The 56,005-nt window shown below is 74.4% G+C and carries 53 protein-coding genes and 2 tRNA genes (2 of these 55 running past the window's edge); 21 read left to right on the forward strand and 34 right to left on the reverse strand.

Annotation, left to right across the window (positions count from 1 at the left end):
• On the forward strand, positions 1 to 669 hold the 3' end of the coding sequence (locus FHR77_RS09515) for a hypothetical protein (protein WP_167259876.1). 1,611 nt of this gene lie to the left of the window's left edge; the window shows 669 of its 2,280 coding nt (coding positions 1,612-2,280); its start codon lies off the left edge, out of view; it ends in the stop codon at positions 667 to 669.
• A 48-nt stretch (positions 670 to 717) separates the two neighbouring features.
• On the opposite strand, the gene FHR77_RS09520 is transcribed toward FHR77_RS09515, so the two are convergent.
• From FHR77_RS09520 to FHR77_RS09580, 13 genes are all read right to left on the reverse strand, one after another.
• Positions 718 to 792 (reverse strand) — tRNA-Leu (locus tag FHR77_RS09520).
• A gap of 119 nt (positions 793 to 911) precedes the next feature.
• Positions 912 to 2,435 carry an FAD-dependent oxidoreductase gene (locus FHR77_RS09525; protein WP_167259878.1) on the reverse strand — a complete coding sequence of 508 codons (1,524 nt, stop codon included), beginning with the start codon at positions 2,433 to 2,435 and terminating at the stop codon, positions 912 to 914.
• Between the two features lie 39 nt (positions 2,436 to 2,474).
• A complete protein-coding gene (locus tag FHR77_RS09530; protein ID WP_341777305.1) occupies positions 2,475 to 3,728 on the reverse strand; it encodes a S8 family serine peptidase in 1,254 nt (417 codons plus the stop codon).
• A gap of 5 nt (positions 3,729 to 3,733) precedes the next feature.
• A complete protein-coding gene (locus FHR77_RS09535) occupies positions 3,734 to 4,285 on the reverse strand; it encodes a DUF501 domain-containing protein (protein WP_056056684.1) in 552 nt (183 codons plus the stop codon).
• Complete coding sequence (locus FHR77_RS09540; protein ID WP_167259880.1) at positions 4,282 to 4,821, reverse strand: FtsB family cell division protein; 540 nt, start codon at positions 4,819 to 4,821, stop codon at positions 4,282 to 4,284. Before FHR77_RS09540 ends, FHR77_RS09535 begins: the two co-directional genes overlap by 4 nt.
• Before the next feature lie 93 nt (positions 4,822 to 4,914).
• A complete protein-coding gene (eno, locus tag FHR77_RS09545) occupies positions 4,915 to 6,195 on the reverse strand; it encodes a phosphopyruvate hydratase (protein WP_167259882.1) in 1,281 nt (426 codons plus the stop codon).
• 112 nt (positions 6,196 to 6,307) lie between these two features.
• Positions 6,308 to 7,552 carry a histidine--tRNA ligase gene (locus tag FHR77_RS09550; RefSeq protein ID WP_167259884.1) on the reverse strand — a complete coding sequence of 415 codons (1,245 nt, stop codon included), beginning with the start codon at positions 7,550 to 7,552 and terminating at the stop codon, positions 6,308 to 6,310.
• A gap of 290 nt (positions 7,553 to 7,842) precedes the next feature.
• A complete protein-coding gene (locus FHR77_RS09555; RefSeq protein ID WP_167259886.1) occupies positions 7,843 to 8,433 on the reverse strand; it encodes a TetR/AcrR family transcriptional regulator in 591 nt (196 codons plus the stop codon).
• Between the two features lie 494 nt (positions 8,434 to 8,927).
• Complete coding sequence (locus FHR77_RS09560; RefSeq protein WP_167259888.1) at positions 8,928 to 9,605, reverse strand: MazG nucleotide pyrophosphohydrolase domain-containing protein; 678 nt, start codon at positions 9,603 to 9,605, stop codon at positions 8,928 to 8,930.
• Between the two features lie 7 nt (positions 9,606 to 9,612).
• Positions 9,613 to 13,227, reverse strand: coding sequence for a transcription-repair coupling factor (gene mfd, locus FHR77_RS09565; protein WP_167259890.1), 3,615 nt, complete (start codon positions 13,225 to 13,227; stop codon positions 9,613 to 9,615).
• Positions 13,228 to 13,316: 89 nt separating this feature from the next.
• Positions 13,317 to 13,901, reverse strand: a complete 585-nt coding sequence (gene pth, locus FHR77_RS09570) for an aminoacyl-tRNA hydrolase (RefSeq protein WP_167261283.1) — start codon at positions 13,899 to 13,901, stop codon at positions 13,317 to 13,319.
• Between the two features lie 51 nt (positions 13,902 to 13,952).
• Positions 13,953 to 14,588: a 50S ribosomal protein L25/general stress protein Ctc gene (locus FHR77_RS09575; RefSeq protein WP_167259892.1), complete on the reverse strand. Its 636-nt coding sequence runs from the start codon at positions 14,586 to 14,588 to the stop codon at positions 13,953 to 13,955.
• 190 nt (positions 14,589 to 14,778) lie between these two features.
• Positions 14,779 to 15,300, reverse strand: a complete 522-nt coding sequence (locus FHR77_RS09580; protein WP_167259894.1) for a gluconokinase — start codon at positions 15,298 to 15,300, stop codon at positions 14,779 to 14,781.
• Positions 15,301 to 15,506: 206 nt separating this feature from the next.
• Between FHR77_RS09580 and gndA the strand changes: the two genes are divergently transcribed.
• On the forward strand, positions 15,507 to 16,910 hold the full coding sequence (gene gndA, locus FHR77_RS09585) for an NADP-dependent phosphogluconate dehydrogenase (RefSeq protein ID WP_167261285.1): 1,404 nt from the start codon (positions 15,507 to 15,509) through the stop codon (positions 16,908 to 16,910).
• A gap of 125 nt (positions 16,911 to 17,035) precedes the next feature.
• Here the strand turns inward: gndA and FHR77_RS09590 are convergent, their stop codons facing one another.
• From FHR77_RS09590 to FHR77_RS09605, 4 genes are all read right to left on the reverse strand, one after another.
• A complete protein-coding gene (locus FHR77_RS09590; RefSeq protein WP_056056702.1) occupies positions 17,036 to 18,013 on the reverse strand; it encodes a ribose-phosphate diphosphokinase in 978 nt (325 codons plus the stop codon).
• A 43-nt stretch (positions 18,014 to 18,056) separates the two neighbouring features.
• Positions 18,057 to 19,490, reverse strand: coding sequence for a bifunctional UDP-N-acetylglucosamine diphosphorylase/glucosamine-1-phosphate N-acetyltransferase GlmU (gene glmU / locus FHR77_RS09595; protein ID WP_167259896.1), 1,434 nt, complete (start codon positions 19,488 to 19,490; stop codon positions 18,057 to 18,059).
• Positions 19,491 to 19,551: 61 nt separating this feature from the next.
• Positions 19,552 to 20,040: a DUF4126 family protein gene (locus tag FHR77_RS09600; RefSeq protein WP_167259898.1), complete on the reverse strand. Its 489-nt coding sequence runs from the start codon at positions 20,038 to 20,040 to the stop codon at positions 19,552 to 19,554.
• 105 nt (positions 20,041 to 20,145) lie between these two features.
• Positions 20,146 to 20,217: transfer RNA gene (locus FHR77_RS09605), tRNA-Gln, on the reverse strand.
• 76 nt (positions 20,218 to 20,293) lie between these two features.
• On the opposite strand from FHR77_RS09605, the gene FHR77_RS09610 reads away from it, so the two are divergent.
• The gene (locus tag FHR77_RS09610; protein ID WP_056056708.1) at positions 20,294 to 20,833 is read left to right on the forward strand and encodes a MarR family winged helix-turn-helix transcriptional regulator; all 540 of its coding nucleotides are present in this window, start codon (positions 20,294 to 20,296) and stop codon (positions 20,831 to 20,833) included.
• 28 nt (positions 20,834 to 20,861) lie between these two features.
• On the opposite strand, the gene FHR77_RS09615 is transcribed toward FHR77_RS09610, so the two are convergent.
• From FHR77_RS09615 to FHR77_RS09635, 5 genes are read right to left on the reverse strand one after another with little or no spacing between them, the layout of a single operon-like run.
• Positions 20,862 to 22,676, reverse strand: coding sequence for an ABC-F family ATP-binding cassette domain-containing protein (locus FHR77_RS09615; RefSeq protein WP_056056710.1), 1,815 nt, complete (start codon positions 22,674 to 22,676; stop codon positions 20,862 to 20,864).
• A 43-nt stretch (positions 22,677 to 22,719) separates the two neighbouring features.
• The gene (locus FHR77_RS09620; protein WP_167259900.1) at positions 22,720 to 23,217 is read right to left on the reverse strand and encodes a molybdenum cofactor biosynthesis protein MoaE; all 498 of its coding nucleotides are present in this window, start codon (positions 23,215 to 23,217) and stop codon (positions 22,720 to 22,722) included.
• Complete coding sequence (locus tag FHR77_RS09625; protein WP_208380927.1) at positions 23,210 to 23,707, reverse strand: MogA/MoaB family molybdenum cofactor biosynthesis protein; 498 nt, start codon at positions 23,705 to 23,707, stop codon at positions 23,210 to 23,212. The genes FHR77_RS09620 and FHR77_RS09625 overlap by 8 nt, the downstream gene beginning before the upstream one ends.
• The gene (gene moaC, locus FHR77_RS09630) at positions 23,695 to 24,213 is read right to left on the reverse strand and encodes a cyclic pyranopterin monophosphate synthase MoaC (protein WP_167259902.1); all 519 of its coding nucleotides are present in this window, start codon (positions 24,211 to 24,213) and stop codon (positions 23,695 to 23,697) included. The genes FHR77_RS09625 and moaC overlap by 13 nt, the downstream gene beginning before the upstream one ends.
• Before the next feature lie 10 nt (positions 24,214 to 24,223).
• A complete protein-coding gene (locus FHR77_RS09635) occupies positions 24,224 to 25,480 on the reverse strand; it encodes a molybdopterin molybdotransferase MoeA (protein ID WP_341777307.1) in 1,257 nt (418 codons plus the stop codon).
• Positions 25,481 to 25,519: 39 nt separating this feature from the next.
• Here FHR77_RS09635 and FHR77_RS09640 point away from each other — a divergent pair, with 39 nt between their 5' ends.
• The 5 genes from FHR77_RS09640 (at position 25,520) to FHR77_RS16035 (ending at position 29,677) form a co-directional block, all read left to right on the forward strand.
• Entirely contained in the window at positions 25,520 to 26,446 is a 927-nt protein-coding gene (locus tag FHR77_RS09640; RefSeq protein WP_341777308.1) for an MTAP family purine nucleoside phosphorylase, read from the forward strand.
• The gene (locus FHR77_RS09645) at positions 26,443 to 27,534 is read left to right on the forward strand and encodes an NAD-dependent epimerase/dehydratase family protein (RefSeq protein WP_167259906.1); all 1,092 of its coding nucleotides are present in this window, start codon (positions 26,443 to 26,445) and stop codon (positions 27,532 to 27,534) included. Before FHR77_RS09640 ends, FHR77_RS09645 begins: the two co-directional genes overlap by 4 nt.
• Before the next feature lie 126 nt (positions 27,535 to 27,660).
• On the forward strand, positions 27,661 to 28,329 hold the full coding sequence (locus tag FHR77_RS09650; protein WP_056056718.1) for a glycosyltransferase family 2 protein: 669 nt from the start codon (positions 27,661 to 27,663) through the stop codon (positions 28,327 to 28,329).
• Positions 28,326 to 28,964 (forward strand): DUF2064 domain-containing protein, encoded by a 639-nt coding sequence (locus FHR77_RS09655; protein WP_167259908.1) that lies wholly within the window; start codon positions 28,326 to 28,328, stop codon positions 28,962 to 28,964. Before FHR77_RS09650 ends, FHR77_RS09655 begins: the two co-directional genes overlap by 4 nt.
• Positions 28,961 to 29,677: a methyltransferase domain-containing protein gene (locus FHR77_RS16035; protein ID WP_208380780.1), complete on the forward strand. Its 717-nt coding sequence runs from the start codon at positions 28,961 to 28,963 to the stop codon at positions 29,675 to 29,677. The genes FHR77_RS09655 and FHR77_RS16035 overlap by 4 nt, the downstream gene beginning before the upstream one ends.
• Here FHR77_RS16035 and FHR77_RS09665 read toward each other — a convergent pair.
• The gene (locus tag FHR77_RS09665) at positions 29,623 to 30,123 is read right to left on the reverse strand and encodes a hypothetical protein (RefSeq protein ID WP_056056722.1); all 501 of its coding nucleotides are present in this window, start codon (positions 30,121 to 30,123) and stop codon (positions 29,623 to 29,625) included. The two genes, FHR77_RS16035 and FHR77_RS09665, sit on opposite strands and share 55 nt — an antisense overlap.
• Complete coding sequence (locus tag FHR77_RS09670) at positions 30,120 to 31,448, reverse strand: molybdopterin-dependent oxidoreductase (RefSeq protein ID WP_167259909.1); 1,329 nt, start codon at positions 31,446 to 31,448, stop codon at positions 30,120 to 30,122. The genes FHR77_RS09665 and FHR77_RS09670 overlap by 4 nt, the downstream gene beginning before the upstream one ends.
• Before the next feature lie 62 nt (positions 31,449 to 31,510).
• Between FHR77_RS09670 and FHR77_RS09675 the strand changes: the two genes are divergently transcribed.
• The 6 genes from FHR77_RS09675 (at position 31,511) to FHR77_RS09700 (ending at position 37,585) form a co-directional block, all read left to right on the forward strand.
• The gene (locus FHR77_RS09675) at positions 31,511 to 33,058 is read left to right on the forward strand and encodes a glycosyltransferase 87 family protein (protein ID WP_167259910.1); all 1,548 of its coding nucleotides are present in this window, start codon (positions 31,511 to 31,513) and stop codon (positions 33,056 to 33,058) included.
• Between the two features lie 9 nt (positions 33,059 to 33,067).
• Positions 33,068 to 33,898, forward strand: a complete 831-nt coding sequence (gene modA, locus FHR77_RS09680) for a molybdate ABC transporter substrate-binding protein (protein ID WP_167259911.1) — start codon at positions 33,068 to 33,070, stop codon at positions 33,896 to 33,898.
• Positions 33,876 to 34,751: an ABC transporter permease gene (locus FHR77_RS09685; RefSeq protein ID WP_167259912.1), complete on the forward strand. Its 876-nt coding sequence runs from the start codon at positions 33,876 to 33,878 to the stop codon at positions 34,749 to 34,751. The genes modA and FHR77_RS09685 overlap by 23 nt, the downstream gene beginning before the upstream one ends.
• Complete coding sequence (locus FHR77_RS09690) at positions 34,748 to 35,938, forward strand: ATP-binding cassette domain-containing protein (RefSeq protein ID WP_167259913.1); 1,191 nt, start codon at positions 34,748 to 34,750, stop codon at positions 35,936 to 35,938. Before FHR77_RS09685 ends, FHR77_RS09690 begins: the two co-directional genes overlap by 4 nt.
• A 263-nt stretch (positions 35,939 to 36,201) precedes the next feature.
• Positions 36,202 to 37,314 (forward strand): GTP 3',8-cyclase MoaA, encoded by a 1,113-nt coding sequence (gene moaA, locus FHR77_RS09695; protein WP_167259914.1) that lies wholly within the window; start codon positions 36,202 to 36,204, stop codon positions 37,312 to 37,314.
• Position 37,315: 1 nt separating this feature from the next.
• Positions 37,316 to 37,585: a MoaD/ThiS family protein gene (locus tag FHR77_RS09700; protein ID WP_056056735.1), complete on the forward strand. Its 270-nt coding sequence runs from the start codon at positions 37,316 to 37,318 to the stop codon at positions 37,583 to 37,585.
• Positions 37,586 to 37,848: 263 nt separating this feature from the next.
• Here FHR77_RS09700 and FHR77_RS09705 read toward each other — a convergent pair whose 3' ends face one another.
• Positions 37,849 to 39,132 (reverse strand): ThiF family adenylyltransferase, encoded by a 1,284-nt coding sequence (locus tag FHR77_RS09705; protein WP_167259915.1) that lies wholly within the window; start codon positions 39,130 to 39,132, stop codon positions 37,849 to 37,851.
• On the opposite strand from FHR77_RS09705, the gene FHR77_RS09710 reads away from it, so the two are divergent.
• A complete protein-coding gene (locus FHR77_RS09710) occupies positions 39,131 to 40,924 on the forward strand; it encodes a glycosyltransferase family 39 protein (protein WP_167259917.1) in 1,794 nt (597 codons plus the stop codon). The genes FHR77_RS09705 and FHR77_RS09710 overlap by 2 nt on opposite strands.
• 280 nt (positions 40,925 to 41,204) lie before the next feature.
• Here the strand turns inward: FHR77_RS09710 and FHR77_RS09715 are convergent, their stop codons facing one another.
• From FHR77_RS09715 to rsmI, 6 genes are all read right to left on the reverse strand, one after another.
• A complete protein-coding gene (locus tag FHR77_RS09715; protein ID WP_056056739.1) occupies positions 41,205 to 42,143 on the reverse strand; it encodes a 4-(cytidine 5'-diphospho)-2-C-methyl-D-erythritol kinase in 939 nt (312 codons plus the stop codon).
• A gap of 14 nt (positions 42,144 to 42,157) precedes the next feature.
• A complete protein-coding gene (locus FHR77_RS09720) occupies positions 42,158 to 42,820 on the reverse strand; it encodes a DUF4287 domain-containing protein (protein WP_208380781.1) in 663 nt (220 codons plus the stop codon).
• Positions 42,821 to 42,824: 4 nt separating this feature from the next.
• Positions 42,825 to 43,712, reverse strand: coding sequence for a 16S rRNA (adenine(1518)-N(6)/adenine(1519)-N(6))-dimethyltransferase RsmA (gene rsmA, locus FHR77_RS09725; RefSeq protein WP_167259919.1), 888 nt, complete (start codon positions 43,710 to 43,712; stop codon positions 42,825 to 42,827).
• Positions 43,712 to 44,662, reverse strand: coding sequence for a TatD family hydrolase (locus FHR77_RS09730; protein ID WP_167259921.1), 951 nt, complete (start codon positions 44,660 to 44,662; stop codon positions 43,712 to 43,714). The genes rsmA and FHR77_RS09730 overlap by 1 nt, the downstream gene beginning before the upstream one ends.
• Positions 44,659 to 46,227, reverse strand: a complete 1,569-nt coding sequence (gene metG / locus FHR77_RS09735; RefSeq protein WP_167259923.1) for a methionine--tRNA ligase — start codon at positions 46,225 to 46,227, stop codon at positions 44,659 to 44,661. Before metG ends, FHR77_RS09730 begins: the two co-directional genes overlap by 4 nt.
• 65 nt (positions 46,228 to 46,292) lie before the next feature.
• Complete coding sequence (rsmI, locus tag FHR77_RS09740) at positions 46,293 to 47,123, reverse strand: 16S rRNA (cytidine(1402)-2'-O)-methyltransferase (protein ID WP_167259925.1); 831 nt, start codon at positions 47,121 to 47,123, stop codon at positions 46,293 to 46,295.
• 57 nt (positions 47,124 to 47,180) lie between these two features.
• On the opposite strand from rsmI, the gene FHR77_RS09745 reads away from it, so the two are divergent.
• Positions 47,181 to 48,884: a dolichyl-phosphate-mannose--protein mannosyltransferase gene (locus FHR77_RS09745; protein WP_167259927.1), complete on the forward strand. Its 1,704-nt coding sequence runs from the start codon at positions 47,181 to 47,183 to the stop codon at positions 48,882 to 48,884.
• Entirely contained in the window at positions 48,875 to 49,243 is a 369-nt protein-coding gene (locus FHR77_RS09750; RefSeq protein WP_167259929.1) for a hypothetical protein, read from the forward strand. Before FHR77_RS09745 ends, FHR77_RS09750 begins: the two co-directional genes overlap by 10 nt.
• Before the next feature lie 39 nt (positions 49,244 to 49,282).
• Here the strand turns inward: FHR77_RS09750 and FHR77_RS09755 are convergent, their stop codons facing one another.
• Genes FHR77_RS09755 through FHR77_RS09765 form a run of 3 tightly spaced genes read right to left on the reverse strand, consistent with a single transcriptional unit; the run spans position 49,283 to position 52,099 of the window.
• Positions 49,283 to 50,215, reverse strand: a complete 933-nt coding sequence (locus FHR77_RS09755; protein WP_167259931.1) for a 3-oxoacyl-ACP synthase III family protein — start codon at positions 50,213 to 50,215, stop codon at positions 49,283 to 49,285.
• Positions 50,212 to 51,111: an MBL fold metallo-hydrolase gene (locus tag FHR77_RS09760; protein WP_167259933.1), complete on the reverse strand. Its 900-nt coding sequence runs from the start codon at positions 51,109 to 51,111 to the stop codon at positions 50,212 to 50,214. The genes FHR77_RS09755 and FHR77_RS09760 overlap by 4 nt, the downstream gene beginning before the upstream one ends.
• Positions 51,112 to 51,115: 4 nt before the next feature.
• Positions 51,116 to 52,099 (reverse strand): NAD-dependent epimerase/dehydratase family protein, encoded by a 984-nt coding sequence (locus FHR77_RS09765; RefSeq protein WP_167259935.1) that lies wholly within the window; start codon positions 52,097 to 52,099, stop codon positions 51,116 to 51,118.
• A gap of 64 nt (positions 52,100 to 52,163) precedes the next feature.
• On the opposite strand from FHR77_RS09765, the gene FHR77_RS16615 reads away from it, so the two are divergent.
• The 4 genes from FHR77_RS16615 to FHR77_RS09785 form a co-directional block, all read left to right on the forward strand.
• A complete protein-coding gene (locus FHR77_RS16615; protein WP_167259937.1) occupies positions 52,164 to 53,357 on the forward strand; it encodes a glycosyltransferase in 1,194 nt (397 codons plus the stop codon).
• 97 nt (positions 53,358 to 53,454) lie between these two features.
• On the forward strand, positions 53,455 to 54,753 hold the full coding sequence (locus FHR77_RS09775; protein WP_167259940.1) for an O-acetylhomoserine aminocarboxypropyltransferase/cysteine synthase family protein: 1,299 nt from the start codon (positions 53,455 to 53,457) through the stop codon (positions 54,751 to 54,753).
• On the forward strand, positions 54,750 to 55,313 hold the full coding sequence (locus FHR77_RS09780; RefSeq protein WP_167259942.1) for a CoA-binding protein: 564 nt from the start codon (positions 54,750 to 54,752) through the stop codon (positions 55,311 to 55,313). The genes FHR77_RS09775 and FHR77_RS09780 overlap by 4 nt, the downstream gene beginning before the upstream one ends.
• A 160-nt stretch (positions 55,314 to 55,473) precedes the next feature.
• On the forward strand, positions 55,474 to 56,005 hold the 5' portion of the coding sequence (locus FHR77_RS09785) for a manganese catalase family protein (RefSeq protein ID WP_167259944.1). It continues 422 nt past the right edge of the window; 532 of the gene's 954 nt are visible here — the first part of the coding sequence; its start codon is at positions 55,474 to 55,476; its stop codon lies beyond the right edge, outside the window.

Consider the following 56,005-nt stretch of genomic DNA (forward strand, 5'->3'; position numbering starts at 1 on the left):
GTGATCGGCCTCGTCGTGCTCAACGGGCTGGGCGTGGCGCTGCCCGCCCTGCTCGTCGCGCGGGCCCGGGGTCTGGCCCTGCGCGTGCGGATGTCACCGCGCCTCCTGCTGGCGGCCGTCGTGGCGTGCGCGGCCACGCGGGCCCTCTCGCTCGACCCGCCGCTCGTGCTGGGGGTGCTGCTCACGGGCGCCCTCGTCGCCGTGCCGTCGTCGTCCGGGCGACACCGCGGCGCGGAGGCCCCGCGCGAGCCCGACTCCCGTGACGGCGGCGTCGCGGCGGCCGCGCAGCTCGGAGCCCTCGTCGTGCTCGGCGGGGCGGCGTGGGTGCTCCACGGCGTCGTGCCCGGGGCTGCGGCCGGGGCCGGCGCGGGCGCTGAGCTCGCCCGCGAGACGCTCGCGACCGTGTGCCTGGCCGGGCTCGGCTCGCTCGTCGTCTCGCTCGTGCCGCTCGGTGGCCTGCCGGGGCGACGCGTCTGGGCCTGGTCGCGCGGCGCCTACGTCGGGCTCGTCGTGGTCGGCGTGAGCGTCGCCGCGGTGGTCTTCGTCGGGGCGCCGACGGCGGCGTTCCCGGTCGTGCCGCTCGTGGCGGCCAGCGCGGTCGCGGCGCTCGCGGCCGTCGCGGCCTGGCTCTGGCTGCGCGTGGTCGAGCCCGCGGGCCGCGAGGCCTGAGCCGCGCCCGTCGCCCGCGTCGGCCGCGTCGCCCTGACGGCGTGACCGTGCCCCCGCAGGGATTCGAACCCTGACTTGGACGATTTTAAGTCGCCTGCCTCTGACCAGTTGGGCTACGAGGGCCTCCCCCGAGCCTACGAGACGGCGGCGGCGGCCGTCGCACGGACACGACGACGCCCGCCGTGCTGACGAGCAGCAGGGCGGGCGTCGTGGTCGGCCGCTCGAGGCGGCCGGTGCCGTGACTACTCGGCGGCGGGCACCGCGTCGGTGCCGGCGACGTCGGTCGACGCTCCGGTCCCGCGGGCCGAGCCACCGGCCGTGGCCCCGACCTTCTCGCCCTCGGCGGGCGCGCTGCCGTCGGCGTCGACCGGGTTCGCGTAGGCGGGGCCGGGCTCGCCGGCGGCCTTGCCGATCTCGGGCGCGGGTGCGGCGGCGGGCTCGTCGGCGGCCGGCTTCGGGCGCGACGCGAACGCCTCGAACGCGGCACGGGGGCGCTCACGGTCGTCGAGCGAGACGATGTCGCGGCCGAGCCAGAAGTTGTTCCACCAGCCGGTGACGACGCGGAACTTGCGCTCGAAGGAGGGCATCGCCATGCCGTGGTAGCCGCGGTGCGCGGCCCAGGCCGGGAAGCCCTTCAGCACGAACTTGCCGCTCTGGAAGACACCGGTGCCGAGGCCCAGGCCCGCGACGGCGCCGAGGTTCTCGTGCACGTAGTCGACGGGCTCCTCGCCGCGGAGCACGGCGGTGATGTTCTTGGCGAGCTGCTTGCCCATGCGGACGGCGTGCTGGGCGTTCGGCACGCAGAAGCCGCCGACGCCCTTGCCCGTGAGGTCGGGCGTCGCCGCGACGTCGCCGCAGGCCCAGGCGCCGGGCACGATGGTCTCGCCGTCGACGACGCGGAGGTCGGCCTGCACGGTGATGCGGCCGCGCTGCTCGAGGGGGAAGTCGGTGGAGCGCACCATCGGGTTGGCCATGACCCCGGCCGTCCAGACGATGAGGTCGGACTCGAACGACTCGCCGGTCGACAGCTCGATCTTGCCGCCGACGGCAGACTGCAGCTGCGTGTCGAGGTGCACCGTGGCGGCGCGCTCGGCGAGGTTCTTCAGCACCCAGTGGCTCGTCTCGAGCGACACCTCGGGCATGATGCGGCCCATCGCCTCGACGAGGTGGAAGTGCGTGTCGTCGATGGTGAGGGTCGGGTACTTCTTCAGCAGGTCGCTGGCGAAGCTGCGCAGCTCGGCGAAGATCTCGATGCCGGCGAAGCCGCCGCCGACGACCGTGACCGTCAGCAGGCGGTCGCGCAGCGGGCCGGCGGGCAGGTCGGCCGCCTTCGCGAAGTTGGTGAGGAGCTTGTCGCGGATCGCCGCGGCCTCCTCGATGGTCTTGAGGCCGATGGCCTCGTCGGCCACGCCCGGGATGGGGAAGGTGCGCGACACGGCACCGGCCGTCATGACGATCTGGTCGTACTGCATCGTCCACGCGTCGCCGACGGACGGGGTGATCGTCGCGGTCTTCGTGGCGTGGTCGACCGCGGTCACCTTGGCGGTGACGACCCTCGTCTTCTTGAGGTGGCGGCGGAGCGAGACCACGGCGTGACGGGGCTCGATCGAGCCGGCCGCGACCTCGGGCAGGAAGGGCTGGTACGTCATGTAGGGCAGCGGGTCGACGACCGTCACCGACGCCTCCCCCTGACGGAGGTGCTTCTCGAGCTTCCAGGCGGTGTAGAAGCCGGCGTAGCCGCCGCCGACGATCAGGATTTCAGGCACGGTGAAGGCTCTCCTCGTTGTGGGGTGTCGGAGGAGACTTTACTCCTGCCGACGGCCCCGCCCGTACTGCCGGGCGGCGCCGACCCCGACGAGCACCAGGGCCCCGCCGAAGACCGCGAAGACGATGAGCGGGACGCCCGTCGACCGCATCGTCTCGACCGTGGGCAGCAGGGCCGACAGCCGCTCGCCGTCGGGGGTCTCGGGGGTGGGCACCGGCGCCGGCTCGACGGGCACGGCCGACGAGCTGCCGTCGGGCACGACCTCGTCGGCGCGGCGGTGCACGCGGATCCACTCCGAGAGGTCGCCCATCGGGTTCGCCTCGACGTGCGGCACGTCGCGGGTGACCGCCGCCGCCGCGTCGACGAGCCCGTAGCCGTAGAGGGGGTCGGGCTGGCTCGCGCCGCGCGGCTCGGCCGTCGCGACCACGCGGTTGATGACGTCGTCGGCGTCGAGCTCGGGGTGGGCGGCCCGCACGAGGGCGACGATCCCCGCGACGAGGGGCGTGGCGCCGCTCGAGCCGTTCCAGCTGTAGTGGACGTCGTCGGGGCCGACCCCGACGAGCTTCTCGCTCGGCGCCGCGACCCCGATGGTGATGCCCTGGCTCGACGCGTCGAAGCTCGCCGTGCCCGAGCGGTCGACGCCCGCGACGGTCAGCACGCCGGGCATCGTCGCCGGCGCGCCCACCTCGGTCGTGCCGCTGCCGCGGTTGCCGGCCGCGGCCACCACGACCACGTCGTGCTCCATCGCGTAGAGGAACGCGTCGTCCCAGCTGGTCGGCCAGTCGAGCGTGTTGCGGGTCAGCGACATGTTGATGACGTCGGCCCCGTGGTCGACCGACCAGCGGACCGCGTCGGCGATCTGGGTGTCGGAGTCGACGGCGCCGCTGCCGAAGCCGACCGACACCGAGAGCAGGCTCGCCTCGGGCGCGACGCCGATGACGCCGTCGCCGCTGCCCGTGCCGCGGCCGGCGAGCATCGAGCCGACGAGGGTGCCGTGCGCCGGGTCGTCCGTCCCGACCGGGGTCTGCCCGTCGGGGCTGCCCTGGCCGCTGACGTCCGTCCCGCCGACGACGGCTCCCTGGAGCTCGCGCACCGACCCGTCGACGCCGGTGTCGATGACCGCCACCGTGACTCCTGCCCCCCGGGTGGTCTGCCAGGCCTGCTCGATGCCGTAGTCGGCGAGCCAGTACTGCTGGTCGCGGATCGCGTCGGCACGCGCCGAGGCCGCGGGCAGCACGACGAGGGCGGCCGCGGCGACGACCGCCGCGACGCTGACGCCCCCTCGCCGCCCCACGGCGGTCAGGCTGCGCCGTCGGAGGCGGTGGTCGCCGGGGCGGACTCGTCGAGCCAGTCGGGGCAGCGGCAGACGTCGGGGCTCCACGACGCACGCTCGAGCGCGAGGTCGCCGATCGGGTTGACTCCGGGGCCCGCCGCGAGGGCGTGGCCGACGAGGGCGTGCAGGCACTTCACGCGCTCGGGCATGCCCCCCGCCGTGACGTGCGCGATCTCGGCGACGTGCTCGATGCCCTCGCGGTCGGCGAGGTAGGCGTCGTGGGCGGCGTGGTACTGCTCGCGCACCTGCTCGTCGCCGGCCAGCAGCTCGGTCATCTCGGTCATTACGCCGGTGGCCTCGAGGGTCGACACCGCCGCCGTCGCCCCCGGGTGGCACAGGTAGTACAGCGTCGGGAAGGGCGTGCCGTCACCGAGGCGCGGCTTCGTCGCGACGACGGTGGGCGCCCCGCAGACGCAGCGCGCGGGGATGCCCACGACGTCGCGGGCGGGGCGGCCCAGCTGCGCCGTGACGATGCGCACGTCGTCGTCGGTGACCGGGTCGAAGGGAGGGGTCGTCACGGGGTGCCGCCTGTCGAGGTGGAGGACGGCACGGTCGCGCCGCCGAGGTCGGGCGCGACCAGCTCGGTCGCGGGGGCGTCGCTGAGGCCGGCGTCGAGCACGGACGACGTCATGGCCGCCACCCAGTCGACCTGGGGGGTCTGCAGCGAGTCGCTGATCGGGGCGGGCTGCGATGGCTCGGCGTCGGCCGACTCGCCCATCACGAGGTAGCTGTACTCGCCCGGGTAGACGTAGAGCAGGCGGTCGCGGGCCTGGGCCTCGATGTAGGCCGGGTCGCTCCAGCGCGCGACGTCGCCCTGCAGGTCGTCGACGTCGGCCTGCTGGTCACGGACCTCCTGCTCGAGGGCGGCGATCTGCTGCTGCTGCTGGATGAGCGTGCGGAGCGACGGCGCGAGGATGACGACGAAGAGCACGAGGATGACGAGCATCACGAGACTGAAGCCCGACGAGCGGATGTTGCGGAGCCAGGCGCCCGCGGCCGAGTCGGCGGCCGGGAGGCTCACCGGCACGCGGCGGTTCGGGGTCTCACGAGGCATGTGTCGAGGGTAGACGACGCACCCGGGCGCCGGGTCACGGAACGCCGAGAGGCCCGCCCCCGGGCGGGGACGGGCCTCTCGGCGGGGCGCTGGCTAGGCCTGGAAGCGCGGGAACGCCGAGTAGCCGGCGTAGACCGCGGCGTCGCCGAGCTCCTCCTCGATGCGGAGCAGCTGGTTGTACTTGGCCACGCGCTCGCTGCGGGCCGGGGCGCCGGTCTTGATCTGGCCGGCGTCGGTCGCGACGGCGAGGTCGGCGATCGTGGTGTCTTCGGTCTCGCCGGAGCGGTGCGACAGCACGGTCGTGTAGCCGCTGCGCTGGGCGAGCGAGACCGCGTCGAGCGACTCGGTCAGCGTGCCGATCTGGTTCACCTTGACGAGGATCGAGTTCGCGGCGCCGGTCTGGATGCCCTTGGCGAGGCGGGTCGGGTTGGTGACGAAGAGGTCGTCGCCGACGATCTGCGTCTTGCGGCCGATCTCGCTCGTGAGGTGCGCCCAGCCCTCCCAGTCGTCCTCGTCGAGGGGATCCTCGATGGAGACGAGCGGGTACGAGGCGACGAGGTCGGCGTAGTACGAGGCGAGGAAGGCCGAGTCGCGCGACTGCCCCTCGAACGTGTACGAGCCGTCGGAGTAGAACTCGCTCGAGGCGACGTCGAGGCCGAGCGCGATGTCCTTCCCGGGGGTGAAGCCGGCCGTGGTGATGGCCTCGACCAGCAGGTCGAGCGCGGCACGGTTGCTCTCGAGGTCCGGCGCGAAGCCGCCCTCGTCGCCGAGGCCGGTCGAGAGGCCGGCGGCCTTCAGCTGGCTCTTCAGCGCGTGGTACGTCTCGGCGCCCCAGCGGACGGCCTCGCCGAAGGTCGACGCGCCGATCGGCAGGATCATGAACTCCTGGATGTCGACGTTGCTGTCGGCGTGCGAGCCGCCGTTGATGACGTTCATCATCGGCACGGGCAGCGTGTGGGCGTTCGGGCCGCCGAGGTAGCGGAAGAGCGGCAGGTCGGCCGAGTCGGCGGCGGCGCGGGCCACGGCGAGCGAGACGCCGAGGATGGCGTTGGCGCCGAGGCGCGACTTGTTCTCGGTGCCGTCGAGCTCGATCATCGCCGCGTCGATCAGGCGCTGGTCAGTGGCGTCGAGGCCCTCGACCTCCGGGCCGATCTCGTCGATGACGGCCGCGACGGCCTTGAGCACGCCCTTGCCCAGGTAGCGGCTGTCGTCGCCGTCGCGGAGCTCGTAGGCCTCGAAGGCCCCGGTGGATGCGCCCGAGGGGACGGCCGCGCGCGACACGGTCCCGTCGTCGAGCAGGACCTCGACCTCGACGGTCGGGTTGCCCCGCGAGTCGAGGATTTCGCGGGCGCCTACGGCGTCGATTGCTGCCACGGAGAACTCCTTAGTGTGTCGTCAGGTCGGCGGGGCCTGGGCCCCGCCGCCTAGCCTAGCCGCGCCTCCGACCGGCGACGCGGGTGTTCAGCGGACGTTCGCCCGCCGTCGGTCAGCCGATCGGACGGATCTGCAGCTCGTCGACGGACTCGCCCCCGCGCACGGAGGTGAACCGCCCGAAGCCGGCGGCCGCGAGCGCGGCGAGCTGGCCCCTGGCGTTCTTCGCACGGCGCTCGAGCCGCACCCGGCCCTCGCCGCCGGCGAGCAGCGCCCGCTGCAGGGCGACCAGCTCGGCCGGCGGCACCGTCTTGTCGTGCAGCACGGCCAGGCCGTCGTCGTCGGCCCCGTCGAGCTCGACGAGGTCGACGATGCGCTCGAAGCCGAGCGAGAAGCCCGCGGCCGGCACGTCGGTGCCGAGGAACCGGCCGATCATGCCGTCGTAGCGACCGCCGCCGCCCAGCGAGTAGCTGAAGTCGGGGTGCGCCACCTCGAAGATGGTGCCGGTGTAGTAGCCCATGCCCCGCACCAGCGTCGGGTCGAGCACGAGGGTCGCGCCCGGCAGCGCGTCGCGGAGCGCCACGAGGTCGGCCGCGGCCTCGGCGTCGAGCCAGGCGGGAGGCGCGGAGCCGGTGATCGAGTCGAAGGTCGCCTCGCCGAGCTGGTGCAGCTGCGCCGCGAGGTCGTCGCCGCCGACGCCGAGCTCGCGCAGCTGCGTGGCCACGCCCTCGACGCCGATCTTGTCGAGCTTGTCGATCTCGATCAGCGCCCGGTCGGTCAGCTCGGGCGCGACGCCCCAGTGGGCGAGCACGCCGAGCAGCACGCGACGGTCGTTGACGCGGATGGTCGTGCCCCGGAGCCCGAGCGCGTCGAGGACGTCGGTCGTGGCCGAGATCAGCTCGACCTCGGCCTGCTGCCCCGGCTCGCCGAGGATGTCGATGTCGCACTGGACGAACTGGCGGTAGCGGCCCTTCTGCGGCCGCTCGGCCCGCCAGACGGGAGCGATCTGCACCGACCGGAAGACGGTCGGCAGCTCGGCCCGGTGCGACGCGTAGAACCGGGCCAGGGGCACGGTGAGGTCGAAGCGCAGCCCGAGGTCGGCCAGCTCGAGCGGCGACCCGACGGCGCGGACGGCGTCGAGGTCGAGCCCGCGGCGGAGCACCGCGAAGACCTGCTTCTCGTTGTCGCCGCCGAGGCCGGACCAGAGGAACTCGGCGCCCTCGACGACCGGGGTCTCGATCTCGTCGAAGCCCCGCGAGCGGTAGACGTCGCGCACGGTGGCCAGCACGCGTTCGCGGCGGCGCTTCTCGGCGGGCAGGAAGTCTCGCATCCCGCGCGGCGGGGTCACGTGTGAGGGCATCGCACCATCATCCCAGAGCGCGACCCCGGGGAGGCGCGCCGTCGACGCCCGCAGGATTGCGCGTCATGTGACATGTCGGCTATGGTCGACGCGGGTCGTCGGCGCGAATCGGGTTGCGCACCGGCGGCCGACCCCGGCGCCCTCCCTTCCCTGCGGTGAGGGCTCCACGACGGGCCAGGCGCCTCGCGCCTGGCCCGTTCATCAGCGTGGGGCCGGGTCGTTCCGCCCCGGACGGGACGTCGCGTGACCCTCCGCCCCGCGACCACTCCGCGCTCGACACCGGCGTGCGGTCACGGCGTGGAGGCGAGCTGCGGCGACCGGGCCACGAGATCGTCGACGACGCGGGTGGCCGCGGTCGTGAGCAGGCGCACCTCCGCCGTGACGAGGGCGTCGTGCTGGAGGCCTCGGAGGGCGTCGACGGCGACCCGCGCCTCCGGCACGGCCACCGCCTCCGGCACGCCCTGCGCCACCAGCCAGCGCGCGACGAAGTCGTGCCAGCGGGCAGCCTCGCCCCGGGCCGGGCCCTGCTCGCCGGCGACGACCTCGAGCAGGGCCGCCTCGGTCTCGAGGCGCAGCAGGTCACGGCCGCGCTCGCTGGTCGAGTCGGCCCAGGCGTCGAGCAGGTGCGACCGGAGCGCGCGGCCGTCGAAGGTGGTCGGGTCGACCGCCAGCGCGGCGTCGTGCCGCGCGACGACCCCGCGCACGATCTCGGCGACCAGCTCGGCGCGGTTGCCGAAGTGGTAGACGAAGACGTACGTGCTCACCCCGAGCGCGTCGGCGAGGGTGCGGAACGACACCGTGGCGATCGACCGGCTGCGGAGGTGCTCGATGATCTGCGCGAGCAGCTCGGGCTTGCGGGTCGGGTCGGGTCTGCGAGGCACGGGAGCCCCTCCTCTGCGAGGGCGAGCAGCCCGGCCCTGCGCCGGGACGTCGGCCCGGTCGCACGATAACAGACGGTCGGCCCGCCGCCCCGGCCCCCGGACGACAGCGCCGGGCGGGGTCGACGGGCTCCGCGGAACGGGCCCGACGACCCCGATCGACACCCGGCCCGATGACACTTCAGAGTTCCGTCTTTGACATGTCAGCACTCCACCCGGTACATTCGACGCAGTGCCGCACGACGCGTCGCGGGTGATCCCCCTCGACGCAGTGCGGTGCCGACGTGCCCCTCGCCCGCGCAGCTGGTCCTCGACCGCCGTGCGGCCGGGCACGTGGGGGCGCCCGCCGTTCGGGTCGGTCGGGTGCCCTGTGCCGGGGTGTCCGCCGTTCGGGTCGGTCGGACCCCCGGCCCTCTCCCCTGTCTTCTCGCCCCGTGCCCTGTCCGTCCACGACGGCGACCTCGTGGCGGGGCCCCGTCCGCGGCCGGCCGGGTGCCCTACGGCCGCGGGGCCTCGCCCGACCGCAGCTGCTGCTCCCGCTCGCGGACGGCTCGACGGAGCGCCCGCTCGGCGTCCAGCCCCTCCGCGGTCGCCGCGTCGACGCGGGCGAGGAGCTCCCGCCCCCACGAGAGCTCGACGTCGGGCGCGCCGTCGACGGGGGCGGCGGGCGGCGTGACCTGACCGGCCGACCGGCGCCGCGACTCCACCTTCTGTGCCCTCGCCAGGGCGGGCAGGCCGAGGGGCACGCCGTCGTAGGCGCTGCGGCGGTCGGCTTTCTCCCGGGCCTTGGCGGCGGACCAGAGCCGGACGATGTCGTCGACGTCGGCGGCCTCGTCGCCGGCGAAGACGTGGGGGTGCCGACGCACGGTCTTCGCAGCGACGTCGCGGACGACGTCGGCCAGGTCGAAGCCCTCCCCCGGCGCCCTCGCCGCGATCGCAGCGTGGAGCACGACCTGGTACAGCACGTCGCCGAGCTCTTCGCGGCGGTCGGCCGGGGTGCCCGACTCGATGGCCTCGACGAGCTCCGACGACTCCTCGACCAGGTAGGTGACGAGGCTGTCGGGGGTCTGGGCGCGGTTCCACTCGCAGCCGCCCTCGTCGGCCAGCAGCGCCTCGACCACGCGGACGAGAGCCGCGAGCTCGGCGCCCGCGCGGCCGTCGACGCCGTCCGTCACGGTCGGCTCAGCTCGCCGCGGCGGAGCTGTCGGCGGACGGGCGCGGCGCCTCGGCGCCGTAGATCGACGACATGAGCTGCTCGACCCAGGTGATCAGCTCGCCGTCGGGCAGGGCCTCGCCGTGCTTCCGCGGCAGGGGGACGCTCACCGAGCGCGTCTGGCCGAACCAGCGCGAGCCCGGGTACATGCGCTGCAGGCGCACCTGCATGCTGTCGGGCAGGTCGAGGCCGGCGACCCGGAGGTTGCTGCCCATGACCACGACCTCGCTGAGCCCCGCCTTCTGGGCGGCACGGCGGAGGCGCGACACCTCGATGAGCGCGAGCACGGACGCGGGCGGGGCCCCGTAGCGGTCGGCGAGCTCCTCGAGGACGGCGTCGATCTGCTCGTCGGTCGAGGTGGGCGAGCTGGCGGTCGAGAGCTTCTGATACGCCTCGAGGCGGAGGCGCTCGCTCTCGACGTACTCCTCGGGGATGTGGGCGTCGACGGGCAGCTCGAGCCGCAGCTCGGTCTGGCCCTCGGCGACCTCGCCGCGGAAGGCGCCGACGGCCTCGCCGATCATGCGGAGGTAGAGGTCGAAGCCGACGCCGGCGATGTGCCCGGACTGCTCGCCGCCGAGCAGGTTGCCCGCCCCGCGGATCTCGAGGTCTTTCAGGGCCACCTGCATGCCCGCGCCGAGCTCGTTGTTCGCCGCGATGGTCTCGAGGCGGTCCTGGGCGGTCTCGCTGAGCGGCTTCTCGGCGTCGTAGAGGAAGTACGCGTAGCCGCGCTCGCGGCCCCGGCCGACGCGGCCGCGCAGCTGGTGCAGCTGGCTGAGGCCGTACTTGTCGGCCCGGTCGATGATGAGCGTGTTCGCGTTGGCGATGTCCAGCCCGGTCTCGATGATGGTGGTCGAGACGAGCACGTCGAACTTGCGCTCCCAGAAGTCGACCATGACCTGCTCGAGCGTCGACTCGGCCATCTGCCCGTGCGCCACGGCGACCCGCGCCTCCGGCACGAGCTCGGCGATCTGCGCGGCGACGCGGTTGATGCTCGAGACGCGGTTGTGGACGTAGAAGACCTGGCCCTCGCGGAGGAGCTCGCGGCGGATGGCCGCGGCCTTCTGGCGCTCGCTCTCGGGGCCGACGAAGGTGAGGATGGGGTGGCGGTCCTCCGGCGGGGTCGCCAGGGTCGACATCTCACGGATGCCGGTGACGGCCATCTCGAGCGACCGCGGGATCGGCGTCGCCGACATCGCGAGGATGTCGACGTTCGTCTTGAGCTTCTTCAGCGCGTCCTTGTGCTCGACGCCGAACCGCTGCTCCTCGTCGATGATGACGAGCCCCACGTCTTTGTAGACGATGCTCTCGCTGAGGAGGCGGTGGGTGCCGATGACCATGTCGACGGTGCCGTCGCCGAGGCCCGCGATCGTCTCGCGGCTCTCCTTCGCCGACTGGAAGCGGCTGAGGCTGCGCAGGTGCACGGGGAAGCCGGCGAACCGGTCGGCGAAGGTGTCGAAGTGCTGCTTGACGAGCAGCGTCGTCGGCACGAGCATGACGACCTGCTTGCCGTCCTGGATCGCCTTGAAGGCGGCGCGCACGGCGACCTCGGTCTTGCCGTAGCCGACGTCGCCGGAGAGCAGGCGGTCCATCGGGATGGGCCGCTCCATGTCGGCCTTGATCTCGTCGATGGTCGTCAGCTGGTCGGGCGTCTCGGCGAAGGGGAAGGCCTCCTCCAGCTCGCGCTGCCACGGGGTGTCGGGCGGGAACGCGTGGCCCTTCGACGCCATGCGCGCCGAGTAGAGCTTCACGAGCTCGACCGCGATGTCGCGGACGGCGCGACGGGCCTTGCTCTTGGCGCTGGCCCAGTCGCTGCCGCCCATCTTGCTGAGCGTGGGGGCCTCGCCGCCGACGTAGCGGCTGAGCAGGTCGAGCTGGTCGGTGGGCACGTAGAGCTTGTCGCCCGGGTAGCCGCGCTTCGACGGCGCGTACTCGAGCACGAGGTACTCGCGGCTGTTCTTCACGGCGTTCTTGCCGCCGGTGCTGACCTGGCGGCTGGTGAGCTCGAGGAACTTGCCGATGCCGTGCGTCTGGTGCACGACGACGTCGCCGGGCTTGAGCTGCAGCGGGTCGACGACGGCCTTGCGGCGGCTGGCGAGCTTCTTCACCTGCCGGGAGTCGTAGTTCGCCGAGCGGCCGTAGAAGTCGCTCTCGCCGAGCACGGCGACCTTGGCCTCGGCCAGCTCGAAGCCGGCCTCGACCCCGCCGGCGACGAGCAGGGCGACGCCCGGCTCGAGCTCGTCGGGCAGGTCGTCGAGCAGGCGAGCGGCCACGGCGCGCTCGCCGAGCACGTCGCGGGCCCGCTCGACGAGGCCGACGCCCCGCGAGGTCACCACGACGCTCCACCCGTCGCGGAGGCGCTGCACCACGTGGTCGACGGCGCCCTCGGCGTGGCCGCTGAAGCTCGGCACGCTCTCGGCCTCGACGCGCACGTAGTCGCCGGCCGACGCGGCGGCGTCCTCGTCGCTGAGCACCTCGCCGGTGTCGAACGAGCTCATCGTGAACCAGGTGCGGTCGCCCGCCGACTCGCGGAGCTGGCGCAGGGTGATGAAGTCGCCCGCGTCGAGGTCGATGGGCGCCTCGGCGCCGGCGGTCGCGGCGTTCCACGCCGCGGAGAGGAACTCGCGGTTCGTCTCGGCGAGGCTCTGGGCACGGGAGTTCACGCGCTCGGGCGAGAGCACGGCGACGGAGGCGCCCGCCGGCAGGTAGTGAGTGAGCGGCACGAGGCCGTGGACGAGGGCGGGCGCGAGGGACTCCATGCCCTCGACGGGGATGCCCTCGGAGATCTTGGCGAGCATCTGCGCGAGGCTCGGGAACTCGTGCTGCATCTCGCGCGCGCGCTGCCGCACGTCGTCGGTGAGCAGCATCTCGCGGCTCGGCGGCAGCTCGACGCCGGCCACGTCGCCGTCGAGGCTGCGCTGGTCGGCGACCGAGAAGCGGCGGATCTGGTCGACCTCGTCGCCGAAGAAGTCGACGCGGACGGGGTGCTCGGCCGTGGGCGGGAAGACGTCGAGGATGCCGCCGCGGACCGCGAACTCGCCGCGACGGGTGACCATGTCGACCCGTGCGTAGGCGAGACCGACGAGGGACTGCGAGATGGCGGTGAGGTCGTGCCCGCGGGAGCCCACGGTCAGCTCGACCTGGTCGATGTCGGCGAGGTTGTCGGCCAGGGGCTGCAGGGCGGCGCGGACGCCGGCCACGACGACGATCGGGCGCACGGCGTCGGGTGCCTGGTCGGCCTCGGCCGACCAGGCGGCGAGGCGCCGGAGCGCGTGGATGCGCTTGCCGACGGTCTCGGCGCCGGGGCTGAGGCGCTCGTGCGGCAGGGTCTCCCACGCGGGGAACTCGATGACCTCGGCGTCGGGCAGGTAGCTCGCGAGCGAGCCGCGCACGGCCTCCGACTCGCGGCCCGTCGCCGTGACGACCAGCATCGCCTGAGGACCCTCGCGGCGGGCCAGGAGGCCGGCGACGAGGGGGACGCGCAGACCGTCGACCAGGCTGTAGTCGGTGCTGCGACCGGCCCGGTCGAGGGCAACGGAGAACGTGGAGGCGCGCGACAGCGCCGAGATCAAGCCCGCGAGTATCACCCGGCAAGGCTACTCGGCACGACCGACAGACAGCCCGCGGGTTCGCTGAGGGCTCAGCCCCGGACCGACCACCCGGGCTAGGGAGGGAGCTAGCTCTTCGCGGTGTGGAACTTGAGCTGTGCCGCCGTGAGCCCGTCAGCCGCGATCATCTCGACGGCGTCGGCGGCGTCGGCCACGAGGATCGGCAGGGTCTGCCGCTCGGTGGGCGTGAAGTCGCGCAGCACGAAGTCGGCGGCCGGCTGGCGGCCCGGGGGGCGGCCGATGCCGACCCTGACCCGGAGGAACTCGTTCGAGCCCGTCGCCGCGATGATGTCGCGCAGGCCGTTGTGACCGCCGTGGCCGCCGCCCTGCTTGATCTTGAGGGTGTCGAAGTCGATGTCGAGCTCGTCGTGCACGACGATCAGCCGCGACACGTCGAGGTCGTAGTACTTGAGGAGGGCCGCGACGGGGCCGCCCGAGAGGTTCATGAAGCTGCCGGGCGCCGCGAGCACGAAGCGGGGGCCGCCCGGTGCCGGGCGGCCCTCCGCGACGAGCGAGTTCGTCCTGTGCTTCTTGAACCCGGCCGACAGGCGGTGGGCCAGCTCGGCCAGCACCATCTGCCCGACGTTGTGCCTGTTGCCGGCGTAGCCGGGCCCGGGGTTGCCGAGCCCGACCACGAGCCACTGGTCGCTCAGGGGGTCCTCCTCAGTGATGCAGCGGCGGGGCGTCAGACGGTGGTGCGGGTGCTACTCGGAGCGCTCTTCGTCCTCGATCGAGGGCACGTCGCCCTCGGCCTCGGCGGCCTCGCCCGACTCGTCGTCGACGGCGTCGGTGGTGAGGTCGAGCTGGGGCACGGAGACGCTGGTGACGAGCACCTCGGGGTCGGTGACGAGCACGGCGCCCTGGGGCAGGGTGACGTCGGAGGCGTGGATCTGCGCGCCCTCCTCGAGGCCCTCGATCGAGACGACGACCGACTGCGGGATGTCGGTGGCCGACACCTCGAGCGAGATGACGTTGAGCTCGACGACGTGGATCGTGCCGGGAGCCGACTCGCCCTCGATGTGCACCGGCACGTCGACGGAGACCTTCTCGCCCTGGCGGACGACGATGAGGTCGATGTGCTCGATGATCTGCTTCACCGGGTCGCGCTGGATGTCCTTGACGAGGGCGAGCTGCTTCGTGCCCTCGATGTCGAGCGTGATGAGCGCGTTCGAGCGACGCGTGATGAGCATCGTCTCGTGGCCGGGGAGGGTGACGTGCTGGGGGTCGGTGCCGTGGCCGTAGATGACCGCGGGGATCGCGTCGGAGGCGCGGATCTTGCGGGCCGCTCCCTTGCCGAAGCTGGTGCGCAGGGTGGCGGACAGGGTGTTGTCGTCGGACATGGTGGTCTCCGTTTCTGCAGGCCCTCGGGCCTGGGGGTGTGTGGTCGGTGTCAACTCGAACGCGCGTCGCGTGAGGAGGGACCCACAGCCGTGGAGCGACCACCCAGAGGGCGGTCTCGGGACTGAGTGCCTGCCTACCTCGTCGATCACGGATGCCGGGGCATCCCTCGCCGAAGTTCAGCTGCCCAGGTTACACGCGGCCCGGGCGTGTCGCCAACCGGTCGAGGACCTCGGCCACGATCTCGTCGGGGCCGGCCTGCACGTCGACGCTGGTGCCGGGCTCGTCGTCGGCGAGCGGCTCGAGCGCGGCGAACTGCGACTTCATCAGCCCGGGCGGCATGAAGTGGCCCTTCCGGGCCTTCTGGCGCTCCGCCACGAGCTCGCGGACCCCGGTGAGGTGGACGAAGCGGAGGCGGTCGTCGCCCGAGCGGAGGACGTCGCGGTACGAGCGCTTCAGCGCCGAGCACGCGACCACCACGCCGTCGTCGCCGGCCTCGCGGATGCGCCGGGCGACGATCTCGAGCCAGGGCCGACGGTCGTCGTCGTCGAGCGGGTGACCGGCCGACATCTTGTCGCGGTTGGCCTTCGGGTGCAGGTCGTCGGCGTCGACGAACGGCACGCCGGCGCGCTCGGCGAGCAGCTCGCCGACGGTCGACTTGCCCGACCCGCTCACGCCCATCACGACGACGGGGGGCAGGGTGGTGGTGGTCATGCGGTGTCCTTCCGAGGCGGGCGGGTCCCGACCAGCGTAGGCGCGCCTCCCCCCGTCCGCCGGGGGTGCCCGACAGTCCCTGTCAAGCGGTCGGCGGCGAGGCATAGTCTGCGGTCCACCGACCTTGAGGAGGCACCGTGACCGAACACGGAAACACGAGCGAGCAGACCGCGCAGGCGAACATCGGAGTGGTCGGCCTGGCCGTCATGGGCTCCAACCTGGCGCGCAACCTGGCCAGCCGCGAGGGCAACACCGTCGCGGTCTACAACCGCTCCCCCGAGCGCACCGACACCCTGATGAGCGAGCACGGCGACGCCGGCTTCGTCGCGTCGGGGTCGATCGAGGACTTCGCGGCGTCGCTGCAGAAGCCGCGCACGGCGATCATCATGGTGCAGGCCGGGAAGGGCACCGACGCCGTCATCGACCAGCTCGCCGACCTCTTCGAGGAGGGCGACATCATCGTCGACGGCGGCAACGCGAACTTCCAGGACACGCGGAGGCGCGAGGCCGCCCTCAAGGAGCGCGGCCTGAACTTCGTGGGCGCCGGCATCTCGGGCGGCGAGGAGGGCGCGCTGAAGGGCCCGTCGATCATGCCCGGCGGCTCGAAGGAGGCGTACGAGACCCTCGGGCCCATCCTCGCCTCGATCGCCGCGGTCGCCGAGGGCGAGCCCTGCGTCACCCACGTCGGCAGCGACGGCGCCGGCCACTTCGTCAAGATGATCCACAACGGCATCGAGTACGCCGACATGCAGCTCATCGCCGAGTCGTACGACCTGCTGCGCCGCGTCGGGGGCCACGAGCCGGCGGCCATCGCCGACGTGTTCGAGGAGTGGAACCGCGGCGAGCTCGAGTCGTACCTCATCGAGATCACCGCCGAGGTGCTGCGCCAGACCGACGCGAAGACCGACGCCCCGCTGGTCGACTCGATCGTCGACCAGGCCGGCTCGAAGGGCACCGGCGTCTGGACGGTGCAGAACTCGGTGGGGCTGGGCGTGCCCGTCGGCGGCATCGCCGAGGCCGTCTTCGCCCGCGCCGTCTCGTCGAAGCCCGACCAGCGCGCCGCCGTGCAGGCGACGCTGCAGGGCCGGCCCGAGGTGCAGGAGGCGGGCGACGGCTTCGAGGACGACGTGCAGAAGGCGCTCTACGCGTCGAAGATCGTCGCCTACGCCCAGGGCTTCGACGCGATCATCGCGGGCGCCCTGGAGTACGGCTGGGACATCGACAAGGGCGCGATCGCGAAGATCTGGCGCGGCGGCTGCATCATCCGCGCGCAGTTCCTGAACCGCATCGTCGACGCCTACGAGAAGGACGCGACCATCGCGACCCTGCTCGAGGACGACTACTTCGCCGCCGCCGTGCGCGACGGCGAGGACGCCTGGCGCCGCATCGTCGCCAAGGCGGCGCTGTCGGGGATCCCCGTGCCCGGGTTCGCGTCGGCGCTGTCGTACTACGACTCGCTCGCGTCGGAGCGCCTCCCCGCCGCCCTCATCCAGGGGCAGCGCGACTTCTTCGGCGCGCACACCTACGAGCGGGTCGGCGAGGAGGGCGTGTTCCACACGCTCTGGTCGGGCGACCGCTCGGAGATCGAGACGGAGCCGTCGACGCACTGAGTCGCGGCGGGCCGGAGACGCCGAACGGCCGTGGCTGGGTCCAACCCGGTCACGGCCGTTCCTTGGCGCAGGTCACGGGGTGCCCGGGGGCGCCGTCGGCTGCGCCTTCTGGTTCGACGGAGCCGCTACGCGGCTCCGTCGAACATCGACGTGACCGACCCGTTGTCGAAGACCTCGTGGATGGCCCGCGCGATGAGGGGGGCGATCGGCAGGATCTCGAGCTTGTCGAACTTCTGGTGCTCGGTCAGCGGCAGGGTGTCGGTGACGACGACCGAGTCGATGAACTCGCTGGCGAGGATCTCGGGGGCCGGGTCGCTGAACACGGCGTGGGTCGCGGCGACCACGACGCCGATCGCGCCGGCGGCCTTGAGGGCCTCGGCGGCCTTGACGATGGTGCGGCCCGTGTCGATCAGGTCGTCGACGAGCAGGCAGACGCGGCCCTCGACCTCGCCGACGATCTCGTGAACCGTGACCTGGTTCGGCACCAGCGGGTCGCGGCGCTTGTGGATGATGGCGAGGGGGGCGTCGAGCTTCTCGCTCCAGATGTCGGCGACCCGCACGCGGCCCATGTCGGGCGACACGACCGTGAGCGTCGAGTTGTCGAGCTTCGCGCGGAAGTGCTCGAGCAGCACCGGCATCGCGAAGAGGTGGTCGACGGGGCCGTCGAAGAAGCCCTGGATCTGCGGGGCGTGCAGGTCGACGCTCATGATGCGGTGGGCGCCGGCGGCCTTGAACAGGTCGGCGACGAGGCGGGCCGAGATCGGCTCGCGGCCGCGGCCCTTCTTGTCTTGCCGAGCGTACGGGTAGAAGGGGGCGACGACCGTGATGCGCTTGGCCGAGGCGCGCTTGAGCGCGTCGACCATGATGAGCTGCTCCATGAGCCACTCGTTGATCGGGGCCGAGTGCGACTGGATGACGAACGCGTCGGCGCCGCGGACACTCTCGTCGAAGCGGGCGTAGAGCTCGCCGTTGGCGAAGGTGCGGGCGTCGGTCGGGATGAGCTCCGAGCCGAGCTCCGCCGCGATCTGGTTCGCCAGCTCGGGGTGCGCACGACCCGAGACCAGGACGAGTCGGTTCTCCCCGGTGATCTTGATTCCGGACACGTCACTCGCTCTCCGGCCCCGAGGGGCCAACCCGACCGGCTCGCTAGTCGGTCGTTCGTTCGGCGCGAGCGGCGGCCTCGGCAGCCGCGGTGCCGGGGCGGTTCGCCTCGACCCATCCGCTCGCATTGCGCTGAGGAGCGATGCTCAGGGCCAGGGCACCTGCCGGCACGTCCTTCCGGACGACCGTTCCCGCACCTGAGTACGCTCCGTCGCCAATCCTAACGGGGGCGACGAACACGTTGTGCGACCCCGTCCTCACGTTCGAGCCGACCTCGGTGCGGTGCTTCGAGACGCCGTCGTAGTTGGCCGTGATCGTGCCGGCGCCGATGTTCGAGTCGGTGCCGACCTCGGTGTCGCCGATGTAGCTGAGGTGCGGCACCTTCGAGCCCGCGCCGATCTCGGCGTTCTTCGTCTCGACGAAGGTGCCGATCTTGCCGCCCTCGCCGAGCGTCGTGCCGGGCCGCAGGTACGAGAACGGGCCGACGGAGGCGCGGGCCCCGATCACGGCGAGGGTCGCGTCGGTGCGCTTCACGACCGCGCCCTCGCCCACCTCCGTGTCGACGAGGGTGGTGTCGGGCCCGACGACGGCGCCGGCGGCCACGTAGGTCGCGCCCTTCAGCTGGGTGCCGGGCAGCAGCTCGACGTCGGGGCTGAGGGCGACGTCGCGGTCGATCCAGGTGGTCTGCGGGTCGACGATGCTGACGCCCTCGCGCTGCCAGTGCTCGACGATGCGGTCGTTGAGGCGGCGGGCGGCCACGGCGAGCTGGACGCGGTCGTTGATGCCCTCGAGGCGCCACGTCTCGTCGACCGCGCGGGCGGCGACCTTCTCGCCGGCGCCGGTGAGCAGGCCGACGACGTCGGTGACGTACTTCTCGTTCTGGGCGTTGGCCGAGCCGACGCGGGGCAGCTGCGCGCGGAGGGCCGCGACCGTGAAGGCGTAGGTGCCCGAGTTGATCTCGCGGAGGGCCCGCTCGGCGTCGGTGGCGTCCTTGTGCTCGACGATGCGCTCCACGTCGCCCGAGGCGAGGCGCACGACGCGGCCGTAGCCGGTGGCGTCGGGGAGGACGGCCGACAGCAGCGTCGCGGCCGCCGCCTCCTCACGGTGCTGCTCGAGGAGGCCGCGCAGGGTGCCGTGGTCGAGGAAGGGCACGTCGGCGCTCACGACGACGACGTCGCCGTCGAAGTCGGCGGGCAGCGCCTCGACGGCCTGCTCGACGGCGCGGCCGGTGCCGGGCACGTCGTCCTGGTCGACGATCAGGGCTGTCGGCGTCGTCTCGACGATGCTCGTGACGACGAGGTCGCGCTCGTGCCGCACGACGGCGACGAGGTGCTCGGGCTCGAGCGCGGCCGCCGACTCGAGGACGTGCTGGATCAGCGGGAGGCCGGCCAGGCGGTGCAGCACCTTCGGGGTCGCGGACTTCATGCGCGTGCCCTGCCCTGCGGCGAGGACGACGACGGCGAGGGTGCGTGCGGGCATGGTGCTCCTTGGTGAGGTGGGCGCGGCGTTCACCGCCGATCCTCCCACGCGGGGGCGGCGATCAGCGGGAGCGGACGACGGCGACCGAGCCGGAGACCGCGACGGCGTCCTCGACGAGCGCGACGACGAGGTCGGGCAGGCCGGTCTTCTCGACGACGGCCTTCCGGGCGAGGTAGAAGAGCCAGCTGCCCGCGAGGGCGCCGAGCGCCCCGGCCACGGCTCCGGCGACGCGGTGGCCGTCGCCCGCGGTGGTGCTGATCGCGGCGCCGACGACGGCGCCGGAGGTGGCCCGGCCGAACAGCGGGCCCGCGCCCACGCGGCTGGGCGTGGCGGGCAGCTTGTCGCCGACGAGCTCGCCCGCTCCGGCGGCGACGGCCACGGTGCGGCCGACGGGGCTGCGGAACAGGGCCCAGCGCTGCCAGCTGCCCCGCACCTCCGCGTTGTCGTGGTGGAGGGCGAGCACGGCGAGGGGCGTGGCGGAGCGGGAGCCGCTGAGGGCGCCGAGCAGGGCGGCCTCCACGAGCGGGCGGAGGGTGGCGGACGTCGACATGGGCGGCTCCTCGTCGTCGGGGCGCGGCGCTGACGTGGCCGGCCGGTGGACCTGGAGGCTACCGACGGAGCCGCACGGCGTCCGCCCCGCCCGGCCGACTCACGGCTCCGCCACCAGGATTCGAACCTGGACCTAACAGCTCCAAAGGCTGTCGTGCTGCCGTTACACCATGGCGGACCGCGCTCGCGCGCGAGGTCAAGTGTGACAGCGCGGTGCAGGCAGGGCAAAGCGGACCGGGTGCCATGATGAGGGGATGTCCGAGCCCGAGCGCACCGAGGGGCGCGACCAGCCCGCGGGGCCCGAGCCCCGCGACGAGGTCGACCGCATCGTCGACGCCTGGGGGCACGAGCGCCCCGACCTCGACTTCGCCCCGCTGCACGTGCTCTCGCGCGTCGACCGGCTCGCCAAGCACCTCGAGCGGGCCCGACGTGACGCCTTCGTCGCCAGCGACCTCGAGCAGTGGGAGTTCGACGTGCTCTCCGCCCTGCGCCGCGCGGGCGCCCCGCACCAGCTCAGCCCGAAGACCCTCCTGCAGCAGACGCTCGTCTCGAGCGGCGCCATGACCAACCGCATCGACCGGCTCGTCGCCCGCGACCTCGTCGAGCGGCGCACCGACCCGCACGACGGGCGCGGGATCCTCGTCACGCTCACCCCGTCGGGCGGCCGCGCGGTCGACGACGCCATCGAGCGGCTCGTCGAGGCCGAGCGGGCCCTGCTCAGCGACCTCGACGACCACGACCGCCGCCGCCTCGCCGGGCTGCTGCGCACGCTGAGCCTCACGCTCGGCGGCTAGGCCACCCGCGCGCGGCCCGAGTGGCTCGCTAGGCGAGAAGTTCGCTGAGCTCCAGCCAGCGGGCCTCGAGCTCGGCGGTCTTCGCGTCGAGCGCCGTGAGCTTCGCCTGCAGCGCCGCGAGGCCGTCGAAGTCGGACTGGTCGAAGGTCGCGAACTGCTCGAGCAGGCCGGCGCGGTCGCCGCCCGCCTTCGCCAGCTTGCGGTCGATCGAGCCGAGCTCCTTCTCCGCGTTGCGCTTCTCGGCGCCCGAGAGGCCCGACGCCGCGGCGGCCGCCGCGACCGAGCCGTGCGCCCCCTGGACCGCCGTCGGGCGGTCGGTGGCGCCTCCTTGGGCGTCGGTCACCTGCTTGCGGAGCGCCAGGTACTGGTCGACGCCGCCCGGCAGGTGCCGGAAGGCCCCGTCGAGCACGGCGTACTGCTGGTCGGTGACGCGCTCGAGCAGGTACCGGTCGTGCGAGACGACGAGCAGGGTGCCGGGCCAGCCGTCGAGGAGGTCCTCCATCGCCGCGAGCATGTCGGTGTCGAGGTCGTTGGTGGGCTCGTCGAGGATGAGCACGTTGGGCTCGTTCAGCAGGATGAGCAAGAACTGGAGGCGGCGCTTCTGCCCGCCCGAGAGGTCCTTGATGGGCGTCTGCAGCTGCGCGCTCGTGAAGCCGAGGCGCTCGAGCAGCTGGCCCGGCGTCATCTCCTTGCCGGCCGTCACGTAGGAGGTGCGCTGCCGGCCGATCAGGTCGTTCACCTTCTCGTTCGCGACGGCGTGCAGGTCTGCGAGCTGCTGGTCGAGGATGGCGAACTTGACCGTCTTGCCCTGCTTGACCCGCCCCTCCGTCGGGGCCACGACCCCGGTGACGACCTTCAGCAGGGTGGACTTGCCGGCGCCGTTGACGCCGAGGATGCCGGTGCGCTCGCCGGGCGCGATGCGCCACTCGACGTCGTGCAGCACGCGCTTGTCGCCGAACGAGACGCCGACCTCCACGAGGTCGACGACGTCCTTGCCGAGCCGCGCGGTCGCCATCTGCGACAGCTCGACCGAGTTGCGGGCGGGCGGCTCGTCGGCGATGAGCTCGTTGGCGGCGTCGATGCGGAACTTCGGCTTCGTCGAGCGGGCGGGGGCGCCGCGGCGCAGCCACGCCAGCTCCTTCCGCATGAGGTTCTGGCGCTTCGACTCGCTCGCCGCGGCCGAGCGGTCACGCTCGACGCGCTGCAGCACGTAGGCCGCGTAGCCGCCCTCGAAGGGCTCGACGACGCCGTCGTGCACCTCCCACGTGTCGGTCGAGACCTCGTCGAGGAACCACCGGTCGTGGGTCACGACGACGAGCGCGCCCGACGAGGGCGACCAGCGACGACGGAGGTGCTCGGCCAGCCAGGCCACGCCCTCGACGTCGAGGTGGTTGGTGGGCTCGTCGAGGAAGAGGACGTCCCAGTCGCCGACGAGCAGGGTGGCGAGCGCGACGCGGCGACGCTGGCCGCCGGAGAGGTCGCCGAGGGTGGCCTCCCACGGGATGTCGCTGGCGAGGCCGGAGATGACGTCGCGGATGCGGGCGTCACCCGCCCACTCGTGCTCCTCCCGGTCGCCGACGATCATCGCGCCGACGGTCTCGTGCTCGGGCAGCACGTCGCGCTGGTCGAGCATGCCGATGGTGAGGCCGCGGCGGGTCGTCACGCGGCCGTCGTCGGGCTCGAGCCGGCCTGCGAGCACCGACATAAGCGTCGACTTGCCGTCGCCGTTGCGCCCGACGACGCCGATCCGGGAGCCCTCGTCGATGCCGAGGGTGACGCCGTCGAGGACGACCTTCGTCGGGAACTCGAGCCGGAGGTTCTCTGCTCCAAGTAGATGTGCCACCTGAGAAGAGTAGTGCGGCCCAGCTGGACCGGCCGCCGCACGGTCAGCCGAGCGAGGCGACCCACTCGTCGGTGCCGTCGGTGAACTCCTGGCGCTTCCAGATCGGCACGCGCTCCTTGACCAGGTCGACGAGGTCGGAGCACGCGACGAAGGCGGCGGCCCGGTGCGCCGACGCGACCGCGCAGGCCAGCGCGAGGTCGCCCACGTCGAGGTCGCCCACCCGGTGCTGGACGGCGATCGTCACCTCGGGGTGCCGCGCGGCGATCTGCTCGGCGACCTCGGCCATGACGTCGCCCGCCGACGGGTGCGCCTCGTAGTGCAGGGCCGTCACGCCCCGGCCGTCGTCGTGGTCGCGCACCACCCCGGCGAAGGCCACCACCGCCCCGGAGGCGCGGCTCGAGACCATCACGGAGCACTCGGTGGCCGACAGCTCGGTCGACACCACCTCGGCGAGCACGACCCGCCCGCTCGGGCCGCCCGGCACGGGGACGTCGTCGTCGGGGCCGGCCGTCTCGGAGAGCGGGCCGTCGTCGTCAGTCATGTGCGCCTCCGGAGATCTGGTCGAGGGCGTGGTCGACGATCTCGTCGAGCACGGCGAGGCCGTCGCGCACTCCCCCGCGCGAGCCGGGGAGGTTGACGACGAAGGTGCGGCCCGCCACGCCCACGAGACCGCGGGAGAGGACGGCCGTGGGCGTGGCGGCGAGGCCGCGGCGGCGCAGCTCCTCCGCGACGCCCGGCACCTCGAGGTCGAGCAGGGGCCGGGTCTGCTCGGGCGTGCGGTCGGTCGGCGTCAGCCCGGTGCCACCGGTCGTGACGACGAGGTCGGGGCCGTCGGCGAGCGCCGCGGCGAGCGCCTCGCCCACGGGCGGGCCGTCGGCCACGACGACGGGCTCGGCGACGTCCCAGCCGCGGGCCTCGGCCCAGGCCCGGATCACGGGCCCGGTCAGGTCGTCGGCCCGGCCGGCGGCGGCCCGGGTGGAGGCCACGACGACCGCGACGCGGCGCACCGGCAGGGTGGTCACAGCGACCAGCGCCCCGAGGTGCCGCCCGACTTCTCGAGCACCTTGACGTCGCCGATCACGGCGAGGTGGTCGACGGCCTTGATCATGTCGAAGAGGGTCAGGGCCGCGACGGTGGCCGCGGTCAGCGCCTCCATCTCGACCCCCGTCACGCCGCGGGTCGCCACGCGGGCGACGACCGTGACGCGGTCGCGGCCCACCTCGAAGTCGACCGAGATCGCGCCGAGCGGCAGCGGGTGACAGAGCGGGATGAGCGCGGGCGTCTGCTTCGCGGCCATGATGCCGGCGATGCGGGCGGTGCCGAGGGCCTCGCCCTTCGGCAGGGTGCCGTCGCTGAGCTGGGCGACGACGTCGGGCCGCGTCGTGATCACCGCCTGGGCGGAGGCCTCGCGCGTCGTCTCGGGCTTCTCGGTCACGTCGACCATGTGCGCCGTGCCGTCGGCCCGCACGTGGGTGAGGCCGCCGGGCGCCACGGGCGAGGAGGAAGCCGGGCGGAGGCGGTAGTGGTCGTCGGTCATCGCGGGCCCCTCAGTCGTCGAGGGCCCAGACTACGACCTCGTCGCCCGGCTGCACCCGGTCGACCCCGACCGGCAGGTGGACCAGCAGCGAGGCCGCCGCGTGGGCGGAGAGCAGGTGCGAGCCCGGGCCGCCGACGAACCGGACCCGGCCGTCGTCGTCGAGCCGGCCCCGGCGCAGCTGGTGCTTGCCGACGGGCGACTCGGCCGCCTCCGCCATCGGGACCGACCACGCCCGACGCGGGCTGCCCGCCGCCGTCTCGGCCTGCAGCACGGGGCGGAGGAACGCCTCGAACGACACCAGCGCGCTGACCGGGTTGCCGGGGAAGCAGACGACCGGCAGGGCGGTCGCCCGGCCCTCGAGCCGGAGGCGCCCCAGGCCCTGCGGCCCGCCCGGCTGCATCGCGACCGACGAGAACACGACGCCGGCGGCCTCGAAGGCGTCGCGCACGACCTCGTAGGCCCCGGCGCTCACCCCGCCGGTGGTGACGACGAGGTCGACGTCGTCGGCCGCGGCGGCGACCACGTCGAGCAGCGCGCGGGCGTCGTCGGAGACGCGGCGCACCCGCACGTCGACGCCGACGTCGCCGAGGGCCGCGGCGAGGCTCGCGCCGTTCGCGTCGTGGATCGTGCCCGGCGCGAGCGCCGAGCCGGGCTCGGCGAGCTCCTCCCCCGTCGAGACGAGCAGCACCCGCGGGCGGCGCAGCACCTCGACCGAGGCGAGGCCCGCGGCGGCGACGACCCCCCAGCGGGCGGGCGTCAGCACCGTGCCCGCCTCGTGCAGGACGGCGCCGGCGGCGACGTCGCTGCCCGCCGCCCGCACGAACGTGCCGGGGGCGACGTCGCCGGGCAGCACGACGCGGGCCGCCGTGCCGGGCTCGGGGAAGGCCGCGGGCCGGGCCCGCTCGACGGGCACCACCGCGACGGCGCCCTCGGGCACGGGCGCCCCCGTCATGATCGGCGCGGCCGTGCCGGGCAGGAGTCGCGGGCCCGTCCGCCCCGCGGGGATCGGCTCGACGACGACGAGGTCGACCGGCCCCGCGCCCCCCAGGTCGGCAGCGCCCACGGCGAAGCCGTCCATCTGCGAGTTGGCGAACGGCGGCAGGTCGATCGGCGCGGCGAGGGGCGCGGCGAGCACCCGGCGGCGGTACCGCTCGGGCTCCGCCGCGAGGAGGGCGGGATCGACGCGGAGGACCTCGGGGGGACGGTCGGCGAGGGCGTCCCTCACCAGGGCCTCGACGTCGTGGCGGTGCTGCTCGACGGTGCGCACTCGGCTCCTCTCGCGGTGGTCGCCAGTAGCGTAGCGAGCGTGACCGACACGACCGACGCGCACCGCGACTCCTCGACCTCCTCCTCCCCCGCCGGCTCCGCCGCGCCCGACGCCCCGGGCCTGCCCCGCGTCGACGTCGCCGTGATCGGCGGCTCGGGCCTCTACTCGCTGTTCGCCCCCGGCACGGCCACGAGCCACGTCGTCGAGACGCCCTACGGGCCCACCTCGAGCGAGGTCACGGTCGGGCAGCTCGGCGGCAAGACGGTCGCCTTCCTCACGCGGCACGGCAAGGGCCACTCGGTGCCGCCGCACCGCATCGACTTCCGCGCGAACGTCTGGGCGCTCGCGTCGCTCGGTGCGAAGGCCGTCGTCTCGTCGTCGGCCGTGGGCGGGGTCAGCCCGGAGTACCCGCCGGGAACGATGGTCGTCACCGACCAGTTCATCGACCGCACCTGGGGCCGCCCCGACACGTTCTTCGACGTCGCGGGCTCGGTGCAGCACCTCGTCGCGGCCGACCCGTTCGACCCGGTGCTGCGCGCCGCGGCCGTCGCCGCCCTCGAGCAGCAGGGCGAGCCGTTCGCCGCGACCGGCACCTGCGTCGTCATCCAGGGGCCGCGCTTCTCGACGCGGGCGGAGTCGCTGTGGTTCCGCGCCGCGGGCGCGCACACGATCAACATGACGATGTACCCGGAGGTGCCGCTCACGATGGAGCTCGGCATGGGCGCCGTCAACCTGTCGTTCGTCACCGACAGCGACGCCGGCATCTCGCCCGAGGAGGGCACCGACGACGACGCCGTCAGCCACGGCCTCGTGATGGAGCGCCTCGCCGCGGCCCAGCCCCGCATCGTCGCCGCCATCGAGTCCATCGTCGCGGCGCTGCCGGCCGACTACGAGCCGCGCGAGCTGATCCCGGCGGCGGCCGTGGCCGAGGTCCTCGCACGGCCCGTCGCGGCGGCACGGTCGTGAGCGACGCGACCCGCGACCCGTCGGCCCCCGGCCGGCTGCTCGTCACGGGCGGGGCCGGGTTCATCGGCTCCGCGATCGTGGCGCAGGCGCTCGACCGGGGCTGGACGGTGCGCGTGCTCGACTCGCTGCGCCCCGACGTGCACGGCGGGCCCCCGTCGCTCGACCCGCGCGTCGAGTTCGTGCACGCCGACGTGCGCGACGCCGCCGCCGTCGACGCCGCGCTCGTCGGGGTCGACGCCGTCTGCCACCAGGCCGCGAAGGTGGGGCTCGGCGTCGACTTCCAGGACGCCCCCGACTACGTCGACAGCAACGAGCACGGCACGGCCGTGCTGCTCGCGGCGATGGACAGGGCCGGCGTCGGCCGTCTCGTCGTCGCCTCGTCGATGGTCGTCTACGGCGAGGGCAGCTACCGCACGTCGACCGGCGAGACGGAGCGCCCGGCGCCCCGCCGCGTCGCCGACCTCGACGCGGGCGTCTTCGACCCGCGCGACGAGCACGGCGAGCTGCTGCAGCCGCAGCTCATCTCGGAGGAGGCGCCGCTCGACCCGCGCAACGTCTACGCGATCACGAAGCTGACGCAGGAGCACCTCGCCACCTCGTGGGCGCGCAGCACCGGCGGGCGTGCGGCGGCCCTGCGCTACCACAACGTCTACGGGCCCGGCATGCCGCAGAACACGCCGTACGCCGGCGTCGCCTCGCTCTTCCGCTCGTCGCTCGAGCGGGGCGAGGCGCCGCGCGTCTACGAGGACGGCGCCCAGCGCCGCGACTTCGTGCACGTGCGCGACGTCGCGTCGGCGAACCTCGCGGCGCTCGACTGGACGGCCGGGCAGGAGCCCGAGACCTCCCGCGCCTTCAACGTCGGCAGCGGCACCGTGCACACCATCGGCGAGATGGCGGAGGCGCTGGCCCGCGAGGCCGGCGGCCCCGCCCCGGTCGTCACCGGGCAGTACCGCGCGGGCGACGTGCGCCACGTCACGGCGTCGTCGGAGCGGCTGCGCGTCGAGCTCGGCTGGAGCCCGAGCGTGTCGTTCGAGGAGGGCATGCGCGAGTTCGCGACCGCGCCCCTGCGGGCGGCCGTCGCCGGCTGACCCTGGGCCCGGTCACGCGGCGGCGGGGGGCGTCCCACCGCCGCCGACAGCGCTGGGCGGACAGGCGCGCACCCCGTTCGGGGCGGCACCGGCCGTTCCCAAGGCGGGCTCTCTACAGTCGGGAGGATGAGCTCTCCCCTGGTCGACGTCGTGCTGCCCTGCCTCGACGAGGAGGGAGCGCTGCCCTGGGTGCTCACGCGCATCCCCGAGGGCTGGCGCGCGATCGTCGTCGACAACGGCTCGACCGACCGCTCCGCCGCCGTCGCGCGCGAGCACGGCGCCCTCGTCGTCGAGGAGTCGCGGCGCGGCTTCGGCGCGGCCGCCCACGCCGGCCTCGAGGCCGCCACCGCCCCGTGGGTCGCCTTCTGCGACGCGGACGCCTCGATGGACCCGGGCGACCTGGTCGCCCTCGCCGCCCCCGTCCTCGCCGGCGACGCCGAGCTGGTGCTCGGCCGCCGACGCCCGACCACGCGCGGCGCCTGGCCCCTGCACGCCCGCCTCGCGAACCTGGTGCTCGCCCGCCTGATGCGCCGCGCCTCCGGCGTCGCCCTGCACGACCTCGGGCCCATGCGCGTCGCCTCCCGCGAGGGCCTGCTCGGCCTCGGCCTCGTCGACCGCCGCAGCGGCTACCCGCTCGAGATGGTGCTGCGTGGCTCACAAGCCGGCTGGCGCATCGTCGAGCTCGACGCCCCCTACGCCCCGCGGGTCGGCCGCAGCAAGGTCACGGGCACGATCCGCGGCACCTGGGTCGCCGTGAAGGACATGTCGCGACTGCTGCGCGAGGTGGGCCGGTGACCACCCTGGTGCTGATCTGCAAGGAGACCCTCCCCGGCCGGGTCAAGACGCGGCTGCACCCGCCCCTGAGCCTCGAGCAGGCCGCCGAGCTGGCCGCCGCGGCGATCCAGGACACCCTCGACGTGCTCCGTGCGCTGCCCGCCACGCGACGCGTCCTGCTCTTCGACGGCAACCGGACGCCGCCCGGCTCCGAAGACCTCGATGTGATCCCCCAGACCAGCGGTGACCTCGACGAACGGCTCGGGGCGCTCTTCGACGCCGTCGACGGCCCGGCCGTGCTCGTCGGCATGGACACTCCGCAGATGACTGCCGCCGACCTCGCACCCGTGCTCGACTCGTGGCGCGACGGCCCCGGCGACGACGTCGACGCCTGGTTCGGACCCGCCAACGACGGCGGCTTCTGGGCCCTCGGCCTCGCCCGACCGACCGGCGACCTGCTCCGCGGCGTCCCGATGTCGCGCGCCGACACCGGCGAGCACCAGCTCCGCCGCCTCGCCGAGGCCGGCCTGCGCGTGCGCACCCTGCCCGAGCTCGCCGACGTCGACACGATCGACGACGCGCGCCTGGCGGCCTCCGCCGGCCCCGAGACCCGCTTCGCCCGCCTGCTGCACCGCTTCGAGGAGCCCCGCTCGTGACCATCGCCTCCGACCCCCGCCCCACCTTCGGATCAGGAGGCGCGGAGCCCTACGCCCGCGCCCTCCGCCGCGAGGGGCTGCTGCAGCTCGTCCGCTCCCCCGGCAGCACCCGCGAGCGGGGCGGTCGCCCCGGCGACGCCGCCCGGGGCACCGCCCAGGCCGCCTTCGACGTCGCCCGCTGGAGCGCCGACGCCGACGCGGCCGACCTCACCACGATCGACGACGCGCGCTCCGTGCTCGACATCGGCTGCGGCCCCGCCCGGATGGTGCGTGCCGCCGTCGACCGCGGCCTCGACGCCCTCGGGGTCGACGTCTCCGTCACCGCGGTCGCGATGGCCGTCGACGCGGGCCTGCCCGTCGTCGCCGGCTCCGTCTTCGACGCGGGCCTGCCCGGCGAGGGGTCGTGGCACGTCGCCCTGCTGCTCGACGGCAACATCGGCATCGGGGGCGACCCGACCGCGCTCGTGCGCCGCGCCTCCTCGGTGCTGTCGACCGACGGATCGGTCGTCGTCGAGACCGCTCCCGACGCGCGCGCCGACGTCGCGTACGACGCCCAGGTCGTCGACGAGCAGGGCCGCGCGAGCGCGACCTTCCCGTGGGCCGAGGTCGGCCGTGAAGCCCTCGGGCGGCACGCCGCCGCCGCGGGCCTGCGGGTGGCTCAGACCTGGTCGGCCTCGGGCCGGACCTTCTGTCGCCTGGTCACCGCGAGGTAGACGGCGATCGTCGCCGCGGCGAGCAGGGCGAGCACGAGCCAGAGCAGCGCCAGCCGCGCGCCGTAGTCGAACGGCAGCACCGTGTCGTTCTTGGTGCCCTTCGCCTTCGCGATGATCTCGGGCACGACGACGATCGACAGCACGGCACCGACGATGACGGTCGTCTGGACGATCGCCAGCACGGCCGGGCGCACCCGGCGGCCGGCCCGCCGCACGACGAGCGAGACGGCGACGACGAGCGGCGCGAGCACGGCGTCGTGGACGATCACCGAGCCGATCAGCCAGACCAGCAGCCCGCCGTACCGGGTCGGGTTCACCGTGTCGGTGAGCACGTACCCGCCGAGGCCGATCAGCGCGACGCCGACGACGAGCAGCACGGCCCGGGCGACGCGGACGCCACGCCCGGTCGAGGCCGGCACGCTCGGGGCGGCGCTCGACGCGGTCATCGGACGACCTCGATCCGGCTGAGCCACTTGGTCTGCAGCACGCCGGGGCGGCCGGGGGCGATGACACGGGCCGGGTAGCCGTGCTCGATGTCGAGGCGGCTCCCGTTCAGCTCGAGGGCGACCAGCGTGGTCGGGTCGGTGGCGTACTCGGGGCCCATCAGCATGATGCGGTACCCGCCCTTCTCCTCGAGGCTCGTGAACTTCAGGCGGGCGTCGGCCGGGGCGCCGACGGCGCCCATCAGGTCGACGAGGCGCACGCCGCGCCAGGCCGCCGTCTGGCTCCAGCCCTCGACGCAGGCGATCGGCAGGCGCTCGTCGCCCTGCCGCATCGCCTCGAGGTCGGCGGCGCTGAACGACAGCTCGCGGTCGCCGTTCGCGACGGTGAGGCGCCAGGCCGGGTCCATCGCGGTCTCGAGGACGCGCGCCGCCGCGGCCGTGCGGTTGATCGGCAGGTCGTTCGGGCCGAGGCCCGCCTGCCGCGGCCCGAAGGCGTTGAGCGGCGCGAGCGCGGCGAACGACTGCCCGGCGGTCAGCACCACGGCGCCGCCGGTGGCGACGCCGACGCCGGTGAAGAAGGCCCGGCGGGAGACGACGGAGGCGCGGGGCGCGTCGTTCTCGTCACGCGCGCCGTCGATCCACCGGGTCACGCGACCGACGAGGCCCGTGGGCTGCGGGGCGGCCGCGGCCTGCCCGCGGCGCGGCTCCGGGGCCGCCTGCCGGGCGCGCAGCTCGCGGGCCGCCGTGAACTCGGCGCGGGCCGGGTCGAGCTCGCGCGACGGCTCGACGAACCGGCCCTCGGCGTCGTAGCTGTCGCGGGCCCGCCAGTAGCGCGTGATGAGCGGCAGCTTCACCGCGATGTGCACCGCGAGCGACCCGATGATCACGAACGACAGGGCGAAGTGCACCTGCTTGAACGGGAACGGCCACGGGTACCACTGGTACGTGTTGAGCAGCCCCGTGACGAGCTGAAGGATCGAGCTCGCGACGAAGAGGGCGATGGAGGCGCGCTCGAGCAGCTGCACCGGGTGCCGCACCAGCGGCGTCTGGAACAGCTGCGGGAAGACCGCGTAGAGCTTGCCGAGCAGCAGCGGGACGCACGCGATGCCGGCCGTGATGTGCACGCCCTGGCTCACCTGGTACAGCCACACGGGCGAGGTCGGGAAGCGCATCCAGGCGGCGGGCTCCTGGAGGAAGTGGCTGTAGAGGCCGGTCAGCAGGCAGACGACGAAGGCCAGCCCGAGCAGCCGCCCGAGCACCGTCGCCGTGCGGGCCGTGCGCGTCGGCGACGAGGCCGCCGTGCGGAGCGTGTCGAGCAGTCGTCTCATGGGGGCCGTCTCTGCGAGGTGCGGGAACGACCTCCCAGGGCGGAGTCGTCCAGACTGGTCGTGTGCGTACTCTATTCGCGGCCGTGGCCGTCACCGGATTGGCGGCGACCGTGGCGTGGGGCGTGCTGGAGCTGGGCTTCCTCGAGAAGGACCTCCGCGACTCCTACGTGCTCTGGACTGCCGCGTGCTGGGCCCTCTTCGCGCTCGCCGTCGTGCTGCTGCGACGGGTGCCCCTCCGGGCCGTCACGGCCCTGGTGCTCGCCGGCACCGCGCTGCTCGGCGGCGCCGCCCTCGTGGGCCCGCCCAACACCAGCACCGACCCGGCCCGCTACGCGTGGGACGGCATCGTGCAGGGCGCCGGCACCTCGCCGTACACGTACACGCCCGACTCGGGCGAGCTGCGCGACCTGCGGCCCGACTGGATCTTCCCGCCCGCGGCCGACTTCACCCGCGACGACGGCACGATCGGCCAGCGCTGCAGCCAGCCCGACCGCCAGATCCACCGCGCCTACGACACCGAGACCGGCGACGTGGTCTGCACCGCGATCAACCGGCCCGAGGTGCCGACCATCTACCCGCCGACCGCCGAGCTGTGGTTCTGGGCGGTGCGCTCGGTGGTGCCCGCCGACGTGGAGTTCCTGCCCTTCCAGCTCGCCGGGGCGCTGCTCGTGCTCGGCACGACGGCCGCCCTGCTCGTCGCCCTGCGGCGCCGCGGGCTCGACCCGCGGTGGGCGGCGCTCTGGGGCTGGTGCCCGCTCGTGCTCGGCGAGGGCGTGACGAACTCGCACGTCGACCTGCTCGGCGCCGTGCTCGTCGTCGTCGCCTCGCTGTTCGTCGCCCGCGGCGCGGGCTGGCGCGGCGGCGTCGCGCTGGGCGCCGCGATCGCGACGAAGCTCATCCCGGTCATCGCCGCGCCCGCCCTGCTGCGCCGCCAGCCGGTGCGGGTGATCGTCGCCTCGATCGTCACCTTCGCCGTGCTCTACGTGCCCTACGTCGTGTCGACGGGCATCGGCGTGCTCGGCTACCTGCCCGGCTACCTCACCGAGGAGGGCTACGAGGACGGCTCGCGCTTCGTCTTCGCCTCGGCGTACCTCCCCGACTCCGTCGCGACGCCCGTGGTCGCGCTCGTGCTGCTCGTCACCGGCGTCGTCGTGTGGGTCAGGACACCGCCCGGCGACCCGTGGCTCGGCCAGCTGGTGATGATCGGCGTGACCCTCGTCGCCGTCAGCCCCCGCTACCCCTGGTACGCCCTGCTGCTCGTGCCGTTCGTCGCGATGACCGGGCGGTGGGAGTGGCTCACGATCCCGCTCGCGCTGCTCGTGCGGCAGCTCGAGCCGGGCCAGGCGCTCCAGAGGTCGTCGCTCGCGGCGGCGGTGCTGGTCATCCTGCTCGGGACGATCCTCCGGGTCGGGGCCGGCTGGCTCGACCGGCTGGCGGACCTGGCGGAGGCGGGGGCCCGGCGCCTGCGCCACCCGCGCTGGCCGCGGGGCCGGGGCGGGCGTGCCGCCCTCGGGGGCAGGGGCGTCGCGGGCGCCCGGGGCGTCGGGGGCAGCTCCGCCGGGTCGGCGAGGTCGACCGGGGCCGCCGGGCCGCCGGGGGCGTCGGCCTAGGATCGTCGCATGCCGACCCGGTCACGCGCACCGCGCCTCCTCGCCGCCGCCCTCGTCGGGCTGGGCGTGCTGGCCGCCTCCGCGGGGTGCTCCGCCGGCGACGTGGGCGCGGGCGACGACTCGACCGCGGGCACGACCGCGCCGGGGCGCGCCACGCCCGCGCTGTCGGGCGAGGCGACCGTGCTCGCCGCGGCCTCGCTGACGGAGACCGTCGACCGCCTCGCCGCCGAGTTCGAGGCGGCGAACCCCGGCACGACCGTGACGGTCAGCTACGGCGGCAGCTCGGCGCTCGCGCAGCAGATCGTCTCCGGCTCGCCCGTCGACGCCTTCCTCAGCGCGAGCAGCGCGACGATGCAGACCGTCGTCGACGCGGGGCTCGTCGAGGGTGAGCCGACCACCTTCGCGCGGAACGCCCTCGAGATCGCCGTGCCGGCCGGCGACCCGGGCGACGTCGACTCCCTCGTCGACCTCGCCGACCCCGACGTCTCGGTCGCGCTCTGCGCCGTCGAGGTGCCCTGCGGTGCGCTCGCCCGGCAGCTGCTCGACGCCGAGGGCGTCGACGTCGTGCCCGCCACCCTCGAGCCCGACGTGAAGAGCGCGCTGACCAAGGTCGAGCTGGGCGAGGTCGACGCCGCGCTCGTCTACGAGACCGACGTCGCGGCCGCCGGCGACCGCGTGCAGGGCGTCGACGTCGGCGGTGCCGACGCCCCGACGACGGCGTACCTCGGGGCACGCCTGCGCGACGCTCCCGACCCGACCGTGGCTAACGCCTTCCTCGCGTACGTGCTCTCCGACCCCGGGCAGGACGCCCTCGCCGATGCCGGCTTCCGGGTCGGCTGAGGCCGGGGCGGCCTCCGGGGCGGGGCGCGGCGCGGTCGCGACGCCGCCCGGGGCCCGTGACCGCCGCCTCCCGGTGCTCGTGCTCGTGCCCGCGCTCGTCGGGCTCGCGCTGCTCGTGCTGCCCGCCGTCGCCCTGCTGGTGCGGGCGCCGTGGGCGACGCTGGCGCCGCGACTCCTCAGCGACGGCGTGCTCGACGCCCTGCGGGTCTCGCTGACCAGCGCCCTGCTGGCCACCGCCCTCAGCTTGGTGCTCGGCGTGCCGCTGGCCTGGCTGCTCACGACGAGCGACGGCTGGGTGGCGCCCTGGCGGCGCCTGCTGCGCGCCGTCGTGACCGTGCCGCTCGTGCTGCCGCCCGTGGTCGGCGGCGTCGCGCTGCTCTACCTGCTCGGGCGCCAGGGGCTGATCGGGCGGCCCCTCGACGCCGCCTTCGGCGTCACCGTGCCGTTCACCCTGGGCGCCGTCGTGATCGCGCAGACCTTCGTCGCGATGCCCTTCCTCGTGCTGAGCGTCGAGGGGGCCCTGCGCGGGGTCGACCGCGGGCTCGAGGCCGCCGCCGCGTCGCTCGGCGCGTCGCGCTGGTACGCCTTCCGGCGCGTGACGGTGCCGCTCGTGGCACCGGGAGTCGCGGCGGGCGCCGTGCTCTGCTTCGCCCGCGCCCTCGGCGAGTTCGGCGCGACGATCACCTTCGCCGGCACCTTCCCCGGGCGCACCCAGACCCTGCCGACGAGCGTCTACCTCGCCCAGCAGAGCGACCCCGAGAGCGCCGTCGCGATCTCGCTGCTGCTGCTCGCGGTCGGCGTCGGGGTGCTGCTGCTGCTGCGCGACCGGTGGCTGACGACGGGGGCGCGGTGAGCGGGGGCGCCGGGGCCGCCGAGCTCGGGGCCGGGGCCGGGCTCTCGGCGCGGCTGCACGTCGCGCGCGGGGCGTTCCGGCTCGCCCTCGACCTCGACGTCGCGCCCGGCGAGGTGGTCGCCCTGCTCGGGCCCAACGGCGCCGGCAAGTCGACCGTGCTCGGGGCTCTGGCCGGGCTGCTGCCGGCCGACGGGTCGGCGGTCGTGCTCGACGGGCGGCCGCTGGAGGGCGGCTCGACGGCCGGCGGCCGGGCGGCGCAGGGCCCGGCGGCGCAGGGCCCGGCGCGCAGCGTCCCCGCGCGCGACCGCGACGTCGGCACCGTCTTCCAGGACTACCGCCTCTTCCCGCACCTCACCGCCCTCGAGAACGTCGCCTTCGGCCTCCGCGCGCGGGGCGTGCCGGCGACCCGGGCCCGGGCGCGCGCCCGCGACGAGCTCGCCCGCGTGGGGCTCGCCGACCAGGCCGGGCGCCGCCCCGGCGAGCTGTCGGGCGGCCAGTCCCAGCGCGTGGCGGTGGCGCGGGCGCTGGCGGCCGACCCGCGACTCCTGCTGCTCGACGAGCCGCTCGCCGCACTCGACGCCGGGGCGCGGGCCGAGCTCCGGGCGGCCCTCGCCGAGCTGCTGCGCGGGGTCGCCGTGCCCACGGTGCTCGTGACCCACGACCCGGTCGACGCGGTCGCCCTCGCGCACCGGGTCGTCGTGCTCGAGCGGGGCGCAGCCGTGCAGCACGGCAGCCCGACCGCCGTGCTGCTCGACCCGCACACCCCGTACGTCGCGTCGCTGACCGGGGCCACGGTGTGGTCGCCGGAGGCCGTGCACGAGGGGCCGGGCACGCTGACCGCCGAGCTGCCGGGCGGGGTCGTGCTGACGTCGACGCGCCCGCGGGCCGCGACGGGGCCGCCCCGGATCGCCTTCCCGGCCGAGGCGCTGGTGCTCTCCGCCCCCGGCCGCGGCGGGGCCGGCGCGCCCGCGGACCTCCCTGCAGGAGGCGCGGTGCCCGCCGCCCTCGCCGCCCGCGTCGTCCGCACCGAGCAGCGTCTCTCGCGGCTGGCCGTGCTGGTGGCCACCGACCGGGGCGGTCACCTGGCCACCGCGGAGGTGCCGCTCGGCGACGCCGACCCCGCCGTGCTGCACGCGGGCGCTCCGGTGACGGTGACGGTCGACCCGGGCCTCGTCACGATCCGCTGACCGGCGCTCCTCGGAGCGGCGGGCCTTCCCCGGTGCGGCGGGTCGCCGTCCTCGCCGGCGGGTCGGCGGCCGCCCGCCGTCGAGGACGGCGACCCGCCCGACCCCGGGGGCCTGCACGGGCGAGGACACGAACCCGCCGACTCCGCCGGGACGACCCCCGACACCCCCGCGCCGAGCCGGCGGGAGCGCGACCGGGCCGGTCCGCGCCGTGGTCACCGCGCCTCCGGCCTGCGGCGTCCGCGTGGTTCGCCTACAGTCGTCGCATGACGGTCTCGCTCGGGTTGCCCGCCCTCCCCCGGCGCTCCGGCGAGGTCGGAGCCGGCAGCGCCGACGCCGGCCTCCCCGCGCGCCCCTCCGCCGACCGGGCCCCCGGCCTGCTCGACCGCTTCGGGCGCGTCGCCAGCGACCTCCGGGTGTCGCTGACCGACAAGTGCAACCTGCGCTGCACCTACTGCATGCCGGCCGAGGGGCTGCCCTGGCTGCCGAAGGACCAGGCCCTCAGCGCCGACGAGATCGTGCGCCTCGTCGCGATCGGCGTGCGCGACCTCGGCGTGCGGCAGGTGCGCTTCACCGGCGGCGAGCCGCTGCTGCGGGCCGACCTCGTCGACATCGTCCGTCGCGTAGCGGCGCTCGAGCCCCGGCCCGACGTGTCGCTCACGACCAACGCGATCGGCCTGGCGCAGCGGGCCCAGGCGCTCCGCGACGCGGGCCTCGACCGCGTGAACGTGTCGCTCGACTCGCTGCACGCCCAGACCTTCACGCAGCTGACCCGACGCCCCTTCCTCGACAAGGTGCTCGCGGGCGTCGACGCCGCGGCCGCCGCGGGCCTCACCCCGGTCAAGATCAACGCGGTGCTGCTGCCGGGCGTCAACGACCACGAGGCCGCCGACCTGCTGGCCTGGGCGCTCGCGGGCGGCCACGAGCTGCGGTTCATCGAGCAGATGCCCCTCGACGCCGACCACACCTGGGAGCGCGACTCCTTCGTCACCTCCCTCGACATCCGCACGCGCCTCGCCGAGCGCTTCGCGCTCAGCCCCCACGCGGCCCCGCGCGACGGCGCGCCCGCGGAGCGCTTCGACGTCGTGGGCCACGGTGCCGACGCCGGGCTGGCCGGCACCGTCGGCATCATCGCCTCGGTCAGCGACCCCTTCTGCGGCGACTGCCGTCGCACCCGGCTCACCGCGGAGGGCGGCGTGCGGAGCTGCCTGTTCGGCGACGCCGAGACCGGGCTCCGCGACCCGATGCGGGCGGGGGCCGACGACCGCGAGCTCGCCGACCTCTGGCGCGGGGCGATGTGGACCAAGCCCGCCTCGCACGGCATCGACCGACCCGACTTCGTGCAGCCCGCGCGGTCGATGAGCGCCATCGGAGGCTGACGTGACCCGAGCGACCCTGAGGTTCTTCGCGGCGGCCCGCGCGGCCGTCGGCCTCGACGAGCAGGTCGTCGAGCTGCCCGACGACGAGCGCGCGACCGTCGGGCGGCTGCTCGCCGAGGTGCGGCCGGTCGAGGGCACGTCGGCGGCCGACTGGCGCGACGTGCTGCTGCGCTGCTCGTTCCTCGTCGACGGGCTCACGACCCGCGACCGCGAACAGCTCGTGGCGGACGGCGACGTGGTCGACGTCATGCCGCCGTTCGCCGGCGGCTGAGCCGGGCGCGGCGCGGCGCGGGCTGAGCCGGGCGCGCGGCGCAGGGGCGCGGAGTCGGGCGGCGGCTGAGTCGAGCGCGCGGCGGCGCAGAACGAGAGCATCTCGGTCGCCAGCACCGCAGGGCCGGGGCTCCGACCCTCGTTCTCGCCGGATCACTCTCAAATTCGAGAAGTGGCGCCGCCACCGGCCAGGGGGCGGGGACGTGGTGCGTCAGCTGCGGGCGAGGACGGGGTGCCTCGCCGACGGGCCGGGGACGGGCCGCGTCAGCGGCGGGCCGCGGCGTCGGCGCGCAGCTGCCAGCCGAGCATGCCGCCGTCGAGCACGGCCACGTCGAAGCCCTCCCCTGCGAGCAGGTCGGCGGCCGCCCGTGCCCGGGGCCCCCGTGCGCAGTAGACGATCACGGGCACGGCGGGGTCGAGCTCGGGCCGCTGCCGCGTCCGCACGCCGAGGCCCGGCGCCGTCACGTCGCCGGGCAGGTGCGCGAAGTCGTGCTCGTCGGTCTCCCGCACGTCGAGCAGGGTGAACTCGGCCACGCCCTCCTCCCGCGCCGTGAGCAGCTCGTCGAGGTCGTCGGCGCTCACGTCGGGCCCGACCGCCCGGGCCTCCGAGGGGGCGGCAGGAGCAGCCGCGGAGGCGGTGGTCACGACCGGGCCCGCCGACGCGCTCGGCTCGACCCGCGACTCCTCGGGGTCGGCCTGCCGCCGGGCCGCGGCCGCGCGCTCCCGCTCGGCCGCCCGGTGCGGAGCGCGCCGCAGCCGGCTCTCGCGCCACGAGCCGCCGAGGGCGTCGAGGGTGACCACGCGGCCGAGGAGGGGCTCGCCGACGCCCGTCAGCAGCTTGACGGCCTCGGAGGCCATGACGCCGCCCACGGTGCCGCAGAGCGGCCCGAGGACGCCGACGTCGGCGCAGGACTCGTCCCAGCCGGAGGCGGGCGGCGCCGGGTGCAGGTCGCGGTAGTCGACGGCCCGGCCGTCGGGGGCGGCGTCCCAGAAGACGGAGACCTGGCCGTCGAAGCGGGAGACGGAGCCCCAGACGACGGGCAGCCCGCGGGCCGCGGCCTCGTCGGCGACGAGGTAGCAGGTGTCGAACGAGTCGCTGCCGTCGACGACGAGGTCGTACCCGTCGAGGAGCGACGCGGTCTCCGCCGTGAGCCGCACGGGGTGCACGACGACCTCGACCTCGGGGGCCGCGGCACGCACCCGCTCGGCCGCCACGCGGGCCTTCGGCCGGCCGACGTCGCTCGGCGAGAAGAGCACCTGACGCTGTAGGTTCGAGCGGTCGACGACGTCGTCGTCGACCATTCCCAGCGTCCCCACACCGGAGGCTGCGAGATATTGGACGACCGGTGCGCCCAGCCCACCGGCACCCACGACCAGCACCCGCGCTGCCCGCAGCCGGCCCTGGGCGTCGAGACCGAAGCCCGGCAGGCGGACGCTGCGCGACCAGCGCACGTCGTCCTCCGGGGCGGTGGCCGACCCCTCGGGGCCGGCGGCGGCCCGCGCGGCGGACACCCTGACAGACGACACGAGAGGGGGCAGTGACGACATGGCGGACCTCCTGAGACCAGCCGCGGGCGACGCGGCCGCGCCCACTGTATCCCCGACCACCGGCACCGCCGACGGCACGGCCACCGGCCCCGCCGACGGTCGTGCCGACCGCCCGGCCGGGCGCCCTCGCGGGGCCGTCGCGCGCCTCCTGCACGCCCGTCACGCCGACGCCGTCCTGATCGGCCTGCTCGCGACCGTGGTGTCGGGCGCCTTCCTCTGGGTGCCCTCGGTCTGGTACGACGAGGCCGCGACGGTCGTCTCGGCCACCCGCACCTGGGGCCAGCTCTGGACGATGATCCACACGGTCGACCTCGTGCACGCCACGTACTACGCGTTCATGCACCTCTGGTTCGACGTCTTCCCGTACTCGCCGACGTCGCTGCGCGTGCCGAGCGCCCTCGCGACGGGCGCCGCGGCCGGCTTCACGGTGGCCCTCACGCGCATCCTCGTGGACCGCCGCACCGCCGTCGTGGCCGGCCTGCTGTTCTGCCTGCTGCCCCGCGTCACCTGGATGGGCGGCGAGGGCCGCTCGTACGCCCTGTCGGCGATGTTCGCCGTCGCCCTGACCCTCGTGCTCGTCGTGGCCGCCCGCCGCACCTCGGAGGACGGAGTGGCCCGCACCCGCCGCTCGGTGGCGCTCTGGTGGGTCGCCTACGGGGTGCTCGCGGTCGTCGCCGCCGCGTTCTTCCTCTACCTGGCCCTGCTCGTCGTCGGCCACGCCGTGACGATGATCGTCCGGGTCGTGCGCGACCACCGCGACCAGCGCGACCAGGTGGGGCGTGTCGACGAGTGGGCCCGCACGGGCTCGGTCGTCGTCGTGCCGGCCGGTGCCGCCGCGGGGTCGGCGACGGGGCCGCTCCGCACCGCGACCCAGCTCGGCGGCGTGGTGCGCGACTCGGTGCGCTCGTCGCGTCGCGCCTTCGTCGGGTGGTTCGGCGGCGCCGTCGTGGCCGGCCTCGCCTGCCTCCCGCTCGCCTGGTTCATCTCGGGGCAGAACGGGCAGGTCAGCTGGATCGAGCGGCCGAACTTCGACACCCTGCGCGGCGTGCTGGTGACCCAGTGGTTCATCGGCAACGAGAACTTCGCCGTCTTCGCGATCCTCGCGATGGCGTCGACCCTCGTCGTGCTGGCGCTGCGCCTCGTGCCGGCCGCGCGCGGCTTCGCGGAGGTCGTGCTGCCCTGGCTCGTCGTTCCGACGGTCGGGCTCGTCGGCGTCTCGCTGGTCGTCGACCCGCTGTACTCGCCGCGGTACCTGACCTTCGGCACCCCGGCCGTCGCGATGACGATGGCCGTCGCCGTGGCCGCGATCCCCTGGCGGCGCGTGATCGCGCTCGTGCTTCTCGTGGCCGTCGTGCTCACGACCCCGAGCTGGCTCGAGCAGCGCGAGCCCGAGGCCAAGGACTCCGCGGCCTGGGACCAGGTCGCGGCCCTCGTCGCCCGCGAGCGCGCCGAGGAGCCCGCCGGCACGGCGGAGGGCCTCGTCTTCGGCCCCGTGCGGCGTCACCCCCACGCCACGTCGCGCATCATCCAGGACACCTACCCGGCCGCGTTCGAGGGCATGTCCGACTTCACCCTCGAGACGCCCGGCGCCGAGACCGACGGCCTGTGGGAGACGCAGCACGACCTCGGCGACGTGCTCGACCGCACGGCCGACCTCGACGTCGTCTGGCTGATCACGAGCGACAAGCAGGACTGGCGCCCCCGCGTCACCGACGAGCTCGGCAGCGTCGGGTTCCACCTCGACGAGGAGTGGTCGCTGACCCGCACGAACGTGCTGCGCTACACGCGCTGAGCGGAGGCCGGTGCCGTGGCCGTGGCCGTGGCCGTGGCCGCCCCAGCTTCGGCCATCGCCCTGCCCCCCCTGCTGTCTCCCTCTCGATTTTGAGAGTGATCGGGCCGCGGGCGACGCGGGCGGCCCGGTCTCAGGGCTCGGGAGTGCAGATCTCTCTCGGATTGCCGTCTCGGAGTCAGGCGTCGAGGAGTCGCGGGTCGAGCCGACAGGTCCCGGTCCAGGTCCCGCTCCGGTCGGGCGAGAATGGTCGGCTCCGGCCGGCGCGGCTCTCAGGCCCGCCTCAGTCGGCGACGACGCGGGCGCCGTGCACCGGCCCCGTCGCCCGCAGCACCGTGAGCCGTGCCGCGCTGAGCGCGATCTGCAGCTCGAGGGCGCTGTCGAGGTCGGCGGTGAGGAACGCCACGGTCGGCCCCGAGCCGGAGACGATGCCCGCCAGCGCCCCGTTGCTCTCACCGAGCTCGAGCACCGCGGAGAGACCCGGCTCGAGGTGCAGCGCGGGCGCCTGGAGGTCGTTGTGCATGCTGTCGGCGAGCATGCCGGCGTCGCCGGCGCGCAGCGCCTGCAGCACCCCGGCGTCGACGACGGGCTGCCGCACCGGCGCGATGTCGCTCTGGTGGCGGCGGCGGTGCTCGTCGAGCTCGCGGTAGACGGTGGGGGTCGAGAGGCCGAAGTCGGCGAGGGCGAGCACCCACTGGAACTGCCCCTTGGCGAGGGCGGGGCTCAGCTCGTCGCCGCGACCGGTGCCGACGGCGGTGCCCCCGGCGAAGGCGAAGGGCACGTCGGCCCCGAGCTCGGCCGCGAGCCGCAGCAGCTCGTCGCGCCCCACGCCGGTCTGCCACAGGGTGTCGCACGCGAGCAGCGTCGCCGCCGCGTCGGCCGAGCCGCCGCCCATGCCGCCGGCGACCGGAACGGCTTTGTCGATGGTGAGGTCGACGCCGCCGGCCCAGCCGGTCGTGGCGGCGAGGAGGCGGGCGGCCTTGATGGCCAGGTTGCTCTCGTCGGTGGGCACGCCGGAGACGTCGACGCCCGGGCCCGCCGAGACGCGCACGGTGAAGTCGTCGGAGTGGCGCGCCCGCACGTCCTCGTAGAGGGAGACGGCCTGGTAGGCGGTCGCGAGCTCGTGGTAGCCGTCGCCCTGCAGGTCGCCGACGGCCAGGAAGACGTTGATCTTGCCGGGGGCACGCGTGTGGACCACGGTCGGGGCGGCCACGGTCGTCATGACACCCAACCTAGTCAGTTCTGCCGGTCGCTCACGACGCGGAAGGCCCTCGTGAGCTCCTGCTTGACGGGTTCGACCCGCTCGGGCAGGCGGAGCCTGCTGAGGGTCAGGCTGACGGAGCACTTGCCGCCCACCGGCGGAGCCACGGTGAGCAGCAGCGACTCGTCGCTCGGCAGCCGCCAGCGCGCCGTGGGGTGCTTCGCCGACCGGCTCGTCGAGTCGGGCGGGCCGCCCGCGAAGGCGGCGAAGCGCTCGACCGCGAGGTCGAGCAGCTCGAGCTGACCGCCCCGCAGGCTGCGGCTGACCGACACCGAGAACGTGCCGTCGGCCTGCTGACCGGGGAGGCGCATCCCCCTGGCCTGCTCGTACCGCACCGTGATGCTCTGGGCCCACCAGCCCGGCACCTCGTGCTCGTCGACCAGCCAGCGCGCGATCTGCGTGTGCGACCGCGTCGCGGAGCCCGCCGCGTCGAGGAGGGCGAACCACTGCTCGGCGCTGCGGCCGGTGCCGGCACCGAGCCGGGCGTCGCTCATCGTCTGCTCGTGGCCGCTGACGCCGCGCGGGGGCACGCCTCCCGCGGCGGCTGAGGCTGCGGCGGCAGCGGTCGCGCCGTCGGCGGACCGGCGACCCGACGACGCGCGACGACGCGGCGTCGAGGGGTCGTCGTGGGTGCTCACGGGCTCAGTCTGCCTCGGGAGCGCCCTCGGCGACCGGGGCGGCGCCTCCCCCACGGCCGCTCGCGCGCACGATGCGGAGGAAGTCGTCGACGGTCAGCTGCTCGCCGCGCTCGGTCGGCTCGAGCCCGGCGGCGACCAGCGCCTCGGAGGCGGCCGACGACGACCCGAAGACGCCCGAGAGCGACTGGCGGAGCATCTTGCGTCGCTGCTGGAAGGCGCCGTCGACCAGCTCGAAGACGGCGAGGCGCTCCTGCTCGGTGCCGCGGGGCTCGCGCCGGTCGAACGCGACGAGGATGCTGTCGACGTTCGGCACGGGCCAGAACACCTGGCGGCTGACCTGGCCCGCCGTCGAGAACTCGCCGTACCAGGCCGCCTTGATGCTCGGGGCGCCGTAGATCTTCGAGCCGGGCTCGGCCGCGAGGCGCAGGCCGACCTCGGCCTGGACCATGACGAGCCCGCGCTCGAGCGACGGGAAGTGCTCGAGGAAGTGCAGCAGCACGGGCACGCTGATGTTGTAGGGCAGGTTCGCGACGAGGTGCGACGGCTCGGAGGGCAGCGCGACGACCCGCATCGCGTCGTCGACGATCACCCGCAGGTCGGCGGCCGGCTGCAGCAGCTGGACGGTCTTCGGCAGCTGCTCGGCGAGGCGCTTGTCGATCTCGACGGCGACGACGTCGGCCCCGGCCTCGAGCAGGCCGAGGGTGAGCGAGCCGAGGCCCGGGCCGATCTCGACGACCGACATGCCGGCCGAGACGCCGGAGGCCGCGACGATGCGCCGCACCGTGTTGGCGTCGTGGACGAAGTTCTGGCCGAGCTTCTTCGTCGGCTGGATGCCGAGCAGGTCGGCGAGGTCGCGGATCTCGGCGGGGCCCAGCAGGGTCGAGCGCGACATCAGCCCTCGACCGTCACGGGCTCGTCCGTCCACGAGCCGTAGACCAGCTCGGTGTTCGACGAGATCTGGGCGGCGAGCATCGAGACGTCGGTGCCGATCGTCTCGGCCATCGACCGCAGCGTGTGCGGGATGAGGTACGGCGCGTTCGGCCGGCCGCGGAAGGGAGTCGGCGTGAGGTACGGGGCGTCGGTCTCGACCATGACGAGGCTGCGGGGCAGCTGCACGAGCGCGTCGCGGAGGGGCTGCGCGTTCTTGAACGTGACGGTGCCCGCGAACGAGGCGTACCAGCCGTTCTCGGCGAGGATGCTCGCGAGCTCGGGGCCGCCGCTGAAGCAGTGGAAGACCGTCTTGTCGGGGGCGCCGACCTCGAGCAGCAGGTCGACGACCTCGTCGTGCGCGTCGCGGTCGTGGATCTGCAGGGCCAGGCCGTGCTTCTTCGCGATCTCGACGTGGGCGACGAACGACTCGATCTGCGCGTCGCGGCCCTCCTCGCCGGTGCGGAAGAAGTCGAGCCCGGTCTCGCCGATCGCCCGCACGCGGGGTCGCGAGGCGAGCTCGTCGATCTCGGCGAGGGCGTCGGCCAGCTCGCCGCGGGCGGCGAGGGCGGGCGCCTCGTTGGGGTGCAGCGCGACGGCGGCGAGCACCCGCGGCTCGCGGGCGGCGATCGCGGCCGACCAGCGCGACGTCTCTAGGTCGGTGCCGACCTGCACGACGCCGCGGACGCCGACGCTCGACGCCCGGTCGAGGTGCTCGCGGTAGTCGAGGGAGTTCTCGCCGTCGGCGATCTCGAGGTGCGTGTGGTTGTCGTACACGGGCACGACGAGGGCCTGCGGGCTCGGCGGGTACGTCAGGTCGCGCGTCTGCCCGCCGGACTCGGTGGAGGCGCGGTGGCGGACGTGCGCGGGAGCGTCGCCCCCCGGGGCGGCCGCGTCGCGGTCGGCGTCGCTCACGCGGCCGGCTCCGGCTGCTCGATGCGCGGGAAGAGCCCGGCAGCCAGCGGCACGACAGCCGGCGCGCTCGACCACTCGGCGGCCCGGTCGACGGGCTGGCTGGTCAGCGTGCCCTGGCCGATGGACTCCCACAGCGTGTGCGTCGCGGTCGGGATGAAGGGCGAGAGCAGCACGGTGAGGGTGCCGAGGCCGCGGAGGGCGGTGCTCAGCACCGTCGCGAGGCGCTCGCGCTGGTCGTCGTGCTTGGCGAGGGCCCAGGGCTCCTGCTCGGTGATGTAGCCGTTGAGAGCGTCGACGAGCTCCCAGATCGACGCCAGCGCCTCGTTGATCGCGAAGCGCTCGATCGCGGCGTCGGCCGCGGCCGTCACGCGCAGCTCGGTCTCGCGGATCGCGAGGTCGGCGTCGGTCAGCTCGCCGGCGACGGGGACGACCCCGTCGAAGTAGCGGGTGATCATCGCGACGACGCGGGAGGCCAGGTTGCCGAAGCCGTTCGCGAGCTCGGCCTGGTAGCGGGCCGCGATGTCCTCCCAGCTGAAGTTGCCGTCCTGGCCGAACGTGATGGCGCGCATGAAGTAGTAGCGGAACGCGTCGGCGCCGAAGACGTCGGTGATCTGCTGCGGGGCGATGCCGGTCAGCTTCGACTTCGACATCTTCTCGCCGCCGACGAGCAGCCAGCCGTGGCCGAAGACCGCCTTCGGCACCGGGAGGCCCGCGGCCATGAGCATGGCGGGCCAGATGACGGCGTGGAACCGGGCGATGTCCTTGCCGACGAGCTGCACGGCCGGCCAGCGTCGATGGAACTGCTCGTCGTCGACGCCGTAGCCGATGGCCGTGACGTAGTTGAGGAGGGCGTCGAACCAGACGTAGACGACGTGCTCCTCGTCCCACGGGACCTTGACGCCCCAGTCGAAGCTCTGGCGCGAGATGGAGAGGTCGCGGAGGCCCTGCCGCACGAACTGCACGATCTCGTTGCGCACGGTCTCGGGCTGCACGAAGTCGGGCTGCTGCTCGTAGAGGTCGAGCAGGCGCTGCTCGAAGTCGCTCATGCGGAAGAAGTAGTTGTTCTCCTTCAGCAGCTCGACGGGCTTCGAGTGGATCGCGCAGACCTGCTCGCCCTCGAAGGGGCCGGTGCCCTCGACGAGGTCGCCGGGCTGCTTGTACTCCTCGCAGCCGACGCAGTACGAGCCCTCGAACTCGCCCTGGTAGATGAAGCCGTCGTCGTACAGCTTCTGCAGGAACTTCTGCACGCCGGCCTCGTGGCGCTCGTCGGTGGTGCGGATGAAGTCGTCGTTGCTGATGTCGACCGTCTCGAGCAGCGGCTTCCAGGACTCGGTGACGAGCTTGTCGGCCCACTGCTGCGGGGTGACGTCGTGGCTGGTCGCGGTGCGCAGGATCTTCTGGCCGTGCTCGTCGGTGCCTGTCAGCAGCCACGTGTCGTCGCCGCGCTGGCGGTGCCAGCGCGCGAGCACGTCGGCCGCGACCTCGGTGTAGGCGTGGCCGATGTGCGGCACGTCGTTGACGTAGAAGATGGGCGTTGCGATGAAGAAGGAGTCGCCGGCGGGCATGGCCACCATCTTAGGTGCGGCCACCGCGCCCGTGACGCGGCCCGCGCCTCCCCCCGGGGGCCTCCTCAGGAGGGGCCGGGGGCCCGGGCGGCGAGGGCGGCCTGGTAGAGGTCTCGGCGGGAGAGGCCGGTGGCGGCGGCCACGTCGGCGGAGGCCTCCTTGAGGCGGGCACCGTCGGCGACGAGCGCCTGCACCTGCGCGAGCCCGGCGGCGAGGTCGAACTCGCGCTCGGGGGCGCCCTCGACCACGACGCAGATCTCGCCGCGCACGCCGTCGGCCGCCCAGGCGGCGAGGTCGGCGGCCGACCCGCGCCGCACCTCCTCGTGCATCTTCGTCAGCTCGCGGCAGACGACGACGCGGCGGTCGGCGCCGAGGGCGGTCGCGACGTCGCCGAGCGAGTCGGCGAGACGGTGGGGCGACTCGAAGAACACCATCGTGCGGCGCTCGTCGACGAGGGCGCCGAGCACCCGCAGCCGGTCGCCCTGCTTGCGCGGCAGGAAGCCCTCGAAGCTGAAGCGGTCGGTCGGCAGGCCCGAGACGGCCAGCGCCATCAGCACCGCCGAGGGGCCGGGCAGCGCAGTGACCGTGACACCGGCCGCGGCGGCGGCCTCGACGAGGGGGAAGCCGGGGTCGCTGATGGCGGGCATCCCGGCGTCGGTCAGGACGAGGACGTCGGAGGCGCGGGCCAGCTCGACGAGCTCGCCCGCCTTCTCGCGCTCGTTGTGCTCGTGCAGGGCGATGAGCCGCGGGCGGTTCTCGACGCCGAGGGCGCGCATCAGGTGGATGGCCGTGCGGGTGTCCTCCGCGGCGATCACCTCGGCGTTGCGGAGGGCCTCGACGAGACGCGTCGAGGCGTCGCCGAGGTTGCCGATGGGGGTCGCGGCGAGAACGATCACCCGGTCATTCTCCCCCGGTGCGACGGAGCCGGGCGACGCGCCGAATACGATGGCCCGATGACGACCCCGGGCGAGCGCGAGTTCGACGCGCTCCTCGAGGCCGAGGGCGTGCCTCCCCGCGGCCCTGACGGTCTCGCACAGGGCTCGACCCCGAGCCTGGGCGAGGCCGGCGAGACCGCCCCGCCGCCGGCGCACGCCCCGCGCCTCACCCGCGTCGACGCCTGGTGGGGCCGGCTGCTCTCGACCCCCGGCCGACGCACCGCCTGGCGCTGGGGCGGCCCGATCGGCGTCACCGTGCTCGCGGCCCTGCTGCGGCTCTGGCACCTCGGGGTGCCCGGCACGCTCGTCTTCGACGAGACCTACTACGTCAAGGACGCCTGGACCCTCCACGAGCTCGGCTACGAGGGCTCGTGGCCGACCGACTACGACGCCTCGTTCGCGGCGGGCGGCGCCGACGGGTTCCTGACCAGCCCCTCCTTCGTCGCGCACCCCCCGCTCGGCAAGTGGCTCATCTCGCTCGGCATGGCCGCCCTCGGCCCGGGCGACCCGGCCGGCTGGCGGCTCAGCACGGCGATCGCGGGCGTGCTCGCGGTGGCCCTCGTCGCCGTCATCGGCACGGTGCTGCTGCGCTCGACGCTCGTCGGCACGATCGCCGGCTTCCTGATGGCGATCGACGGCCACGCGATCGTCATGTCGCGGGTCTCGCTGCTCGACAACTTCGTCATGCTCTTCGGCCTGCTGGCGTTCGGGGCCGTCCTGCTCGACCGGCGGCAGAGCGCCGGCCGTCTCGAGGCCTGGCTGGCGAGGAGGCGCGGTGCCGGTCGGGACACCGCCTGGGGCCCCGCCCTGTGGTCGCGCCCCTGGCTCGTCACCGCGGGGCTGCTGTGCGGCCTCGCGACGGCCGTCAAGTGGAACGGCCTCTACTTCCTGGCCGTGTTCGCCGTCTACACCGTCGTCGTCGACGTGCTGGCCCGTCGCCGGGCAGGCGTCGAGTTCTGGCTGTCGGGCACCCTCTTCAAGCAGGCGCCGGTGAGCTTCCTCCTCACGGTGCCGATCGCCGTCGTGGCGTACCTGGTGAGCTGGACGGGCTGGTTCGTCACCGGCGGCGGGTACTACCGCGACTGGGTGCAGGAGACCGGCGAGCGCTGGACGGGCGCACTGGCCTGGGTGCCGGACGTCGTGCAGAACTTCTGGCACTACGAGGCCGGCGTGTACGCCTTCAACGTCGGGCTGCAGACACCGCACGACTACCAGGCGAACCCGTTCACCTGGCTGCTGATGCTCCGGCCGACGAGCATGTACTACCAGGGCACCGACCTCGGGCAGGCCGGCTGCGACGTCGCCCGCTGCGGCGAGGCGATCACCTCGATCGCGAACCCGCTGATCTGGTACGCCGCGGTCGCGGCCTGCCTCTACCTGCTCTATCGGGTGGTGCGGCACCGCGAGTGGCGGCACGGGGCGATCCTCGTCGGCATCGCCGCGGGCTACCTGCCGTGGCTCGCGTTCTCCGGCCGCACGGTGTTCCAGTTCTACACGATCGCCTTCGAGCCCTACCTCCTGCTCGGCCTCGCCGCGGTGATCGGGCTGCTGCTGGGGCGTCGCACCGACGACCTCGACCGACGCCGCCGGGGCCTCTCGATCACGGCGGGCTTCCTCGTGCTCGCCGTCGCTGTGTCCGTCTGGTGGTACCCCATGTGGACGGCCCAGCAGATGGACTGGGAGTGGATCCGCCTGCACTACTGGATCCCGTCGTGGAAGTAGGAGGCACCTCCCCCGCCCCCGAGACCTGGTCGAAGTCCCCGGCCGGGCCGAGCCCCTCCGGCCGGGCCGCCCGCCGTCGCCTGGCCGCTGCCCGCTGCGACGCCTGCGGCCACGCCTGGACGGGACACCCCGGGTCGCACGAGCCGGGGATCACGCGCTGCCTCGAGTGCGCGGCGCAGGGCGCCGACGCCGACGCCGAGCCGTGTCGCCGCAGGGTCCCGCGCCGAGTCCTCCGCCGCGCGTCGGCGCGGACCCTCGAGAGCTCGGCGCCCTGGCACGTCAAGGCCGCCCACCGGGTCAAGCAGGTCCTGGGCGAGGTGATCGAGGCCGTCGTCGACGGGTTCACGAACCCGTTCTGACCCCGTCGCCGGTGAGCCCCTGGGCCGGGGAGGCGCCTCCTACAACCGCAGGGCGAGGGCGTTGGCCGTCAGGCCCGCGGCCGTGCCGCAGAGCAGGACCGTGTCGCCCCGGCCGAGGCGGCCGTCGTCGAGGCACCGCGCCAGCGTGTAGGGCACGGACGCGCTGACCATGTTGCCGTACTCCGCGACCGCGTCGACGTAGGAGCCCGGCGGGAGGCCGAGCCGCCGCATCGCGAGGCCGAGGGCCCGGCTGGCCTGGTGGGGCACGACGAGGTCGACGTCGGCCGGGGTGAGCCCTGAGCGCTGCCAGAAGCGGTCGAAGAAGCCGGGCAGCACGTCGAGCATGCCGCGGAGTGCCCGACGACCGTCCATGTCGAAGAGGTGGTCGGCGGGGTCGCCGTCGGCGTAGCCGCGCGCCGGGTAGCGCGAGAGGCCGCCGCGCAGCTCGGTGTCGTGGGCGTGCTCGGGCCAGGTCTGCTGCAGGCTCGCTACCACCCCCTGCCCCGGGTCGTCGCCGCGGGTCAGCACCACGGCCGCGGCCGCGTCGGAGAAGAGCTCGTGGCTCTCGCGCTGGTCGGGGTCGAGGAACCTCGTCGCCACGTCGCCCGACACCACGAGCACCCGCTCGAGGTCGCCGTCGGCCAAGTAGCGGGAGGCGACGTCGAGCGCGGTGATGAAGCTCGTGCAGGTGGAGCCGACGTCGAAGGCGGCGGCCCGGGCGCCCGGCGCGACGCGCTCCATGACGAGCGCGGCCGTGCACGGGATCGGCTGGACCCCGGCGGCGACCGCCGCGATGACGCCGTCGAGCTCGTCGGGCGCGACGCCGGCCCGGGCGAGCGCCCGCTCCGAGGCCGCGGCGAGCATGTCGAGCTGCGAGACGTCGTCGTCGACGCGGTGGCGCGTCTGGTCGCCGAACCGCACGACGCGCTCGGGCAGCCAGGTGCCCCAGCCGGCGATCTTCAGTGTCCTCATCGTGTCGTCCCGTCGTCGTCGTGGTCGTCGTCGTGCGCCGCGTCGGCGGGCGACGTGCCCGACGCGTCGGCCAGCAGGTCGACGCCGGTCGCGTGCACGTCGTGGCTGAAGAGGAGGCGCACCCCGGCGCGCTCCACGGCCAGCAGCTGCCCGGCCGTCTCGGCCTGCGCCTCGGCGTCGTGGCTGACGGCCCGGGGCAGGCGGCGCATCCGGCGCTCCTGGCCCAGCAGGTCGCGACCCCAGGCGGCGTCGCCGGCCAGGAGCACCCGCCCCTCCACCAGGGCGCCGAGGTGCCCGCGGGCGTGCCCCGGCAGGTCGACCAGCCGGTAGGCGCCGTCGCCGAAGAGGTCGACGGTGCGCAGCCCGTGCGGGCCCGGCGAAAAGGAGGCCTCGGCGGGCGAGCCCGGGGCGCCGACCACGAGGAGGCGCGCGTCCGGCCACCAGGGCGGCAGCAGCCCCCGGAGCACCCCGTCGCGCAGCCGCGGCCCCGCGAGCGTGCGCCGGAGCCCCTCGCTCAGCACGACGGTCGCGTGCGGGAAGGCGGCCAGCCCGCCGAGGTGGTCGGGGTGGAGGTGCGAGAGCACGACGTGCGTGACCGCGGCGGGGTCGACCTGCTCGCCGATGGTGGCCCCGGCGGGGACGCGGGGCGGGAGCAGACGACGGTAGGCCCACGCGGCCGGGCCGGCTCGCCAGGGCAGCGGGGCGTAGCCGGTGTCGAAGAGGACCCGCCGGTCACCGGAGGCCCAGAGGAAGGCCCCGGACGGGAACACCCGCCGCTCGCGCCGGTGCCCCCGCAGCAGCTGGGCCAGGTCGTGCGACGTGTCGCCGCAGCGGAAGCACTCGAGGCGCGACGGCCCCGGCGACGGCACCGGCGGCGCCTCTTCCGGTTCCGTCACGGCCTCAGGCACGCGCGTACCCCGCGAGGCTCTCGTCGAGCGAGGTGACCGGCTCGTAGCCGAGCAGCTCACGGGCCTTCGAGATGTCGAGGGTCTGCGAGTGCGCGATGGTCGTGATCGTGTAGCGGGTCATCGGGGGCTCGGGGCGGCCGGGGAGCACGCCGCAGACCGCCTCGAGCACGCCCGCGAGCGCGTAGGCCGCCCGGGCCGGCACGGGCCGTGGCCGGAGCGGCAGCCCCAGGCCGGTCAGCAGCTGCTCGAGCAGGTCGCCGAAGGGGCGGGGGTCGCCGTTGGTGACGTTGAAGGCCTCGCCGTCGACCGCCGAGGCGGGCGCCGTCGCCGCGAGCCGCACGGCGAGCGCGACGTTCTCGACCGAGGTGAGGTCGACGAGCCCGCGTCCGCCGCGCAGCAGCGGCACACCGACGCGCGCGTGCACGCGGAGCAGGCGCGGCACGAGGCTCGGGTCGCCGGGGCCGACGATGCCCCGCGGGCGGAGGACGACGATCTCCGGCCCGCCCGCCGCGCCCACCGCCTCCTGCAGGAGGGCCTCGGCCTGCAGCTTCGACCGGATGTAGTGGTTCATGGGGCGGCGCCCGTCGACCTCGTCCTCACGGATGCCGACGCGGTCACGGGGCGCCGCGTAGATGCCCGGCGACGACACGTGCACGAGCCGCCGCGCCCCGACGCGCCGGGCGTGCTCGAGCACCCGGGCGGTGCCCGTCACGTTGGCGTGCTCGAACTCGGACCAGCGGCCCCACGGCGACGAGAGGGCGGCGCAGTGGACGACGAGGTCGGCCGGCACGTCGGAGCGGCCGAGGTCGTCGAGGTCGCCGACGAAGGTCGGGCCGTCGGCCGGCAGGGCCTCGGCGCGGCGCCCCGCGGCGACGACCCGCCAGCCGTGGGCGCGGAGGTCGCGCACCACGTGCGCGCCCAGGAACCCGCTCGCGCCGGTCACCAGCGCCGTGCCCCCCGGCGTCGTCTCCCCCATGCCGCGATCCTAGGGGCGACGGTCGGCCCGCCCGGGGACGCCCGCGCCTCCCTAGGATCGTGCCGTGCACATCGCCCTCGTCACGGACTACTACGCCCCGACCCTCGGCGGCGTCCAGACCGCGGTGCGCGCGCTCGCGGAGTCGCTCCGGGCCGCCGGGCACGAGGCCACCGTGTTCTGCCCGCTCGCCGGCCCGTCCGAGGAGGGCGTCGTGGCCCTGCCCGTCGCGGGGGCGTTCCGCCCCGACGGCTACCCGTTCGCCTGGCCGCCCCGCCGGGTCGCGGCGGCCCTCGCCGAGGAGTTCGCGCGGCGCGGCGTCGACGTCGTGCACACGCACTCGGAGATGTTCGCGGCCCTCGGCGGCGTCCGCGCGGCCCACGAGCTGGGCCTGCCCGTCGTCCACACCATGCACGGCCGCGTCGACGTCTACACCGCCTCGGTGCTGCCGCTGCCCGCCGTGACGACGCTGCTCCTGGCGGGGCTGCACGCCCGCCAGGTCAGCCACGCCGGCCTCCGCGTCGCGGGCGGCACGCGCTACACGGCCACGGCGACGGCCCGGCGCATGTGGCGGCTGATGCTCGCGCAGTCGCGGGCGAGCGACCACGTCGTCGTGCCCTCGGCCCACTTCGCCCGGAAGCTCGCCGACCAGGGGGTCGTCACCCCGATGACGGTGCTCACGAACGGCCTCGAGGAGTCGGTGGCCGCGGCGGCCGGCACCGCGACTCCCCGGGTGCTCGGCGCCGACGAGCCGCTGCGCCTGGTCTGGGTGGGGCGGCTGTCGCCGGAGAAGCGGCCCGGCGTGCTCGTCGAGGCCGCGCGGTCGTTCGGCGACCGGGTGTCGGTCGACGTCTACGGCGACGGCGGCGCACGGCGCTCGCTCGAGCGACGAGCCGGGCGGGTGACGTTCCACGGGGCGGTGCCGCACGGCGAGGTGCTCACGGCGATGCGGTCGGCGCACGCCCTGGTCTCGAGCTCGTGGGACTTCGACAACCAGCCCATGGTCGTGCTCGAGGCGGCCGCGACCGGGCTGCCGGTCGTCCACTGCGACCCCGACCTCGCCGAGGTCGTGCCCGACGGCGGCGGCTTCCTCACGCCGACGCCCGACGCGGCGGGGCTCGTCGCCGCCGTCGAGCGGCTGCGGCGGGAGCCGGCGCTCCTGACCACGGCGAGCGAGGCGCTGCTGCGCTCGGGGTCGGTCGTCCGGCTGTCGGCCGAGCCGCTGCTCGAGGTCTACCGGTCGGTGACGCGCGGGCGCTGAGCACCGCTCCCTCCCCACCCGCCGGAGGCGCGGGTCGACTGTGAAGTTCTGTGACCTCCCAGCCGGGGCCGTCAGGGGCAGCGGCTAGCGTGGGCCCATGGCAGATCGTGAGTACGGCTTCCGCACGCGGGCTATCCACGCGGGCAACATCCCCGACGCGGCGACGGGCGCCCGCGCCCTCCCCATCTACCAGTCGAGCGCGTTCGTCTTCGACGACACCGACGACGCCGCGGCCCGGTTCGCCCTGCAGAAGTACGGCAACATCTACAGCCGCCTCGCGAACCCGACCACCGCCTCCTTCGAGGAGCGCATCGCCAGCCTGGAGGGCGGCCTCGGGGCCGTCGCCACCTCGAGCGGGCTGAGCGCGCAGTTCATCACCTTCGCGAGCCTGGCGGGCGCCGGCGACCACATCGTCGCGAGCGCGAACCTCTACGGCGGGTCGATCACGCAGCTCGACGTCACCCTTCGCCGGTTCGGCGTCGAGACGACGTTCGTGCAGTCGAGCGAGCCGGCCGACTACGCCGCCGCGATCACGCCGGCGACGAAGCTGCTCTTCGTCGAGACCGTCGCCAACCCGTCCGGCGAGATCGCCGACCTCGAGGGCCTCGCCGAGGTCGCGCACGCCGCGGGAATCCCCCTCATCGTCGACTCGACCATCGCGACCCCGTACCTGAACCGCCCGATCGAGTGGGGCGCCGACGTGGTGATCCACTCGGCCACGAAGTTCCTCGGCGGGCACGGCACCACCCTCGGCGGCGTCGTCGTCGAGTCGGGACGCTTCGCGTGGGACAGTGAGAGGTTCCCGCTCTTCGACCAGCCGGTGGCGAGCTACGGCGGGCTGAACTGGTCGGGCAACTTCGGCGAGTACGCCTTCCTCACGCGCCTCCGTGCCGAGCAGCTCCGCGACATCGGCCCGGCGCTCGCCCCGCACTCGGCGTTCCTCCTCGCCCAGGGCGTCGAGACCCTGCCGTACCGGATGCGCGCCCACGTCGACAACGCCCGCCAGGTCGCCGAGTGGCTCGACGCCGACCCGCGCATCGAGCGGGTGCGCTGGGCCGGCCTGCCCGAGCACCCGCACCACGAGCGGGCGGCGAAGTACCTGCCCGAGGGGCCCGGCTCGGTCTTCACGTTCGAGCTCGCGGGCGGTCGCGCCGCCGGCAAGACCTTCATCGAGTCGGTCGAGCTGGCCAGCCACCTCGCCAACATCGGCGACGCGAAGACGCTCGTGATCCATCCCGGGTCGACCACCCACGCGCAGCTCAGCGAGCAGCAGCTCGTCGACGCGGGCGTGCTGCCCGGCTCGGTGCGCATCAGCGTCGGCATCGAGGACCCCGCCGACATCATCGACGACCTCGACCAGGCGCTGACCGCAGCCAGCGAGGGAGACCGGTCATGACCGACACCGTCACCACGCAGCTGACCAACGGGCTCACCTGTGAGCTGCCGTCGAGCTCGCCGCTCGCCAAGCTGCTGACGTCGCAGCGCACCTGGGTCGGGCCGACCGCGAAGGAGCGCCAGGCGATCCTCCGCGAGGCGAAGTCCGTCGCGATCGTGGGCGCGTCGCCGAACGCCACCCGCTCCTCCTACTTCGTCGGCACGTACCTGCAGCAGTCGAGCGACCTGCGGGTGTACTTCGTCAACCCGAACGCCGACACGATCCTCGGCGAGAAGGCGTACCCCGACCTGGCGTCGCTGCCCGAGGTGCCCGACATCGTCGACGTCTTCCGCAAGGCGAGCGACATCCCGTCCGTCGTCGACGACGTCGTCGCGAGCGGCGCCCGCACGATCTGGGTGCAGCTGGGGATCTACGACGAGGAGGCCGCGCGGTACGGCGAGGAGAAGGGCCTCACCGTCGTCATGGACCGCTGCATCAAGGTCGAGCACGCCCGCTTCAACGGCGGTCTCAACCTCATGGGCTTCGACACGGGCGTCATCTCGTCGCGTCGGTCGCGCTGACCGGCCGGGCCCAGGCCCAGGCCTTGACCCGCTGCGGGAGGGGGACCGACGGGGTACGCCGTCTCTGGCAATGACCGGCGGGGCCGCCCGCACCCCCCGTCCGGGGCGCAGCCTGAGGGAGGCGGCACGACGTCGCCGACACAGGACCGACGGAGGCCCCATGTACTTCCACGCACAGACCTGGATCAACGAGATCGCCGACGGCGAGCCCGACCCCGCCGCCGCCAACGCGCTGCAGGAGGGCCTCGGCGGCCAGTTCGGCGAGATGCGCACGATGATGCAGTACCTCTTCCAGGCGATGAACTTCCGCGGGCCCGCGGCCAAGCCGTACCGCGACCTCATCCAGGGCGTCGGCACCGAGGAGATCAGCCACGTCGAGCTGATCGGCACGACCATCTCGCGCCTGCTCGACGGCAGCCCCGAGTACACCGGGAAGCTCACCGACCCGCTCGACACCCCCGGTGCCGGTGGCGCGACCCCGCTGAACATCGCGCTCGACACGGGCAACATCCACCACTACCTCGTCGGGGCCCAGGGCGCCCTGCCCGTCGACTCGGTCGGCAACCCCTGGAGCGGCAGCTACGTCTACAACAGCGGCAACCTGCCCCTCGACCTGCTCTACAACCTCATGCTCGAGTCGACCGGCCGCCTGCAGAAGTGCCGCATCTACGAGATGACCGACAACGCGGTCG

Source organism: Frigoribacterium endophyticum, from assembly GCF_011759585.1.
In the GTDB taxonomy this organism is placed as follows: Bacteria; Actinomycetota; Actinomycetes; order Actinomycetales; family Microbacteriaceae; genus Frigoribacterium; species Frigoribacterium endophyticum.

What these genes read in the sequence shown, in the direction of transcription:
- FHR77_RS09665 (WP_056056722.1), bottom strand. Translation starts at nt 30,123, where the DNA reads ATGACCGCGTCGAGCGCCGCCCCGAGCGTGCCGGCCTCGACCGGGCGT.
- FHR77_RS09540 (WP_167259880.1), bottom strand. Translation starts at nt 4,821, where the DNA reads ATGCCTCGTGAGACCCCGAACCGCCGCGTGCCGGTGAGCCTCCCGGCC.
- modA (WP_167259911.1), top strand. Translation starts at nt 33,068, where the DNA reads ATGCCGACCCGGTCACGCGCACCGCGCCTCCTCGCCGCCGCCCTCGTC.
- FHR77_RS09705 (WP_167259915.1), bottom strand. Translation starts at nt 39,132, where the DNA reads ATGTCGTCACTGCCCCCTCTCGTGTCGTCTGTCAGGGTGTCCGCCGCG.
- glmU (WP_167259896.1), bottom strand. Translation starts at nt 19,490, where the DNA reads ATGCCCGCACGCACCCTCGCCGTCGTCGTCCTCGCCGCAGGGCAGGGC.
- FHR77_RS09765 (WP_167259935.1), bottom strand. Translation starts at nt 52,099, where the DNA reads ATGGGGGAGACGACGCCGGGGGGCACGGCGCTGGTGACCGGCGCGAGC.
- FHR77_RS09610 (WP_056056708.1), top strand. Translation starts at nt 20,294, where the DNA reads ATGTCCGAGCCCGAGCGCACCGAGGGGCGCGACCAGCCCGCGGGGCCC.
- FHR77_RS09715 (WP_056056739.1), bottom strand. Translation starts at nt 42,143, where the DNA reads ATGACGACCGTGGCCGCCCCGACCGTGGTCCACACGCGTGCCCCCGGC.
- FHR77_RS09650 (WP_056056718.1), top strand. Translation starts at nt 27,661, where the DNA reads ATGAGCTCTCCCCTGGTCGACGTCGTGCTGCCCTGCCTCGACGAGGAG.
- FHR77_RS09775 (WP_167259940.1), top strand. Translation starts at nt 53,455, where the DNA reads ATGGCAGATCGTGAGTACGGCTTCCGCACGCGGGCTATCCACGCGGGC.
- metG (WP_167259923.1), bottom strand. Translation starts at nt 46,227, where the DNA reads ATGCCCGCCGGCGACTCCTTCTTCATCGCAACGCCCATCTTCTACGTC.
- FHR77_RS09685 (WP_167259912.1), top strand. Translation starts at nt 33,876, where the DNA reads ATGCCGGCTTCCGGGTCGGCTGAGGCCGGGGCGGCCTCCGGGGCGGGG.
- moaA (WP_167259914.1), top strand. Translation starts at nt 36,202, where the DNA reads ATGACGGTCTCGCTCGGGTTGCCCGCCCTCCCCCGGCGCTCCGGCGAG.
- FHR77_RS09620 (WP_167259900.1), bottom strand. Translation starts at nt 23,217, where the DNA reads ATGACTGACGACGACGGCCCGCTCTCCGAGACGGCCGGCCCCGACGAC.
- FHR77_RS09670 (WP_167259909.1), bottom strand. Translation starts at nt 31,448, where the DNA reads ATGAGACGACTGCTCGACACGCTCCGCACGGCGGCCTCGTCGCCGACG.
- rsmA (WP_167259919.1), bottom strand. Translation starts at nt 43,712, where the DNA reads ATGTCGCGCTCGACCCTGCTGGGCCCCGCCGAGATCCGCGACCTCGCC.
- gndA (WP_167261285.1), top strand. Translation starts at nt 15,507, where the DNA reads ATGGGCTCCAACCTGGCGCGCAACCTGGCCAGCCGCGAGGGCAACACC.
- FHR77_RS09550 (WP_167259884.1), bottom strand. Translation starts at nt 7,552, where the DNA reads ATGCCCTCACACGTGACCCCGCCGCGCGGGATGCGAGACTTCCTGCCC.
- FHR77_RS09745 (WP_167259927.1), top strand. Translation starts at nt 47,181, where the DNA reads ATGACGACCCCGGGCGAGCGCGAGTTCGACGCGCTCCTCGAGGCCGAG.
- FHR77_RS09710 (WP_167259917.1), top strand. Translation starts at nt 39,131, where the DNA reads ATGGCGGACCTCCTGAGACCAGCCGCGGGCGACGCGGCCGCGCCCACT.
- FHR77_RS09780 (WP_167259942.1), top strand. Translation starts at nt 54,750, where the DNA reads ATGACCGACACCGTCACCACGCAGCTGACCAACGGGCTCACCTGTGAG.
- FHR77_RS09600 (WP_167259898.1), bottom strand. Translation starts at nt 20,040, where the DNA reads ATGTCGACGTCCGCCACCCTCCGCCCGCTCGTGGAGGCCGCCCTGCTC.
- moaC (WP_167259902.1), bottom strand. Translation starts at nt 24,213, where the DNA reads ATGACCGACGACCACTACCGCCTCCGCCCGGCTTCCTCCTCGCCCGTG.
- FHR77_RS09755 (WP_167259931.1), bottom strand. Translation starts at nt 50,215, where the DNA reads ATGAGGACACTGAAGATCGCCGGCTGGGGCACCTGGCTGCCCGAGCGC.
- FHR77_RS09580 (WP_167259894.1), bottom strand. Translation starts at nt 15,300, where the DNA reads ATGACCACCACCACCCTGCCCCCCGTCGTCGTGATGGGCGTGAGCGGG.
- FHR77_RS09575 (WP_167259892.1), bottom strand. Translation starts at nt 14,588, where the DNA reads ATGTCCGACGACAACACCCTGTCCGCCACCCTGCGCACCAGCTTCGGC.